This is a genomic window from Streptomyces sp. NPDC052036 (assembly GCF_040680495.1).
Taxonomy (GTDB): domain Bacteria; phylum Actinomycetota; class Actinomycetes; order Streptomycetales; family Streptomycetaceae; genus Streptomyces.
On sequence record NZ_JBFAWW010000039.1, the window covers coordinates 1 to 57,671 of the forward strand.

A 57,671-nucleotide genomic window follows, 5' to 3' on the forward strand; every position below is an offset into this window, starting at 1 on the left:
GCTGCCGCGCCCGCCCCCCCCGGGGCCCCCGGGGGGGTCGCACACCCACCGCGGTGGGCGGCAACGAGGAAGTCCCTCGTGGCCGCCGACGGCGTTCGTCGTATGCGGCTCGATCCACCGTGCGTCCACCGTGTCTGCGGCCCACTCCATCGTCACCATATGCCCGATTTAAACCGATAAATCACAAAACACCACTTCATTGCCGTCCGCACCATTGAGGCCCTTAATCCGAATTGCCAGCTAAGTGCGATCGCAAAGCCTCCATTCCCGATTTCCATTCGGCGTGATGCACTTCACTTACGAAGCACCCTAGTGCTTTACGTGGCCCTTAAACCTCCCGGATTCAGCATCCGAATCCGGTCCGATGCGCCCGTCCAACTACCCCCCTTAGTAAAAGGGGGAATTGTTTAGTTATTCCTTACGGCTAAGAATGGGCCCGCCGCAGGACGACGCAAGACGAAATGCGGTGCTGTTTGTCGAGGGGAACCGGCAACTGCGCTCAATGCAATCCGTTGGAATGAGGACCGCACCATGCCCCGTCACGCCGCTAAGCGCTCGTCCCGGACACGCCGGTTCTCCGCCGGTGGCGCCGTCACCGTCGGCACCTTCGCGCTGGCCTGCACAGCCCTGTTCGGAACGGCCGCGGCCGCCCAGGCCGCCCCGGCCAAGGCCACTCTGGCCGCCAAGGCCGCTCTGGCCACCAAGGCCGCCAAGACCGCCGCCTCGACCTACACCGTCCACCCCGGCGACCACCTCGCCTCGATAGCCCGCGCCTACAAGGTGCCCGGCGGCTGGCCCGCCATCGCGACGGCCAACCACCTCTTCAGCCCGTACACCATCCAGCCGGGCCAGGTCCTGACCCTGCCCACCGGGTCGACCACCGCCACCGCACCGGCCAAGACCGCGGCACCGGCCAAGACCGCCACCCCCGCCAAGACCACGGCGACGCCCGCCGGTGTCCAGACCTACGCCAACAACCTGGACGGCTGGATCAAGCACTCGCTGGCGGTCATGAAGCAGAACGGCATTCCGGGAAGCTACAACGGCATTTACCGCAATGTGATCCGTGAGTCCTCGGGCAACCCGATGGCGATCAACCTGTGGGACTCCAACGCCGCGGCCGGCATCCCCTCCAAGGGACTGCTCCAGGTGATCCAGCCGACGTTCAACGCGTACCACGTGCCCGGAACGTCGTGGAACATCTACGACCCGGTCGCCAACATCACCGCAGCGTGCAACTACGCGTACCACCGCTACGGTTCGATCGACAACGTCAACGGCCCCTACTGACAGGCCTGAACCCTGATACGGGGTGGTGGCGGCCCAGTGCCGCCACCACCCCGTTGCATTTGAAAAGGCGAGGCGCGCCAGGGCCGTACCGGACCGGACCGGTCACACCGCGGACCCCGGGCGCGCTCCCGTCGTTCGGTCTCTGACCAGACACAGCCACCCCGGCACATCCACCTCCGCCCGCACCGTCTTGCCCGGCGGCGGGTCCCGGTCCAGCACCTCCCATCGGGCGGCGAGCGCGTCGACGAGGAGGAACCCGCGGCCGGATTCCGCCAGCGGAGCCGGGGGCGCCGTGCCGCCGGGCCCCGGCGGGCGGGGCGGTCCGCTGCGGGTGTCGCTGACCTCGATGCGGACACTGCCCGTGACGAGGGAGAGCCGCAGCTCGAAGTCCCGCCCGGGCACCCGGCCGTGGGTCACCGCGTTGGCGGCGAGTTCGGCCACGATCACGGCGGTGGCGTCGGAGGTCTCGGTGCCGTGCGGGATACCCCAGGTGTGCAGTTGGTGCAGGGCAAGGTGCCGGGCAAGGCGAGCGCCGCGCGTGGTGGCGCTGAAGCGCTGGGAGAACACACTTACGGTAACCGGGCGTTGGGGGCTTGAAGGTGCGGTCATGCGCTCAATCTGACGGCCTAGAAGGGTGTTTCACCAGGTCGACGCCGCGTACGCCATGACGGCGCACGCGCTCACACCCTGGAATGTACCCGTGACAGCCCGTGACCATGTGCGGCGGGAGGCAACCGGACGGTGGCCGACGGCGCGTGGGGGGCGAGCAGGAAGCCGCAGCCTTCGGAGGGCGCACGCCCCCGCTCCCACTCACGAACATGTTCGTGTCGAACTTGTTCGCGACGAACACGTTCGTTACGGTGGCGGCATGACAGCACAGCCCCCGGCCCCCCGCAGCCGCCGCGACCGCCCCGCCAAACCGGCCCTCACCCGGGACGGCATCATCGACACCGCCGTCGCGCTGATGCGTGCCGAGGGCCTGGACCGGGTCACCATGCGGCGGCTGGCGCAGGAGCTGGACACGGGTCCGGCGTCGCTGTACGTCTACGTCCGCAACACGGCGGAGCTGCACGCGGCCGTGCTCGACCGGCTGCTCGGCGAGGTGGACCTCTCCCCCGTGGGCACCGAGGGCGACTGGCACGACCGGCTCGTCCGACTGCTGACCTCGTATGTCGACGTGCTCTTCGCACACCCCGCGCTGGCCCGCGCGGCCCTGGTGGCCCGCCCGCACGGCGAGCACTACCTCAACCTGGTGGAGGCGATCCTCGCCCTGCTCGCCGAGGGAGAGGTGCCGCCCGGGCGGGCGTCATGGGGCCTGGACCTGCTGTTGCAGTACGCGACGGCGAGCGCGGCCGAGCACTCCACCCAGGGCCGGACACCCGAGGCCAAGGAGGACTGGGACGCGTTGACCCGGGCCCTGCTGGGCGTCCGGCCCGAGCGGCACCCGCAGATCGCCGCGCTGGGCACGGTCCTGGTGTCCGGCCCCGGCGAGGCCCGTCTGGCCTGGGGATTCCAGGTGCTGATCAGCGGCATCACGGCGGCACCCGAGCCGCCCACCACTGCGCGTACTCCCTGAGGAGGCAACCATGTCCACCCATCACACCCTCGCCATAGTCGGCGCCGGTCTCGGCGGTCTCGTAGCGGCCCGAGTGCTGCATGTGCGCGGCATCGAGGCGGTCGTCTACGAACGCGACGCCTCCCCCACCGCCCGCCCCCAGGGCGGCATGCTCGACATCCACGAGGAATCGGGGCAGGCCGCGCTGCGCGCCGCCGGGCTCTTCGAGGAGTTCCGGGCGATCGTCCACCCCGGCGGCGAGGAGTTCCGTGCCCTCGACCCGGACGGCACGGTCCGCCACAAGGACGCCGGGGAGGCCGGCCGGCCCGAGGTCGACCGCAACGACCTGCGGCGCATCCTGCTGGACTCACTACCCGAGGGCACGGTCCGCTGGGACACCAAGGTGACCGGCGCCCGCGCCCTGGGCGACGGACGCCACGAGGTGACGCTCGCCGACGGCACCGTCTTCACCACGGACGTGCTGATCGGCGCGGACGGCGCCTGGTCCCGGATCCGCCCCCTGCTCTCCCCGGCCGTGCCCGCCTACGCCGGGGTGTCCTTCGTCGAGACGGACCTGTACGAGGCGGCCGTACGGCACCCCGCGACGGCCGAGCTCCTCGGCGGCGGCATGATGTTCGCGCTCGCCGACGGCAAGGGAATCCTCACGCACCTGGAGACCGACGGCTCGATCCACGCGTACGTCGCGTTCAAGGTCCCCGAGGACTGGCTGTCGGGGCTCGACTTCACGCACCCGGACTCGGTCAAGGAGACGCTGCTCGCCCACTTCGAGGGCTGGGACGACCGGCTGCGCGCCCTGATCGCCGACGCGGACGACGCCATGACTCCGCGACCGATCCACGCCCTCCCGGTCGGCCACCGCTGGGCACACATGCCAGGCGTGACGCTCCTCGGCGACGCGGCGCACCTGATGTCGCCGTTCGCGGGCGAGGGGGCGAACGCCGCGTTGCAGGACGGCGCGGAACTCGCCACGGCCCTGGCGGCCCACCCGGACGCCTTCGACACCGGTCTTCTCGCCTACGAACAGGCCCTGTTCCCGCGCGCGGAGCAGACCGCCGTCCAGTCGGCCCAGGGCCTGGATCTCCTCTTCGGCCCGGACGCCACGGAGAACCTGGTGGCCATGATGAGCGGGCAGGGGGAGCAGCAGTCGGACTAGGGCGTGTTTCGACCACCGAACCGGCCGAACCCTCCGCGCCGGCCGATGCCCCGGCCACCCCCGCTCCGCCCGCCCGACGGCCGACGAAGAACCGCTGAGGCCCCGGCCCACGGCCGGAGGGCACACCCGTCCGCCTACGGGTTCTCCCAGGCCGCCGGCTCCTCCGCCAGCTCACGCACCGGTGCCGGCAGGGTGCCCGACGCGATGTCCGCGAGCGTGACGCCCTCCAGGATGCGGCGGACGTTCGCCCGGACCGCCACCCACAGCGGCAGCAGCGGCTCGGCGGGGCCGGTGTAGGCGAGCCGGCTCGGGCGTTCGCCGCGTACGGAGACGATCGGGCCGTCCACCGCGCGGATGACGTCCGCGACCGTGATCGCGTCGGCGGGGCGGGCGAGCCGGTAACCGCCGCTGCCGCCGCGCCGGCTGTCGACCAGGCCGCCGCGGCGCAGATCGCCGAGGATGCCCTCCAGGAACTTGTGCGGAATGCCCTGCGCGGAGGCGACCGTCTCCGCCTTGACCGGACCGCTCCCCTGCCGGACGGTCAGCTCCAGCGCCGCCCTTACCGCGTAATCCGCCCGCGCCGAGATCCTCATGGACCCATTGTCGGCCCTGCCCCCATGCACAATGGCCGCATCCGCGCCCGTCGAGGAGACTGTCTTGGAGCTGAGCAGACGTACCTTCAGCGCGATCGCCGGCACCGCAGCGCTCGGGCTCTCGCTCGGCGGGAGCAGCGCCATGTGCGTGGCTGCCGCCGCCGCGCCGACCGGCCCGCCGCCCGGCACGCCGGGCGCGGACGGCCGGAAGCACCGGGTGGACTTCGACCGGTACTCGATGATCGTCGACGGCCGGCGGGTCGTGCTGTGGTCCGGCGAGATGCACCCGTTCCGGCTGCCGAGCCCGTCCCTGTGGCGGGACGTGCTGCACAAGCTCCGCGCGCACGGCTACAACACGGTCAGCGTCTACGTCGCCTGGAACTACCACTCCCCGGCCCCGGGCTCCTACGACTTCACGGGCGTACGCGATCTGGACCTGTTCCTGCGCATGGCCGCCGAGACCGGGCTGTATGTGACCCTGCGCCCGGGCCCGTACATCAACGCCGAGGTCGACGCGGGCGGCTTCCCCGGCTGGCTGACCGCCACCCGGGGCACGGCCCGCACGGCCGACCCGACGTATCTGCGTCACGTCGACGAGTGGCTGACCGCCGTGAACCGGATCGCGGTACGGCACCTGTACACCAGGGGCGTCGGCACGGTCGTCCTGTACCAGCTGGAGAACGAGTACGCGAACCACGTCACCGAGCCCACCGGCCGCGACTACATGGCCCATCTGTACCGGAAGGTGCGGGCCGACGGCATCGACGTGCCGCTGTTCCACAACGACAAGGGCAGAAACGGGTACTGGGCGCCCGGCACGTTCGACACGGGAGGTGAGCGCGGCCGCTGGCTGTACGGCTTCGACGGCTATCCGTCGCCGTTCCGGACACCGCCGGACTGGGGGTATTTCGGCCCGGGCGGCATCAAGGGCGGCTCCACGGCCAGTCCCGAAACCCCTGGTCTCATCGCCGAGTTCGGGGGCGGCTGGTTCGATCCCTGGGGCGGCGCGGAGTTCGGCGGGAAGGGATACGCCGCATCACGCCGCACCCGTGACGCGGCGTACGAGCGGCGCTTCTATCTGACCAACCTCGCCAACGGCATCAAGGTCCACAACGTCTATATGACCTTCGGCGGCACCTCCTGGGGCTGGTTGCCCGCGCCCGTCGTCTACACGTCGTACGACTACGGGGCCGCCCTCGACGAGGCCCGGCAGCCGACCGCCAAGCTCGTGCCGATGCACCAGGTCGGGCATCTGCTGCAGAGCTTCCCCGACCTGGCCGAGCTGGACCGGGCGGCGGACATCTCCGTCGGCACGCAGGACATCCGGGCCTACCACCTCGTCAACCCCGACACCGGGGCGCACGTGTACGTGCTGCGCAACGACTCCTCCACCGACGCCGTCGCCGCCCTGCCGCTCGCCGGGACGACCGTCTCGGTGCCGGTCCCCGGCCGGGACGCCCGGCTGCTGGCCGCCGGGATCTCCCTCGGTCGGTGGACACTGCGCCACTCCACCGCGCAGCCCATGCTGCGCATGACCGCCGGACGCCAGGACATCGCCGTGTTCACGGGCCGCACGGGCGAGGAGACGGAGACCGTCCTGGAGTGCGCGAGCGAGCCCGCCGTCACCGTGCTGGAGGGCACGGCCGACTGCGCGTACGAGGGCGGCGTCCTGCGTGTGCGTGCCCGGCTCGACGGCCTCACCAGGATCGCGGTGACGGGCAGGGGCGGGGCGACCCCCCTGCTTCTGCTGCTCGCCGACGACGCGGCCTCCGTACGGCTGTGGCCGCGCACCACCCCCTCGGGGCCGGTCCTGGTGCACGGGCCCGCCCTGCTGCGCACCGCCGTCCTGCGCGGCGCGACCGCCGAGCTGACCGGCGACACGGTCGAGGAGGCGGACCTGGAGCTGTGGGCGCCGCGCGGGGTGAGCGAGGTCGTCTGGAACGGGGCCGGGCTGCGCACACGGCCCACCCGCTCCGGCAGCCTGCGCGCCGAGCGACGACTGCCCGGCGCCGGGGCCGTGCTGCTGCCCGCGCTGACGGAGTGGCTCCGCAAGGACGAGAACCCCGAGTCCGCCGCCGGTTTCGACGACTCGGCGTGGCGGACCGCCGACCTGACCACGTCCTTCAGCACGACCCCGGCGCCCGCCGGGGGGCCGGTCCTCTTCGCCGACGACTACGGCTTCCACTACGGGGACGTCTGGTACCGGGGCCGCTTCGAGGGCGCGGCCGGGGCCCAGTCGGTGTCCCTCGCCTATGTCTCCGGCACCCAGGGCCTGTTGATGGCATGGCTGGACGGCCGCCCGCTGGGCATCCACCGGATGCCCGTACCGGACACGAGCACCGTCCGGCAGGCGACCTGGAAGGCCACGGCGACGTTCCCGCTCGCTCCGGGGAGCCCGCCTCTGCGAGAGAACGGCCCGCACGTCCTCTCCGTCCTCGTCCGCCGCATGCAGCACGACCAGGACGGCCGGGCGGACGACACCCACAAGGCCGGCCGGGGCCTGGCCTCGGTCGCCTTCAACGGCGCCTCCCCGTCCGTCCGTTGGCGGATCCAGGGGGCGACCGCCCCCGACCCCGTACGCGGCCCGCTCAACAACGGCGGTCTGTACGGCGAACGAAAGGGCTGGCACCTGCCCGGCTTCCACGACCACGACTGGCGGCCCGCGCACGTCCCGAACTCCGAGCGACGACAGGGCGTGGTCTGGTACCGGACCGGCTTCCGGCTGTCGGTCGACCCCGCCACGGACGCGTCGATCGGCCTGACCCTCACGGACGACCCGTCCCGCGCCTACCGGGTACAGATCTTCCTCAACGGCTGGAACATGGGCCAGTACATCAACGACGTGGGCCCCCAGCACACCTTCGTCCTGCCGAACGGAATCCTGAACACACGGGGAGCCAACACACTCGCCCTCGCCGTCCTGTCCGACGGCACCACACCCTCCGGCCCGGGAGCAGTGACACTGACCTTGCTCGGCCGGGCATCCGGAGGAGTCCCGGTATCCCTGGTGAACTCCCCCGGCCCGGGGCACTAGTTCAGGCGCGCGGCCGTTCCGCGGGAAGGGTGGCGTGGGCGATTCCCGTCAGGTTGCCCTGGACGACGAGGATCTCGTTGCGGGCCGAGCCGTCGAAGTCGGCCGCGTAGACGGTTCCGCCCAGGTCCGTCACGTAGAGGCGGGCGGACGCGCGGTCCAGGGCGAGGCCGATGCCTTCCATCAGGTGGGTCCACAGGATCTCGGGCTCCCGGCGGCCCGTGGGCGGCGGGTCCAGCGGGGCGCGGTTCACGCTGTTGCCCCGGGGCGGGTCCCCGCGGTCCGTCCAGTACAGCATGCGTGCCGTGAGGTCGAGTTCCAGGTCGATCGGCTCCGGCAGCCCCTCGAACAACACCTCGATGTCGCTCCGGCCGGCCGCGGTCTCACCGGCCGGTACGTCGGCTCCGGCGCGCAGGATCCTCCCGAGACCCCCGTCGCTCGGGCCCTTCTGGGTCCAGTAGAGGTGTCCGGCGCCGGGGTCCACGGCCACGCCCACGCACCATCTGGTCTCGTCGCGGCGGTCCTCGTCGCCCTCGCCCGCCTGCACGAGGGTCTCGACGTGCGAGCCGTCGAGGTCGCAGCGCATGACGCGCATCCCCTCCCGGTCACCCCAGTACAGCTTTTGGGTCGTGGGCTCCAGTTGGAGTTGCTTCGGGGTGTGGGTGATGCCGGTCGGGACGATCGTCGTACGGTTGCCGCCGTCCAGGTCCACGCGTTCGATCGAGCCGTCGTCCGCCGACGGGATCCCCATGTTGGTCCAGTAGACGTGCCCGGCCCCGGCATCGACGGCGATCCCGTCGGGGATCCTGCATCCGGTGACGAGGACCTGTTTGCCGGAGCCGTCGGGGTGCACGGAGAACAGCCGGCCGCCGCTGCTGGCCTCCAGCACGAACAGTCTGTCCTGCGGCCCGGTCATCGTCCCTCCCCCGTCGGCCCGTCGGCGCCCGCGCTCCCGGGTCGCAGGTCGCCCTGGCTCGCACGCGCCGCCAGCAGGCCGAACAGCATCGCGTCGCGCCGGGCGGCCAGTTCGTCGATCGAACGGCCCCCCGCCTCCTCCAGGACGCCGCCCACGATCTTCTCCCTGAGTTCGGGCGTGAACTCGGGCGTGCCCAGCTCCTGCCAGGACGCGACCATCCGCGGCATGAGAGTGTCCATGAAGTGCTGGATACCGCCCTCGCCGCCGCCGAGATGCCACAGCAGGCTCGGGCCCATCACGCCCCATCTGAGTCCCGGGCCCCAGGACACGGCGTCGTCGGCGTCGCCGACGTCGAGCACTCCCTGCTCGATGAGATACACGACCTCGCGGTACAGGGCGCTCTGGATGCGGTTGGCGACGTGCCCGGGCAGTTCCTTCTTGAGGTGGATCGGCTTCTTGCCGATCGCGGCGTAGAAGGCCATGGCCTCCCGGATCGTCTCCGGGGCCGTTCTCGTGCCGCCGACGACCTCCACCAGCGGGATGATGTGCGGGGGGTTGAAGGGGTGGCCGATGACTGTCCGCTCCGGATGCCGGCACTCGGCCTGGATGTCGCTCATCGTGATGCCCGACGTGCTGGACGCGATGATGGCGTCGGGCGGTGTGGCGTCGTCGATGTCGGCGAACAGTTTGACCTTGAGTTCCGGGCGTTCCGGCGCGTTCTCCTGGACGAAGTCGGCGTCCGCGAGGGCCTGTCGCAGGTCGGTGGTGAAGCCCAGGCGCTCGGGCGAGGCTCCGGGCGCGAGCCCGAGGGTGGCCGCCGCGTTCCAGGCCGCCTCCACGTACGACCGCAGGGCCGTCTCCGCGCCGGGGGCGGGGTCGGTCGCGATGACGTCGAAGCCGCGGGCGAGGTAGTGCGTGGCCCAGCTCGCGCCGATGGTGCCGGTGCCGACGATCGTCACACGGTGGACGGGTTTGTGCGGCACGGCGGGGTCCGTCCGGCTGTCCGTGCTCATGGCGTCGGCTCCGTCCCCGGCGCGCCCGGGATCGCTCCCTGGGTGCGCAGCTGGGCGATCTCGGCGGGGCCGAATCCCATCTCGGCAAGGATCTCGTCGGTGTGCTCGCCCAGTTCCGGTGCCCGCTTGGCCGGCACCTTCGGCACCCCTCGCAGATTGACCGGGCTGCTGATGGTCTCCGCCAGCCCGGGGACTCCTTCCAGCGGCACGACGATGTCGTTCGCGCGCAGCTGAGGGTCCTGCGCGGCCTCCTCCGGCGTCTGAATGAGGCTGTAGACGACGCGTTCCCGGTGCAGGACGTCCTTCCAGTGGGCGAAGGGCCGCGAGCGGAACTCGGTGTCGAGCAGCTCGGCCAGCGCGGCGGCGTTCCGGACCAAGGCCTCGATGTCCGCGAAACGGGGATCCTCGAGCAGCTCGGGGTGTCCGATGGCCCGCGTCAGTCCCGGCCAGTGCGCGGGTGAGGCGACCAGCATGAACCATTCGCCGTCCGCGGTCCGGTACGGGTTGATCAGCGGGTTCGCCGGCGCCTTCCGGTCGTGCAGCTCGAACGGCGTGCCGTCGGCGAGCGCGCCGGCCACGAGCGTGCCCGTGGCCCAGACGCCCGCGGCGAGCAACGACGTCCCGACGCTGGCCCCTTGTCCCGTCCGTTCGCGGCGGTACAGGGCGGTCACGATCGCCGCGTAGACGGCGATCGCCGACATGTAGTCGCCGCTGCCCCAGACCGGCACCGTCGGCGGGGCTCCCGCGTCCCGGGTGGAGGCCAGCAGCCCGCTGCGCGACCAGGCCGCGGTCAGGTCGAAGCCCGGCTGCCCGGCGTCGGGACCGGCGTCTCCGAAGCCGGTGATGTCGGCGTAGACGACCCGCGGGTTCCAGCCCGCGACCTCCTCGTACCCGAGGTGCAGCTTCTCGCGCGTGCCGTGGGGGAAGTTGGTGATCACCACGTCGGCCCACTCGACCAGGCGTTTGAGGATCTCGGTGGCCGCCGGGGACTTCAGGTCGATCACCATGCCGCGCTTGTTGCGGTTGGCGAGGTGCCAGCTGTAGTTGGCCTGTGCCTGGGGACTGGGCGGCACGGAACTCAGCCGCCGCTGGGGGTCGCCCTGCCCCGGTGGCTCGATCTTGATGACGTCCGCACCGAAGTCGGAGAGCACGGTGGCCGCGGCCGGTGCCGCGATGAAGGACGACGCGTCGAGGACCTTCAGGCCGGTGAACACGGATTCGGTGGTCATGGTCATCACCTCACGAAGGCGCTCAGGCCGCCGGTCACGGCGCGTCCGACGATGAGGGTCTGGATCTCCCGCGTGCCCTCGTACGAGTAGATGGCCTCGGCGTCGGCGACGAAGCGGCCGACGTTGTAGTCGAGGACGATGCCGTTGCCCGCCAGAAGTTCGCGCGCCCAGCCGACGTTCTCGCGCATCCGCGCGGTGCAGTAGGCCTTCGCCAGCGCGGACTGCTCGTCCCGGTAGATCCCCGCGTCCTGCAACTGGGCCAGGCGCGTCACCATCCCGCAGGAGGCCGTGGCGTTGCCGAGCATCTTCACCAGCAGGTCCTGGACGAGCTGGAAGCTTCCGATCGGGCGCCCGAACTGCTCCCGCTCCTTCGCGTACTGCAGGGCGATCTCGTAGGCGCCGAACATCACGCCCACCGCCTGCCACGCCACGCCGCTGCGGGTCTGGCGCAGGATGTCGGCCGTGTCCTTGAAGGAGTTCGCCTTCTGCAGCCGGTTGGCCTCCGGGACCCGGCAGCCGTCGAGGACGATGTCGGCGTTCTGCACGATCCGCAGCGCCATCTTGTGCTCGATCTTCGTCGCGGTGAACCCGGGGGTGTCCTTCTCCACGACGAAGCCCAGCACATGACGGGTCTCGACGTCGCGGGCCCAGACGACGACGAGGTCGGCGAACGTCGCGTTGCCGATCCATCGCTTGGCTCCGTCGAGGATCCATGCGTCGCCGTCGCGGCGCGCGGTCGTCCGAAGGCCGCCGGCCACGTCGGAGCCGCCGTGCGGCTCGGTCAGCCCGAAGGCGCCGATCTTCTCGAAGCGGCTCATCGCCGGCAGCCATCGCCGCTGCTGTTCCTCGGAACCGCAGGCGAGGATGGTGCCCATCGCCAGACCCGTGTGCACACCGAAGAACGTCGCCACCGACGCGTCGGCATGCGCGAGCTCCAGGGACATGAGGCCCGCGAAGAGGTTGCTCGGCCTGGATTCCGGCGAGTCCGGGTCGGCCCAGTCCATCAGACCGAGTCTCCCGAAGCCCTCGATCAGCTGGAAGGGGAACTCTGCCCGGGACCAGTAGTCGTCGACGATCGGGGCGACCTGCGTGCGGAGGAACTCGCGGACGGACTCGATCTTCTCCCGCTCGCTGTCCGACAGCAGTTCCTCGTAGGCATAGAAGTCGGCGGGCAGCAGGCCCGCCTCCAGATAGGGACCGGACGGTGCCGGCATCATCGCCGCGACGCTCATCGCACTCTCCCTCGGGGACGGATCGGCAGCGGATCAAAGGTCCGGGGCGGCGGGCGCGCTGCTGCCCGGTGTTCCGGTACCCCGGCGCGATTGAACGCGGATCCGGGGCCGGTTCCGTGGACCCACGCCGTACACGGGCGCGGTCGGCGCCCTGCACCACCCCAGTGGTCCGGTCGCGGTCCGGTGCGAGCGCCCGGCCGGGCGCGGCTCGGGTTCCGGGACAGCGGCTCCGGGCCGACGGCTCCGGCCGTGTGCTCCGGGAGGGGGTGACGCGGCGGCGGCCGTACGCAGAGAACGGCCCCCGCCCGACGACCGGGCAGGGGCCGGGGGACGGCCGGCGGGCGGGTGTCAGCCCATGAACACGGGCTGCGGCAGGCCCTTCCCCGCGCCGGGGACGACGAGGAGCGAGCCGGAGAGCGGATGCGGTGCCTCCAGTCCCGTACGGGCCGTGGTGATGTAGAGGTCCGACAGATCGGCGCCGCCGAACGCGCACGCGGTGGGGCGGCGCACCGGCAGCCGGAGGACGCGGTCCAGCTCGCCGGAGGGGGTGTAGCGGTGGACCGCGCCGCCGTCCCACAGGGCGACCCAGACGCAGCCGTCGGCGTCGACGGTGAGCCCGTCGGGGAATCCCTGCTCGACATGGGCGAGCGGGCGCCGGCCGGCCGGAAGGCCGTCCTCGCCGATGTCGAAGACGTCGATCCGGCGGGTCGGCGAGTCGATGTAGTACATCAGCCGGCCGTCGGGGCTCCACCCCGTGCCGTTGCTGACGGCGACGTCGTCCAGCACGGGCAGAACGGTTCCGTCCGGGACGAGGCGGGTCAGGGCGCCGCCGCCCGGCGCCTCGTCGTAGCGCATGGTGCCCGCCCACAGCGAGCCGTCGGCGGCGACGGCCGCGTCGTTGCCGCGGCGGCCGGGGACCGGTTCGCGGTGCAGCCAGCGGAAGTCGCCCCCGTCCGGCCCGTACAGGCCGACGCCGTCCCTGAGGTTGACCACCAGACCGCCGCCCGCGCGCGGCTTGGCGGCGCCCACATGCTGCTCGGTCGCCATCACGGTGCGGCGCCCGGAGGCGGGGTCGTAGGTGTGAACGCGGGACCCCAGGATGTCGACCCAGATCAGCCGCCCGGCGGCGGCGTCCCACGTCGGGCCCTCGCCGAGAGCCGCGTACTCCCGTACGGCGATCTCGTACGGCGTCATGCGGCGCCCCGGTGGCCGAGTCGCTCGGACAGTTCCGCGGCGCCCTTCGCCACGAGCTGCTCCAGCTCGGCGCGGCGGTCCTCGCTCCAGCGGATCATGGGCACGGAGATGGAGAGCGCGGCGACGACCTGTCCGGTGCGGTCGCGCACGGGGGCCGCGACACAGCTGACGTCGGGGTTGGACTCGCGGGTCTCCACGGCGATGCCGCGGGTGCGGATCCCGCTCAGCGCCTCGTGCAGCACCGCCGGGTCGGTGATGCTGTTGGGGGTCATGGCGACCAGCTCGGCGTCGTCCGGGATGCGCGCGGCCAGCTCCGGCTCGGGGAGGGACGCGAGGAGCATCTTGCCGACGGAGGTGCAGTGGGCGGGCAGCCGGCGGCCGGCGGCCGACACCATGCGCACGGCATGCGTGGAGTCGACCTTGGCGATGTAGATGACGTCGGTGCCTTCGAGGATGGCCACGTGCACGGTCTCGTCGCAGGTCTCGGCGACCGAGCGGGCGATCTGCTGGCCCTCGGCGGCGAGGTCCAGCTGCTCGGCGTAGCGGCTGCCGAGCTGGTACGGGCGCACACCGAGCCGGTAGCGGCCCGGCTGCCCCGGCACCGGGACGATGTAGGACCGGGCGGCGAGCGTGGTGACCAGCTCGTGCACGGTCGTGCGCGGCAGCTGGAGCCTGCGCACGATGTCGGGGGCGGAGAGCGTCCCGTCCCCGTCGAGGAAGAGCTCGAGTATGTCGAGAGCCCGTGTCACGGCAGGTACAAGGCGTCCCACGATCGGCCCCCTCTCTGTGTTCGAAATTTCAACTGGCGATCGGCATGGCGAACACAGGCTAGTCATACTGGGCTTGGGCGGGCAATGGGCGTGCGGGGCGTGCACCTTGGGGGCCATGGTCCTGCTGTGACCACGGAGGCCGGGCGAAACGGCGACGGTGCTGGGCACAAGGGGTACGAGGATGGGGCCCGTGCCCGGTGTCGTCAGCGGTGGAGGCCGGGGTCGCCCAGTTCTCCTCTGAGGCGCTGTGCGCGCAGGACCAGTTCCAGTTCGAAGCGGCGGTCCGGGTCATCGATCTCGTCCCCCCACAGTTCGCGGATCTGCCGCAGGCGGTAGCGGACGGTCTGCGGATGGACGCCCAGCCGGGCGGCCACCTCCGGCGCCCCGCCCCGGGTCTCCAGCCAGGCCAGCAGCGTCTGGGCGAGCCGGCGCGCATGGGTCGGCCCGCACTGGGCCAGCGGTGCGAGGCAGCGCAGCGTCAGGTCGTCGATCAGTTCCTCCGGTTGGAGCAGCACCAGCGCCTCCGTGTGCTCGGTGCACTGCAGCACCTCCCCGCCGGGCAGCAGCCCCCGCTCCATCAGCCGCACCGCCGCCTCGGCCCAGCGCAGCGACTTCGCCGCGTCGGCGAGCGCTACCGGCGGCCCGATCGCCCCGGCCCATCCGCTCAGGGCCCGTTGCAGCAGTTCGGGACGGCCCGCCGCGTCCGGCTCGGGCACGACCATGCGGGGCCGCTCGTACTCCAGGTCGAGGAGCACGCCCTGGCCGACCGCCGGCGCCACCGCCTCCCGTGCCGGGCGGATCAGCACGCCGACGGCGACCTTCTCCGGCAGCGGCCAGCCCACCCGCGCCGCCCGGTCGGCGAGCGCGTCCGCGGTGTCACTCCGATGGTGCTCGGACAGCAGCAGTTCCATCAGCCGCCGCTGGAGCCTCAGGCGCTCGCCCGCCTGCCGGGCCGCCGCCTCGGCATAGCCGCGCACGGACTGGTCGACCAGGCCGTCCAGGTACTCGTATCCGGCGTCGACCAGCTCGTACATCGCCGGGGGCGGGATGTCGACCCGCTGGCCGATCTCGGCGAAGCGCCGCCAGGCGAGCCGCACGCCGAGCCGGTAGATCGCCTGGAGCGCGTCGAGGCTGCGGCCCTCCAGACCTTCGCCGCGCCCGAACTCCTGGAAGACCTCGGGATGCACGCGCGCACGGCCCTCCGCGGACTCCAGATGCTGGACGAAGACCTCGATGGCGCGGCGGATCCCGACCAGGGCCATGGGTTCGCCGGAGTCGTCGAGCACCACCGGAAGATGCGGATACTCCCGGCGGATCTCTTTGAGGATCTCCTCGGCGAGCGCCGGCGCCTCGGCCATCGCCAGCGCCGTGAACCGCCGCGCCTGGGGGCGGGGCACCGCGTACCAGGCGGAGCGGGTCGTGACGGTTCCCGGGCGGGCCGTCACGGATCAGCGCTCCTGGCCGGTGTTCTCGTAGGTGATCAGCGGAGTGTTCGGCTGCGCGGGCGTCGCGTCGAGGAGGGCGACGACGCCGAGCGCGGCGCCCACGGCGAGCGCGGCGGCGGCCGCCATGGTGAGGAGGGCGGCTGGAAGTCTGGACATCGCAGGGTAAGCCTCTCTGTCGAGGTCGTCCCCCACCCCGGTGCGCCGCGCGACCGCGAGCGGTCACTCCGCGGCACCTGCCCTGCCGGCCCCGTACCGGCAAGTACCCAGTTTCGACAAGTGATTGACACTCCGTCAAGAGGCGCCTACGGTTCCCGGCCCAGACCGCACGCGCACTTTCCCTCTGGTGTCGGCCCACCCGTATCCCGCGTGAGTCGAGCCGTCTGACGCCCCTGGAGTGCCCGGATGCGCCGTAGAGTCCGACCTGTCTCCCTGGCCCTGCTGGGCCTCGGCACCTTCCTGCTGGTGCTGGCCCCGCTGCTCACGTGGTACGTGGCGCCGCGGGTCGCCGTCAACCCGATCGACATCGACACGACCGCCGTCTACGTCGGCACGGGCAGCGTCTTCGACGCCGACCAGGTGCGGACCGTCCCAGGTCAGCGGATCACCGTGACCCAGCGGGTGCGCGGCGACGTTGCCGACAGCGAGCGCGGCGGGGCCGCGGTCTGGGACGTGACCACCACGGTCGACACCGGCAGCACGCGGCCGGCCGCCGACCCGCACGGCGCGCTGGAGTTCATGCCCGGCCGCTGGGTCACGAACCGCAGGACCAACGAGCCGGTGCACTGCTGCCACGAGAGCCCCACCTTCGAGGGGGACGCGTATCTCAAGTTCCCCTTCGACGTGGGCCGGCACTCCTACCAGTGGTGGGACGACTCCCTCGGCTCGACCGTGACGCTGCACTACGCCGGCACCCGGAAGATCCAGGGCTACACGGGCTACCGCTTCACCGGCACGGTCGCCCCGGCCGAGGTCGGCACCCGGCTGGTGCCCGGGGTGCTGGTCGGCCGGCCCGCCGCCGGTCAGGTGCTCGCCGAGGAGTGGTACGCCAACCACGGCATCGAGCTGGTCGTCGACCAGCGCACCGGCCGGGTGATCTACGCCCGGGTCGCCCCCCGGCGTACGCTGCGCGCCCCCGGGGCGGCGAAGGACGCGGTGGTCCTGCTGGACAGCCGGAAGATCGCCTTCGACACGGCCACCCAGCGGGACCAGGTCCGGCAGGCCAGGCGGGAGAGCGGTCAACTACGGCTGCTGGACGGCCCCTTGCCGATCGGCGCCGCCGCGGCGGGGTTCGTCCTCGCCGTGGCGGGCGGTGTGCTGCTGGTACGCGGGCGACGGGATCCCGGAACATCCGGATTGTCCGGACCCACGGCCACGATGTGATGAGGCGTCAGCTCCAAATGGCATCGAAATTGTCACCCCCGTGAGTAGCCCGCGACGGACCGCTGGGCCAAAACTGTCCACCCCCACCCGAGCACGGCCTGCCCGAGCCGCCCACCCAAGGAGAGGCACGCCCCACCCCCGCCCCGCACCGCCGCGCCACCCGTACCACCGGCGTCACCGCCCCACCCCCCACCACCAACGCCACCCCGCACTCCCGCACCGGCCGACCGCGCACCCCGGCCTCGGCGCCCCCCGCACCGGGCGCCGGCCCGCGGCCGCACCGGCCGGCGGGCGGCGATCACCACGCTCCCTGCCCCACGCCGAGTTCCGCACCCCGAGACGAGTTGGAGCACCCATGCCCCAGCACGTACCGTCCCCGCTGCGCGCCGCCGTCCCGCGCGTCGCGCAGCACCCGCCGGCGCTCCCCCCACACCCGCGCCGCATCGTCTTCCTCGCCCGACGCGATCTCGGCAATCCGGCCGCGGGCGGCTCCGAACTACTGGTCGACCGCCTCGCCGACGGACTCACCCGCCTCGGCCACCAGGTCACCCTGCTGTGCGGCGGGCCCGCCTCCCCCGCCGCCGACCACGCCCGCGCCGGCGGCAGTCCCCTGCGTGACTACCGGGTCGTCTCCGCGGGCGGCGACCTGGGTCACTATCTGCGCGCCCGGCCCGCCCTGCACCGCCGGATCGGCGACTGCGATCTGCTGGTCGAGGTGTGCAACGGCATGCCCTACCTCGCCCCGTTGTGGCACCACGGCCCCACCCTCTGCCTGGTCAACCATGTCCACACGGACCTGTGGCGGATGCGGTTCCAGGGCCCGCTGGCGCCCGCCGCACGGATCGGCCGACGGCTGGAGCACTGGGCCCTGGCTGGCGGGCAGCGCGGCGGTCTGCTGGTCGCGGTGTCCCCGTCGACGGCGCACGCGCTGCGGGCGATCGGGGTCGAGCACGAGCGGATCCGGGTCGTGCACAACGGCGTCGAGGATCCGGAGCCGCTCGTGGCGAAGGCCCCCGAGCCGCTGTTCGTGGCGATGGGACGGCTCGTCGAGTACAAGCGGATCGATCTGCTGCTACGGCTGTGGGAGCGGGTCCGCCCGGTCACCGGCGGGCGTCTGGTGATCGTGGGCGACGGACCCGAGCGGGAGCGGTTGGAGCAGCTCGCCGGTCCCGGCGTCGAGTTCACGGGCCATGTCACCGAGGCCGAGAAGCACCGGCTGCTGTGCGCCGCCTGGATCCTGCTGCATCCCTCCGCCGTCGAGGGCTGGGGCCTGGTGGTGACGGAGGCGGCGGTGCGCAAGACCCCGGCGATCGCTTTCGACGTGCCCGGACTCAGAGACTCCGTCACGGACGGGGAGACGGGGGTGCTGGCGCGTGGGGAGTCGTCCTTCGCCGCCGCCTGGTGCGCCCTCGCGCTCAGCAACGACCGCCGCCGGCTCATGGGGAGGGCGGCCCGCGAACGCGCGGCCCGGTACCGCTGGCACCGCACGGTCCAGCGGTTCCGGGCGGTGGCGGCGGAGGCGGTGAGGAGCTGGGCGCCGTGACCGCGGCGACCGGCCCGGTCCCGGACAGGGACCCCGGCACCCCGGACGTCCGCCCGGACAGGGGCCCCTGCGCCCCGGACGTCCACCCGGTCACCGGCGCGCCCCCCGGCTCCGGCCTCAAGGACCCCTCCCTGCGCCGCTCCCTCGCCCTCTTCCGTGCCTTCCGTCGGGAGCAGCGGGACCCGGACGCCTGCTACTCGCTCCTCGCCCGGGACGCCGCCGACCAGGTGGAGGCGTACGGCGGCCCGGTGCGCGAGCGCACGGTGGTGGACGTCGGCGGCGGGGGAGGCTGGTTCACCGAGGAGTTCCGGCGGCGTGGCGCGCACGCGTATCTCTTCGAGCCGGACGTACGGGAGCTGGGCCCTCGGCCGCCCGCCGGGGCGGTGATCGCCGACGGGTATCTGCTGCCCCTCGCCGACGGGGCGGCCGATGTCGTCTTCTCCTCCAACGTCCTGGAGCACGTGGCCGATCCGGGGACCTTCCTCAGCGAGCTGGTGCGGGTGACCCGGCCCGGCGGGCTGGTCTATGTGTCGTTCACCAACTGGCTCTCCCCGTGGGGCGGCCACGAATGGGCGCCCTGGCACTACCTGGGCGCCGAGCGGGCCCGGGCCCGCTACCGGCGCCGTACCGGCAAGCCCGCCAAGCACACCCTCGGCGAGAACCTCTTCGCCGTGCACATCGGCCCCACCCTGCGGCAGGTGCGTGCCCGTGACGACGTCACGGTCGTCGCGGCGCGCTCCCGCTACTGGCCGTTCCTCGCGTCCGCGGTCGTGAAGGCGCCGGGGCTGCGCGAGTTCGCCACCTGGAACCTCCTCCTCATCCTCCGGCGGTGTCCCCCATGACGACCACGGTCCAGGCCCCTCCCCCGGCAGCCGTCCCCACCACCGCGGGGAGCGCGGACCCGCCGGAGGGCCCTCGCTCACGGCGCTGGCTGCTGGGGTTCTGGGCCGTGGTGTTCGTGCTGTTCCTGGCCGTGCAGCCGGGGCGGCAGACCTTCGACACCAAGCTCGGGGTCACCGTCGACCCCTGGCAGTTCCTGTCCGACCTCGGTCAGTTGTGGCACGACCGGGGCGGCTTCGGGGGCCTCCAGGACCAGTACGCCGGCTATCTGTGGCCGATGCTGCCGTACTACGCGCTGGCCAGGCTGGTCCATCTGCCGGTGTGGCTCGCGGAGCGGCTGTGGATGTCGCTGATCGTGTCGGTGGCCTTCTGGGGCGCAGTGCGGCTGGCCGAGCGGCTGGGCGTGGGCACCCGCGCCTCCCGGCTGCTGGGCGCGACGGCGTACGCGCTGTGGCCGGTGTTCACCGTGGTGATCGGCTCGACGTCGGCCGCCGCGCTGCCCGGCGCCTTCCTGCCCTGGGTGCTGCTGCCGCTGACGGACCAGCGCTACGCCGCCCGGGTCGCCGCCTTCCGCTCGGCGCTGGTCGTGCCGTTCATGGGCGGGGTCAACGCCGCCTCCACCCTGGCGTCCCTGCTGCCCGCCGGCCTCTATCTGCTCTCCCGGCCGCGCGGGCCCCGGCAGCGCAAGCTGATCGGCTGGTGGGTGCTCGGCGTGGTCCTGGCGACGGCGTGGTGGGTGGTGCCGCTGCTGGTGCTCGGCGTCTACGGCGAGAACTTCCTCCCGTACGTGGAGAGCGCGCAGACCACGACGGACACCATGTCGGCGGTGGAGTCCCTGCGCGGCGCCGGGAACTGGGTGGCCTATCTGCACTTCGGCGAGGCGTGGCTGCCGGCCGGCTGGACCGTGGCGTCCTCGGTCCTGGTGATCGTCTGCTCGGCGCTCGCGGCGGGGCTGGGCCTCGCGGGCCTGGCCAGACGGGACATGCCGGAGCGGCGCTGGCTGGTGCTGACCGTGCTGGTGGTCGTGGTGGTCACGCTGGCCGGGTACGGCGGCTCGTTCGGCGCGCCCTTCCACGGGGTCGTACGGGACTGGCTGGACGGCTGGCTGTCGCCGTTCCGCAACATCTACAAGTTCCAGACGGGCACGGCGCTCACGACGGCGCTCGGTCTCGTCCATCTCGTGGGGGTCGCCACCGATGCCCGCGGGGCCCGCCCGGTCCGGGGCCGCCGGCTGGCCCCGCTCGTCGCGGCCGTGCTCGTCCTGCCCGGACTGGCCTGGCCGTATCTGAACGGCTCGATCCTCCAGTCCGGTTCCTTCCAGCAGCTTCCGGCGTACTGGCATGCCACGGCCGACTGGCTGAAGAAGTACTCCCCCGACTCCCGCGCCCTGGTCGTCCCGGCGACCGCGCACGGCCTGTACACCTGGGGCTCCCCCGTCGACGAGCCGCTCGACGTGCTCGCGGACTCCCGCTGGGCCGAGCGGGACTTCGTGCCCTTCGGCGCCGCGGGCAACCGGCGCGCGATGGACGCGGTCGAGCAGGCCCTGATGACGGGCGGTGACATCCCGGGGCTCGCCGACTATCTGAGCCGGGCCGGCCTCTACTACGTGGTCGTACGCAACGACCTCGATCCGGACCAGATCGGCGCCGTCCCCACCACCACCGTGAAGCGCGCCCTCGAACAGTCCGGCTACCGCCGGGTGACCGGCTTCGGGCCGGAGACGACCGGGGGACGGATCGCGCACCACACCCCGCTCCAGATCGAGGGCCTCTATCCCCGTGCGCGGGCCGTGGAGATCTACGAGCCGGCGAACGCGGAGGTGACGCGGCCCGGACCGGCGCGGCTGCTGCCGGTCGCCGACACCGCCGTCGTCTCCGGCGGCCCGGAGGCGCTGCTGCCGCTGGCCGCCGACCCGGCGATACGGGGCCGGGCCGCCGTGCTCACCGGCGACAACACCCCTGGCCTCGGCACCTCGCCGGTGCAGGTGGTGGGTGACGGGCTGCGCCGCGCCGACACCCGCTTCGGCCTGGTCGACGCCAACACGTCGTACACCTACACCCGCGACGAGAAGAACGCCCCCGACGCCGTGCAGGACCCCGGGCGGCCCCCGCACCAGATCCTGCCGGTCACGGGTCTCGGCCATCAGACGGTCGCCGAGTTGCGCGGCGCCCGCTCGGTGACCGCGTCCTCCAGCGGCAACTGGCTGTTCCAGCTGCCGCAGTACGACCCGGTGAACGCCTTCGACGGCAACCCGGACACGGCCTGGGCGGAGGGCGCTCCGGGCTCGGCCGACGGGCAGTGGCTGCGGATCGCGTTCACCGGACCGGTGGACATGCCGTCCTCGGTGAAGGTGACCCCGCTGCCGCAGGACGGGGTCCGCTCCGCGGCGACCCGGATCCGGGTGGAGACCGCGAAGGGCTCGGTGAGCAGCTACCTCCGCCCCGACGGTACGACGCAGACCGTCAAGTCCCCGCCGGGCGCGACAAGTTGGCTGCGGATCACGATCCTGGACTCGGTACGCCACCGGACCGGGCTGACGGGCGCGGGCTTCTCCGAGATCAAGGTCCCCGGGGTCCAGGTGACCCGGCTGCTCAGGCTGCCGACGGACGCGAACGCATCCGACGCGAGCGCCGAGATCGTCTCCCTGCACCGCGCCGCCGACCCCACCGGGCTGTCCTCCACAGGCACCGAGACCGGACTGCACCGGCGCTTCTCGACCTCGGCGGCGGGGACGTTCGAGGTGGCGGCGAGCGCGGTGCCGCTCCCGGGCGACGCCCTGGACAGGCTGCTGTACCAGGTCGCGCCCGAGCAGCAGAGCCGTATCACCGCGACCGCCGACTCCACGGCACAGCTGGGCGCCGGGCTGTCGGCCCGCAACCTCACGGACGGCGATCTGACCACGGCATGGATCGCCGGGAACCGGCCCACGATCCATCTCTCCTGGCCCGGGAAACAACCGGTGGGCTCGATCGTGCTGGCCGCCGCGGGCGGCCTGTCGAGCCGTCCGACGAAGGTGGAGATCAGCTCCCCGGACGGCGCGACGATCGCCGGCGTCGACGAGAACGGCTGGGTCCGCTTCGACCCGATCACCACCGACCACCTGGACATCACGGTTGTCGAGACGGCCCCGGTGACCCTCCACAACCCGGTCGCGGGCGACGACCTGCGTCTGCCGGTGGGCCTCACGGAGGTGTACATCCCCGCGCTGGAGCAGTACCGCACCCCCCAGCCGCCGGCCTCGCGGACGTTCTCGCTGCCGTGCGGGCAGGGTCCGGTGCTGGCGATCGACGATGAGCTGTACGAGACGAGCGCGAAGGGGACCGTACGGGACCTGGTGGAACGGCGGCCGGTGACGCTGACGCCCTGCCGGCAGCACCGCGCCGGCACCTCCGTCGACCTCACCGCCGGTGCGCACCGGGTGGAGGCGGGCGATGCCGGGCCGCTGGCGGTGACGGATCTGACGCTGACCCGGGGGACGGTCACCGAGCCCGAGGCCGCGACCCGTGAACTGCGGATCGCCGACTGGCAGGGCGACCGCCGCGAGGTACGGGTCGGCTCGGGCGCGGCCTCGTATCTGACGACGTACGAGAACTACAACAAGGGCTGGGAAGCCACGCTGAACGGCCGGAAGCTCACACCGCTACGGCTCGACGGCTGGCAGCAGGGCTGGCGGATCCCGGCCGGAGCGGGCGGCACGGTGAAGCTGTCGTACGCGCCCTCGACGACGTACCAGGCCGGGCTGATCGGCGGCGGGGCCGGGGTGGCGGCGCTGGCGTTCTTCACGCTGTGGCGACGCCGCTCGCCCAACCCGGACGGGCCGTCGGCGCCGGTACCAGGTGCCGGGGTGTGGCTCGGCACGGTGGTCCTGACCCTGGCCGGCATCGTGGTCGCGGGGCCGTTCGCCCTGCTGGTCCCGCTGCTGGCGCTGGTGGCCCGGCGGCGGCACACGCTGCTGGTCCCGATCGCGTTCCTGGCGCTCGCGGGCGCGGGGATCGCGGCGGCGACGGGAGCGGGGGCGCCTCCGGCGGCCGGACGGGGCGCGTTCGGCCCGGTGGCCCAACTCCTCGCGCTGATCGGGCTGTTCGCGGCCCTGGTGAGCGTACGGGAGCCGGACGCGCCGGGGACGACGGCGGTACTGCCACCGGTGGGCACGGCCCCCACGGCCCCGGAAGCAACTCCGACGGCCCCGACCGCAGCGCAGACCGCACCGACGCGGCCCCTGCCGCGATGGAAGCCGCCATCGGCCGCACGCCTCCCGTGGCGCAGGCCGAAACCGCAGGCGACACCCCCCGGGGAACCCGACGACAGCAAGGGGGACGGCGCATGACCGCGCTGGAGCACCGCGCCGAGGATGCCGTACGGCGGCCCGTCCTCATCCCGTTCCCCGTGGTGGACGAGGTGGCCCGGCACTGCCTCCAGGCGGCGGAACCGGAGACGGTCCACATCGAGGTCCATCTCCCGGGCGCCCTGGAGCCCTCCCGGCTGCGCGAGGCGTTCACCCGGGCCCTGCATCTCCACCCCCGCATCCTGATGCGCGAGGCCCCCGTCCCCTGGTACGGCCGCCGCTACACCTGGGAGCTGACCCGCGACCCGGAGGTCGAGGCGGTCACCTTCGCCGCGCCCGGCCCGGACGCGCTGCGGGAGGCGAGGACCCGGGCGCTGGCGCAGGCCCCGCCGCTGACCCTGTCCCCGCCGATCCGCCTGGAAGCGGTGCCCGGCGCCACCGAGGGCGACGGCACGGTCCTCGTCCTCACCGTCAACCACACCGCCCTGGACGGCCCCGCCTGTCTGCGCATCCTCGCGACGGCCGCCGAACTCTACGGAGGCCGCGACCACTCCCCCACGGCGCCGCCCGTACGCCCGCCCGAGACCCTCCCCCGGCCCCCGGGCACCCCCTCGGTCTGGGCCCCGCCCGCACGGGTGGCGCCCGGCAGCCCCGGAACCTCCCCCGGCAACGGCCTCCTCGTCACCGAACTCCCCCTGCCCCGCCGACCGAAGGGCGCCCCCTACACCGTCAACGACCAGCTGATGGCGGCCACCGCCCTGACCGTCGCCCGCTGGAACCGGGAACACGGTGCCCGGCCCCGCCCCCTGCGCATCACGATGCCCGTCGACGACCGCCCCCGGGACGCCGGCATGCCCATCGGCAACGGCACCCGTCTCGTCGACGTCCCCTTCTCACCCGACGAGCTGACCGACACCGACCTGCCCGCCCTCCTGCGCCGCATCGCACAGCGGACCCGCGCGCTCAAGTCCCTCCCCCGCCCCCAACTCGGCCACGGCGCCGCCCTGCTCACGGCCCCCGTCGTGCCCGTCGCCTGGCGCGGGGCCGTCACCCGCGCGCTGCGCCGGGCCGCGACCCCCTGGACCTCGACCACCCTGCTCAGCAACATCGGCCGTATCCCGTACCCGATGGACTTCGGTGAGGGAGCGGGCCGCGCGCACGCCGTGTGGTTCTCGGCCCCGGCCCGGATGCCCCGCGGTCTGACGTTCACCACCGCCTCCACCGCCGGCCGGCTGCATCTGGCCCTGCGCTGGTCCCGTGCCCTGCTCGGCGAGGACGACGGCGTCCGGCTGCGCGACCTCTTCGAGCACTGTCTGCACGCCACCGAGGAGGCCCCATGACCACGACCGCCCCCCTCCGCCGTGGACTGCGCGACTTCTACGAGGACCCCGCCGTGCCCGTCGCCTCCGGCGCCGCCCGCAGTCTGCGTCAGGCCCGGATGCTGGCCGCCGCCCTCGGTCCGGCCGCCAACGGCGCGAGAACGGTCCTGGACATCGGGTGCGGCGACGGCACCGCGGCCGCCACCGCCGCGCCCCTCCTCGCGGGCCACCGGATCGTCGGCGTCGACTGGTCCCAGGACGCGCTCGGCCGGGCGCGCGCCCGGCTGCCGTACACGGTGCGCGGCGAACTCACCGACGGCGGGCTGCCGTTCCGTACCGGCGCGGCCGACGCGGTGCTGTTCAGCGAGGTCGTCGAGCACCTCGTCGACCCGGACTCGGCGCTCGACGAGATCCGCCGGGTACTGCGCCCCGGCGGTCATCTCATGCTCTCCACCCCGAACCTCGCCGCCTGGTACAACCGCGCCCTGCTGCTCGCGGGCGTCCAGCCCGTCTTCTCGGAGGTCAGCCTGCGCGCGATCCACGGCCGCCCCGGCCGGGAGGTCGTGGGGCATCTGCGGCTCGCCACCGCCCGCGCCCTGCGGGAGTTCGTCGCCGCGGCCGGGTTCGAGATCATGGCCCTGAAGGGCGCGCCCTTCCACGGCGTACCGCGTCCGCTGCGCCCGCTGGACCGCCTGGCCTGCGCGGTGCCGTCGGCGGCCTCCATCCTGCTGCTGCACGCGCGAAGGACGTGAGGCCATGTGGTGGGGGGTGGCCGCGGCCCTGCTGGCGAACGTGCTCTACAGCTCCGGGTTCGTCCTGGAGAAGAAGGCCCTCGCCGCGCTGCCCGCGGTGGACTTCCGCCGCCCGGCCCGGCTGCTGCGCCTGGTCCTGGGCAGCCCCTTGTGGATCGGGGGGTCGCTGGCTCTGGCCGCCGGTTTCGCCGCGCAGCTCGCCGTCTACCGCACCCTGCCGATCGCCGCCGCCCAGGGCATCTTCGTCTCCGGTCTGGTGCTGCTGGTGCTGCTGTCTGCGCGGCTGCTCGGCGAGGAGACCAGCGGACGGGAGCGGTACGCGCTCGGCGCCATCCTGCTCGCGCTGCTGATGGTGGTGCTGTCGCTGCGGGAGGGCTCCGACAGGGTGAGCCGCAGCGCCCCGTATCCGCTGGTGCTCACGGTCTGCGTGCCGACGCTGGCGCTGGGGGTGTGGCTGTACGGGGCCGCCGAGCGGCGCGCCCGCCACCGGCACCGGAGGACGACGACGGGTGTCGAGTACGGCGTGGCGGTGGGCCTGCTGTACGGGGTCAGCTCGCTCGCCATCAAGGGGGTGGCCGGATATCTGACCACGAGCGGGCTCGGGGACGCCGTGCTCGGCCTGCTGCGCTCCCCCTACCCGTATCTGCTCCTGTGCACCGGCGGTTTCGGTCTGGTGATGTCGCAGGCGGCGCTGCAACGCTGCCGGGCCTCGCTGATCGTTCCGGTGTGCACCACGGTGACCTCCCTGTTCACGGCGGTGCTCGGCACTCTGTCGTTCGGCGAGGCGCTGCCCCATGAGCCGCTGCGGCTCGCGCTGCGGCTCGCGGGCACGGCCCTCGCGGTCGCGGTCCTGCTGGCGATGCCGAGGCACGACACCGCACCGCCGCCCCCACGCCCCCTGCCCGCGAAGGAGCTGACTCCCCCGTGAACCCCGACGACCCGCTGCTGAGGATTCTGGCCTGCCCGCTGGACAAGGGCCCGCTGCATCTGCTCCCGGACGACGACGCCCCCGAGGCGCTCTACAACCCGCGGCTGCGCCGCCGTTACCCGATCGTCGACGGGATTCCGCAGCTGCTGCCCACCTCCGGCGAGCAGGTGAGCGAGGACGAGCACGAGCGGCTGCTGAAGCGGTTGACCCGATGACGACGGCCGCCGCCCGCGTCGCCCGGTATCTGCCCACCCGGCTGGTCGCGGCGACCGCCCGGCTGCTGTACCCGCGGTTCGAGCCGGAGCTGGCCCGCCTCGCCGACCTGTGCCCGCCCGGCTGCGGCACGGCGGTGGACGTCGGCGGCTGGTACGGCCCGTGGACGCACCGCATGGCGCGACGGGCCCGCCGGGTGGTGACCGTCGAACCGGTCCCGCATCTGGCCCGGCTGCTGTCCGCCACGGCGCCGGCGAACGTACGGGTCGTCCCGGCGGCGGCCTCCGACCGCCGGGGCACCGCCCGGCTGTGGCTGCCCCCTGGCGACGCGGGCGACCGGGGCGTTTCCTCCCTGGTCCGCCGGGACATCCACGCCCGGGCCGTCCAGGTGCCCTGTGTGACCCTGGACGGGCTGGGGCTGCGCGACGTCGGCTTCATCAAGGTCGACGTCGACGGCAACGAGCCGGCGGTGCTGCGCGGGGCCCGGGAGATCCTGACCCGTGACCGGCCCGCCCTCTTCATCGAACTGGAGTCCCGTATCCAGCCGATCGCGCCGGTCGTCGCCTTCCTCGCGGATCTCGGCTACGCGGGCTGGGTCCTGCCTTCCCGCTCCTGGCTGCCGCTCGACCCGCGGATCCTCCAGGCGCACCAGGCGAGGACGTCGTACGTCGTCTCCCATGGCCTGCTGCGCCGCGTCCTGCCCCTGCACGGCCCGCGCTACGTCAACTCGGTCCTGTTCCTGCCGGACGGGCGCCGGCCGGGGGTCACGGGGTTCCGGGGACGGGGCCGAAGTGGGAGGGGTCCCGGAACCCGCCGCGGTCCTCGTGCCGTTGAAGGGGGCCGCCGACGATGAATCCGCGCATGCGGTCCTCCCCGATGACATGGAGGTGCACGGGTTCGGACGTGACGGGAATGCCGTAGACGGATTCCACTTCCCGCACCTCCTCGGGGGTGCCCTCGCGGATGACGATGCCGCGGTAGAGCGGCTCCAGCAGGACCCCGCGGACGCCCTCGACGTAGAGGTCGATGCGTTGCTGGTCCGCTTGGTCCCGCGTGGCCCGCAGCAGAAGCCGGTCGCGATGAGCTGCTGTGTAGTGCCACACCTGAAAGGTGCGTTCCGACCGGAAAAGTTGGGTCATCTCTCTCCGTTCCTTCGGTGTCGTTGCGTCCACGGCGTCCCGGCCCGGCGCGATGCCGGGCCGGGACGCACAGCGGATCTCCTCAAGCGGTCTCGGGCATGAAAAGGAAGCCGGACGGCGCTTCGTCGTCCGCGTACATCTCATGGCATTCGAGCGGCCCGCCGACGACGAAACCGGTCATGCGGTCCTCCCCGATGACATGGAGGCGCCCTCCGTGCCGGAAGACCTCCGGGCCCAGGACCGAGGTGACCTGGCGCACCTCTTCCGCCGTCCCCTCACGGATCACGATCCCGTCATAAGAGGGACGCAGAAACATCCCGCTCACACCGCCCACATGGAGATCGACACGCGTGTCGGACTCCGTGCGGCGGGAACTGCGCAGCAGGACCCGCTGATGGTGGGCGACGGTGTACTGCCACACCGTGAAGGTCCGCTCAGACCGGAAGGTTTCGCTCATACCTCTGTCCGCCGCTCGTTCTACTTCTTCTTCGGGGGTTTCGGCGGGTCGATGTCAACCTTGACGCCGTTGTCGTCGTAGAACTCCACGTTCTTCCAATCGAGGTCGCCCGTCCGGTAGTACCGCTCGATCTGAGCCATCTCCCACTCGGTGGCCGACCAGTTGTCGCCCTGCCCTGCCTCGACGGCCGTGTCGAACTTCTGCTGCCACGTTCCCTCGGGCGGGTCGAAGCCCTTCAGGCTCACGTACACCTTCTTGTTGCTCCCCAGCGCGTCCTGCACGGCGGCCATCCACTTGGTGTACGGCTTGCCGTTCACCCTGCCGATTTCTTCCTTCAGATCCTTGCTCATGAAGTTGTAGCCCTTGTGGCGCTCGGTCTCTTCGTCGAGGAACTTCGACAGACCCAGCACCAGCGGCTTGCACTCGGAGTTGTGGACCAGCAGGGAGGTCTTCCCGGCCAGCACGTAGAACGTGTGCAGACCCTCGACCGTGAGGCTGTAGGTGACGGCCTGCCGGTCGAAGGCGCGATTGGCGACGACGGTCGCCGTCGCCCCGCCGTCCGTGCGCAGACTGTCGCCCGGCAGCAGATCCGCGGCGGGCACCCAGGCGCGGAGGTTGACGCTCCAGAAGGGGTGGTCGAAGGTGGCCGTGATGTGGCCGCGGCCGCCGGTCGGGCCCCGGATGGTCACCGCGGCGAAGTGCTTGTCGTCCTTGGTGACGATCTGCCGGGTGACGTGCCGTGCCCCGGTCTCGCCGGTGAGCGGGTCGGTGGCCCGGACCAGATCGCCGGCCTGGAGCTGCTCGATCGGCTTCTGGCTGCCGTCCGCCATGAGGACACGAGTGCCGGCCAGGAAGCATTCACCGCAGCCGCGCTGGAGCCTCAGCAGCGTCTTGTAGGCGATGCCGATCATGCGGAACTTGGACGAGACCGCCATGTCCCGGCCCAGTTGCCAGCACGCTTCCAGGTCGCCCTTCTGGGCGCAGTTCTCCAGCTGGGTCAGACCCGTGATGTCGTTGATGAACCCGTTGGCGGCCTTGGCCAACGCCTCCAGCTCGGGGGCCCTGGACAGCACGTCGCAGTAGGCCTCGTGGTGCTGGCACCAGCGTCCGGGGTTCTCGGCGGCCTCGCAGCCGACGATGCCGCACCGGTACAGCGCCTCAGCCCGCTGGCCCGGGTCCTTCTCCGCGGCCTCCTTCTTGGCGACGGCCTCCCGTCGGCGCTGCTCCTCCTCCTCGCGGTACTTCTTGACCGCTGTGGTGAACGCCTCGGCCGCCGCCTGCATGGCATCGGCCGCGCTCTTGCCCGCGCGGTCCGCGGAAGCCTTGGCCTCTGCGGCCGCCGCCCATGCGGAACTCGCGGAGTTCTGGGCCATCTCCGCCGACATGGTGGCGTCGCTGGCCGAGACCGCCGCGTCGTGCGCCGACCGGTTCGCGCGGTCCGCCGCGGCACGTGCGGTCCTCGCCGACTCCGCCGCCTGCCGTGCCGAGGCCTCGGCGTCCTTGGCGTGCTGGTCGGCTTCCTTGGCGTAGTCGCCGGCCTGCACCTCGGACTGCTTCGCCTTCGCCGCCCACTTGTCCGCATCGGCGGCCGCCTTGCGCGCCTTCGCCGCGGTGACCTGGGCCTTCGCCGCGTTCTGCTGGGCCTTGGCCGCGACCTCGGCCGCCTGCGACACCAGCTGCTGCACCTGCTGCTGGTGCGTGAGGGACAGCATGTCCTTGCGCTGGGCGGTGTACTGGCCGGACTCGACGAACTCGCGCAGCAGATAGGAGGGGCCCTCCAGCGCGATACGCGCCGCGGACTTCACCTCCGGGGTGCCGCTGTCGACGAGCTGCGCGGCCTTCACCCGGTCGTCCTCGACCTGGGCCTTGGCGAGGGTGTCGGTGAGGAACGTCCGGTAGGAGTCGGTGGTCCCGGCGTCCAGCGCCTTGCGGGCCCGCTCCTTGACGATGGGGCCCCCGGCGTCGGCGGCCTGGGCGATCGCCACCCGGAACGCCTCGGTGCCCACCTGGTACTGGCCCTCGTGCAGGAACGCGCTCACGGTGGCGGCATCGCCCTTGAGGGCCTGTTCGGCGCCGTCGCGCACCTCCTTGACGGCGCTCTCCTCGGCCAGCCGCTCGACGTCCGTCCGGTCGTCCTGCTGCTGGGCGTCGACGCGGCCGGTACGCACATAGGCGACGACGCCCGCGGTGTCCGCGCCGAGTGCCGTCTGGGCGGCGGCGCGCATCCAGGGCTTGCCGTCCTTCGCGTCGGCCAGGGCGAGTTGGCGGCCCAGGCGGGCGATCTCCTCGTCGCCGGTACCGCTCTGCGCCTTCTGCGCGAGGTCGTCCGCGGTGCGGCGGCGCTGGTCGGCGTCGTCGGCCTCCTGCTTGCGCTGCGCCTCCTGGGCGTCCTCCTGGGCCTTCAGATCGCGGGCGTTCTCGATGCCCGCGTTGGTACGGGCGAGCAGTTCCGCGCTCTCCACCTGGCGGGCGAGCGTGTACACGGTCTGTGCCTGCTGGGCGGCCTTGGAGGCGGCGTTCGCCGCCTCGGTGGCCGCGTTGGCGTGCTCGGTGGAGCGCTGGGCCGCGGCGTTCGCCTCACCGGCGTGCTTGGCGGCGTCGTTCGCCGCGTCCGCCGCCTTCTTGGCGTGCGCGGCGGCCGACCGGGCGGCGTCGCGGGCGTCCGCGGCTGCCGTGGCCGACTTGCGGGCGAGCGACTCGGCCTCGCCGGCGGCCCGGGTGGCCTCCGCAGCCTGCCTGCGCGCCTGGGCGGCGGCGGCCCGGGCGTTCGCCGCGGCGGCGCTGCCCTCCCCGGCGTACTGCCCGGCGAGTACGGCGGCGTCGGCGGCCGCGGCGGCGTTGGACCCCGCGCTGGCCGCGGAGGCGGCGGCGTCACCGGCGGCCGTGGCGGCCTTCACGGCCTGGTCCGCGGCGTCGGCCGCCTTGGTGGCGCCGTCGGCCGCCGCGTTCGCCTGCTGGGCGGCCTTCTTGGCCGCGTCCGCCTGCTTCGCGTCGGTCGCGGCCGCCGCGGCGGCATTGCGCGCGTTCGAGGCCGCGTTGGCGGCACCGACCGCGGCGGCCGCCGCCTGGGCCGCGGCCGAAGATGCCACGCGGGCCGACCTGTTGGCGGCGTCGGCCGCGGCGATGGCCCGCTGCGCGGCCTTCGCGGCTCCGGCGGCGGCGCTCGCCGCCCGGTTCGCGGCCCGTGCAGCGTCCTCCGAGTCCTGCTTGGTGGCCGCCGCCTCCTGCGCGGCCTTCTGAGCGGCCTCCTTGGCCTGCTTGGAGGCTTCGATCGCCTCCTTGGAGGCGGCTTCGGCGGCCTTGGTCTCCTTGGCGGCGACCTTGCCCGCCCGCTCCGCCTGGTCCGCCAGTTCCGCGACGCTCGCGTACTCCTCGTCCCGGCTGCGGGCCACGAACTGGCCCACGTCCAGGAACTCGCGGATGTCGTCGACCGAGCCGTCCAGCGCGAGACGTCCGGCGGCCTTCACCTGTGTTCCGCCGGCGGACACGATCTGGGCCGCCAGGACCCGGTCGTCCTGCTCCTGGGCCTCGCGCCGGCCCGAGGTCAGGAACTTGTCCATGTCCTCGGGGGTGCCGTTGAGGGCCGCCCGGCCGCGCGCCTGCACCTCGGGGCCGCCCCCGTCGATCGCCCGGGCGACGAGAACCCGCTCGTCCTGCTCGAAGGCGTTCTGCCACCCCTGCTTCAGGAACTGGGCGAGACCGGACTCCGGGCCGTCGAGGGCCTGGCGTACCGCGTCGAGAGTGTTCTCGCCGCCCAGGTCGCCGATCTGCGCCGCCTCGACCCGGTAGTCCTGCGTCTGCAGGTCGCCGTAGGTCGTGAGGAAGGCGGCGATGTCGTCGTCGCTGCCGGTGAGGGCCTTCTCGGCCGCGGCCTTGACCTCGGTGCCGCCGGCGGCCCAGATGTCCACCACCTGCTGCCGGGCGGTCAGGTGGTACGGCTCCACCGTGCCGTCCGCCGTGCCGCCCGGCGTGCCGTCGGCGACGGCCGGGTACGCGCTCAGCAGACCGGCCAGGACCGCTGTCGCCGCCGCCCACGAGACGCCTCTGAGGATGCCTCTTCGTCTTCGCGCGGGCGGGCGCTGACTCCGTTTCATGGAACTCCTTGCTCATCGGAGAGGGGTGTGTGCTTTCCGGACCTCGAAGGGGCCGGAGGACAGGGGGGTCTGCCGGACGGCCCGAGGGCGGGGGAGCCCGGGGCAGGTGGCAGTTCCCCTCGTCGTCGCGGGGGCCGGCGAGCGAGCTCGCCGGCACGAGGTCCGCGTCGAACGGGCGGGGGATCGGAAGACCGGAAGACCGGGAGATCAGGCAGAGAGAGTGAGGTGAGCCCGAGACGGGTGTGACAGGCGGGAAGGAGCCGAAGGCGGAACGATCTCGCCGGACCGGCGAACGAGAACGCGTCCGTCCGGCCGTCCGGCCGCCCTCAGCCCGTCACGCGCGGTGGGTCACCGCAGGGAAAGGGGTGTCACCCGCACTGCCTGGACGGGCACTTGCACAACCGCGCCGCCCGGGCCCGTCGGCCACTTCGGCGAACGGGGTGTCACCGTGCCGTGCGAGCAGCCCAGCGGCCGTGGTCACGGCGGCAGCAAGCCTCTTCATCTGTGTCCCTTTCCCCCTCGGCGCATCTGTCGCAGGGGGTACTCCGGGGCCGCGACGAGAGCCGACACCACTCGGGCTGCACTGGTCAGTGAGCAGCCCGAAAGCATGCCGTGAGCGGCCGGCCGTGCGCGACGCACGCGCGCTGCACCCCCTACCACTCCCCCTGCCGTCGGCAGAAACGACCGCAGGAGACGTGCGCAGCGAAATGTGCTCGCCGCACACGGTAGATGGTTGACCTTCGCTTTACTAGATCATGACAACGTGGCCCATCTCATGGACCTCAGGAGCAACCTGCGAGCCACAGCCCCCGTCCCGCAGTCCACCGCCCCGCGTCTCCTGCCCGCCGTGACCGCCGGCGAGCAGTACGGTGGGGCGCGTAGACCCTCCACCGAGACCCAAGGCTGTCGGCAGCGCTCGTGAACCGGACCCCCCAACCTCCCTTCGGCCCGCAGGACTTCCAGCTCGTCCTGCTGCGCCGTATGGCGGACCACAACCCGGACCTGGTCGAGGACGCCCGCCGGGCGCTGGGCGTGTCCATCGCCGACATGCGCGAGGCCAACCGGCGCTGGCAGGCGATGCTCCGGTCGCCGCGCGCCCGGTCGACCGGCGCCCTCATCCGCTCGGTCCTCGGCGAACCCGAGTCCAAGGCCCCCCGCCGGATCGGTGACCTGGACTGCGAGGCCTGGCTGTGGACCGTCCCGCTCTGGCCCGACCTGCGCTTCGAGGTCCTGGCCGGCCCGGGAGGGCAGGTCTGGAACGAGTGGCTGGTCCGGGCCCCCGGCGCACCGGCCCCGAAACTGGAGACGATCGACGACCTGACCCCCTGGTCCTGCACGGTCGACGAGGCCGCCCGCGCCTTCGCCCCGGCCCGCCCCCTGGAGGGCACGGCCCCCACCCGCTGGGGCCTCGCCTTCACCGCCCCGGACGCGAACGGCGTACGGCGGGAGGTGGTCGCCGAGTTCACCTGGGGGCTGTTGCAGCGGGTGGCCGTTGACGACAGGGCCTAGCGAACGCCCCGGTCCGCGGCGGCCAGGACGGCGTCCACCACCTTCGGCACGGACCCCGGGTGCAGGGACAGGAACAGATTCGGCTCGACCAGTTCCAGCTCCATCACACACGGCTGCCCGTCCGCGCCGTCCACCAGGTCGACACGGGCGTAGAGCAGCTCGGGAGCGCCCGGTACGGCGGCCAGCGCGCGCTCGGCCACGGCACGTTCGGCCGCGGTCGGGGTCCAGGGCTCCAGGCCGGGGTGCGCGACCTTCCGCTCGTCGTACGGCGTGCCGGGCGTGAGCACGGCCCCCTTCCGGCTGGCGTGCAGCAGCCGCCCGCCGAAGAACTGCAGCGCCCGTTCCCCGCCCACGTCTATGCCCCGCACATAGGGCTGCACCATCGCCGTGAATCCCTCCGCGTGCATCCGCGCGAGCTGCCGTACGGCGGTGTCGTGCTCCTCGGGCGTGTACCGGGCGGCGAACCGGGCGCCCGCGCCCGAGCTGGGCTTGACGACGTACTCGTCGTCGGGCAGGTCGACGGGGTCGCCAGGGGCCAGATACCGGGTGGGGACGACCGGGACGCCCGCGGCGGCCAGCTCCCCGAGATAGCGCTTGTCGGTGTTCCAGCGCACGACGGGCGCCGGATTGGCCAGCCGCGTGAGCCTCCCGCAGCGCTCGGCCCAGGCGGTGAACTCCGCGGCCCGCCAGCTGTAGTCCCAGGTGGAACGGATCACGGCCAGGTCGTACGCCGCCCAGTCGATGTCCGGGTCGTCCCAGTGGACGGCGTCGGCGCCCGCTCCGGACGCCGTCAACTCCCGTACGAGGACCGGAAGATCACCGTCGGCCGTCACCTCGGGACCGGGGCGGCAGGTGACGAGCGCGACGCGAGCGGTGGCGGTACGGAACACGTCTGGACTCCTGTTCGCGGGACGACATGTGCGCGCAGGCTAACAACGGCCCGGGAATCCGCGGCACCCGTGTTGACCTTCGCGTTTTCAGGACACGGCATACGCGGGCGCCCGCGTCCTCGCCGTGGCCGCCGGGTTCTGGCCGGGGGTGGAGGGGCACCCCGGACGGAGTGAGGTCTCCGTCACGGCGCAGGCGGGTTTCGCTCGCTCTGGTGTAGGAACGGATTCGATGTCCGCACCACGCCCTGTCCGCTTCGACGCGAGGAGTCCCGCGTGCCCTCCCTCTTTCCGGCCCTGACCGATCCCGGGGCGGCGCGGCGGCCCGCGCTGCGGTTCGGGGAGCGGGCCCTGACCCATGCCGAGCTGGCCGCGGCGGCGGGTGCGCTCGCCGGGCGACTGGTCGGGGCGGTACCTCCTGGGGCGGTGCCGACCGGAACGGAGCCGACCGGAACAGAGTCGACCACTGCGGGGAAGGCGGCCCGGAGGGTGGCCCTGTGGGCCACGCCCTCGCTGGAGACCGCCGTCGCGGTGGTGGCCGCGCTCACCGCCGGAGTGCCCGTCGTCCCGCTCAATCCGAAGTCCGGGGAACGCGAGCTCGGCCACATCCTGGCGGACAGCGCGCCGTCGCTCGTCCTGGCCGCCCCCGGCGACGAACTTCCTGAATCCGTACGGGCGTTGGAGCGTGTGGAGGTCGACGTACGCGGCACGGGAACATACGCGCCCGCCGACGTCGACGACGAGAGCCCCGCCCTCGTCGTCTACACCTCCGGGACCACCGGCCCGCCCAAGGGCGCCCTCATCCCCCGCAGGGCCCTCGCCTCGACCCTTGACGCGCTCGCGGACGCCTGGCAGTGGACCGAGGACGACGTGCTCGTGCACGGACTCCCGCTGTTCCATGTGCACGGGCTGGTGCTCGGCATCCTGGGACCCCTGCGGCGCGGCGGCTCCGTACGGCATCTGGGGCGCTTCGACACGGACGGTGTGGCCCGCGAACTGGGCGCCGGGGCGACCATGCTGTTCGGGGTGCCGACGATGTACCACCGGATCGCGGAGGCGCTGCCCGGCGACCCGGAGCTGGCCAAGGCGCTCGCCGGGGCCCGGCTGCTGGTCTCCGGGTCCGCGGCGCTGCCGGTGCACGACCACGAGCGGATCGCCGCCGCGACCGGGCGCCGGGTCATCGAGCGGTACGGCATGACGGAGACGCTGATGAACACCAGCGTCCGCGCGGACGGGGAGCCGCGCGCGGGAACGGTGGGCGTGCCACTGCCCGGGGTGGACCTGCGGCTCGTCGAGGAGGACGGCACGCCGATCGTGTCGTACGACGGGGAGACGGTCGGCGAGATCCAGGTGCGCGGCCCGAACTTGTTCACCGGGTACCTCAACCGGCCCGACGCGAGCGCCGCCGCCTTCACCGCCGACGGCTGGTTCCGCACCGGGGACATGGCGGTGCGCGAGCCCGACGGCTATGTGCGCATCGTGGGCCGCAAGGCCACCGACCTGATCAAGAGCGGGGGATACAAGATCGGGGCGGGCGAGATCGAGAACGCGCTGCTGGAGCACCCGGGGGTGCGAGAGGCCGCCGTCACCGGCGAACCCGACGACGATCTGGGTGAGCGGATCGTCGCCTGGGTGGTGCCGGCCGACCCCGCCGCCCTGCCCGGCGCCGACGAACTGGCCGACCATGTGGCCCGCCGGCTCGCCCCGCACAAGCGGCCTCGCACGGTCCGGTACCTCGACGCCCTGCCCCGCAACGACATGGGGAAGATCATGAAGCGGGCACTGGGCGATGCCTGAACGCCTGTCCGCGCGGGAGGCACTCGCCCTCGTCACCGACGACTTCACTCGGCTGCCGGGCCCGGCGGCCGATGCATCCCGCCCGGACGGCCCGCTCGCCTGGGCGGGCTACGACGCCTCGCGCGCCCGCGCCACCGCGCGCACCGGCGAGGAGGAGTCCGTGGTCGTCGGGCGCGGGACCGTCGGCTCCACCCCGGCCGTGCTGATCGCGTTCGAGTTCGGCTTCCTGGGCGGCTCGCTCGGCGAGCGCACCGGCGACCGGCTTCAGGCGGCGCACACCTACGCCCGTACGCACCGGCTGCCGGTGGTCTCGCTGGTCGCGACGGGCGGCAGCCGGATGCAAGAGGGCATGCTCGCACTGACCCAGCTCCAGCGCGTGGCCCGGCAGTCGGCGCTCACCCGTGCGGCCGGGCTCGCGCAGCTCGCGGTCCTGCGGGACCCGACGACCGGCGGCGGCTGGGCCACGCTGGGCGCGGGCGCCGACGTGGTGCTGGCCCAGCCCGGCGCCCAGGTGGGCTTCGCGGGCTCCCGGGTGCGCCCGCCGGACGCGGACCCGGCGGCCTACACGGCGGAGGCGCAGTGGGCGGCGGGCACGGTCGACGCGGTCGTACCGCCCGGGGAACTGCGGGCGGCGGTGGGCCTGTGGCTGGGGCTGCTGACGGCGCCCTCGGCCGAACCCGCCCCGGTGCCCCGGGCGCTGGGCGCGGTGGACCTCCCGGCGACCGGCTGGGACGCCGTACGACGCGCCCGGGATCCGGGACGGCCCCGCGCCCGGGCGTACCTGGACGCGTACTTCACCCGCCGCGCCGAACTCGGCGGCGACCGCGGCGGCGGCCGGGACCCGGACGGCATGCTGTGCGGTTTCGGCAGCCACGACGGCCGTACGATCGCGTACGCCGCCCAGACCGGCACCGCTACCCGCCCCGCCGGATACCGCACGGCCGCCCGGCTGATCCGGCTGGCCGACGCCCTGTCCGTGCCCGTGCTGACACTGGTGGACACGCCGGGCGCCGCCAACGACGCCGAGGCCGAGCGGCAGGGGGTGGGCGCCGCCGTCGCGGACCTGTTCACCGTCGTGGCGACGGCCCGTACGCCGCTGACCACCCTGGTGATCGGGGAGGGCGGCTCGGGCGGGGCGCTGGCCCTGGCGGCGCCGGACAACACCTGGGCCGCCCCGGACAGCTACTTCTCGGTCATCGCGCCGGAGCCGGCCGCCGCGATACTCAAGCGCCCGGCGGACCAGGTGCGGGCGACGGCGGACCAGCTGGGCGTGCGCCCCCAGGATCTGGTAGCCCTCGGGGTGGTACGGGGTGTCGCGGGCGAGAGGACGCTCTCGCCCCCGCCGCCCGGGTGACCCGGCGGGGCACCGGCGCGCGCGGTCACGGCGCTTCGACGGAGGACGCACACGGGTTTCCCGGGACCTGACGCACCGAGCACACCCGATCGGGTGAACCCGCCTGGCCCTCTTCAAGGGGCGGGGTCTCCCGGAGCGGGCGACGATGCTGAGGAGAGGCCCGCCACCCGGCGGCCACCCGCGGTCCGTTCTCGGGAGGTACCGCATGACCGTCAGCCTGGACCAGCTGCGCCGTTGCCATTTCGCTGTCGACCTCGGCGCGGCCAGGACCCGTGTGTACGTCAAGGGCTCTGGGCTGGTCGTCGACCAGCCGAGCGCCGCGGCGGTGAACACCCGGACCGGTGCGCTGATAGCGGTCGGCGAGCTGGCCGAGAAGATGACGGGCCGGACTCCCTCGTACATCCGTGTGATGCGGCCGGTGTCCGGCGGCACCGTCGTCGACATCGAGATGGCCCAGCGCATGCTGCGCCACCTCCTCGGTGAGAAACTCCGCCGCACTCTGCGCCGCAAGCCCCGGCTCCGGGCCGCCGCCTGTACCCCGCACGACGCGGACCCGCTGGCCCAGCGGGCGGCGGTGGAGACGCTCGTCGGGCTGGGGGCGCGCCGGGTGGAACTGGTCGACACACTGGTCGCCGCCGCCGTCGGCTGCGGCCTGCCCGTCGAGCAGCCCGAGGCCTCCATGATCATGGTGTGCGGTGCCGCCGCCACCCAGATCGCCGTGCTGTCGCTGGGGAACATCGTGACCGCGGAACGGATCCCGGTGGGCGGCGAGGCCGTCGACCACGCGATCGTCCAGCATCTGCGCCACGAGCACGCGTTGATGCTGCCGAGCCAGTCCGTACGCCCCCTGCGGCTGGCCCTCTCCGGCAACGGGTCCGCCCCCGGCACACCGACCGCCACCGAGATCCTCGGCCGGGACGTGGCGACAGGGCTGGCGCGCTCGGTGAAGGTCGACACGGCGGCGGTGCGGGAGGCGATCGAGACCCCGCTGACGGCCGTGCTCGACGGCATCGGCAAGGTGCTGCGGGACTGCCCGCCCGACCTGGTGGCCGACCTCGCCGACCGCGGCATCATGATGGTCGGCGGCAGCGCCCTGCTCCCGGGCCTCGACCAGATGCTGCGCCAGTGGACCGGCATGCCGGTACGCATCGCCGAACGCCCCGACATCTGCGCCGTACAGGGCCTGGGCGCCATGCTGGAAGGCAAGATCAAACCCCTGACCCTGAACCCACTGGCGGCGTGACCCTGGCCCACCGGCTGGCGCCCGCAGTTCCTCCGCGGACTGCGGGCGCCGGCCGGTGGATCCCTTACACGCTCACGGCACTGCGCAGTTCGCCGTCCAGGCCGTGCTTGATCAGCCGCTCACCGCGGCACGAACGGTAGGTGAGCCGGGCCGGCAGATCACCGGGGACGAGTTGCCCGAAGCCGAGGGGCTTTCCGGGCGGTCCGACGACGACCTCACTGACGCAGCCGCCCTTCAGCGGCTTCCAGTGGAGCGGTGACGTAGTCCTCCATGGCCAGGTGCTCGCCGGCCGTGTCGAAGTCGAGCACGTGCCCGCCCCCATGGCCCCGGACACCCACCTCCGCCTGCGGAAGACGCGTACGGGATGGATGGATGACGTCGCCCGGCACGACTCCGGCCTGCGAAAGACGCGTCAGCCATGCAGCGGAAGGCACAGCGGACCCCTGACAACGGCCGCGGCCGCGCCGCGCGACGGCGACGTTCGCCGTGTTCCCCGGTCCGCGCGTTGCCGCCATCATGCGCGTGGCGGCGTGTCCGGCGGACGAACGGGCGCGGAACGCGCCCGCCTTGCCTCCTACGGCGCCCAAGTGGCACTCCAGGGCGGCCGATCCGCCGGCCCGGTAGGAGATGCCGGTCATCGTGCGCAGCAACGCCCACCGGGTGCACGACCAGATCCGCTCCCCTCAGGCCCGTCGCTCTCCCACGCCGGCCCCGGACACCCACTCGGGGCGTGCGTGCCCTGCACGGGGAACTCGGCGAGACGGGCGCGGAGTTCTCGCACGCCCTCAAGCGTCTGGCGAAGCGGGGGCTGGGGGTGGTATAGGACTCGACGGCCAGGCGTCACATCTTTCACCCCCACGGTCGGCGGCCGCGCGAGTCATGCCCGCCGCGCCGTCGGCCGTCCAGGGCTTCCGTGATCCTCCGCCGACCGAGTGCACCTGGGGCGAAACGGACGACTGCGGCCCCCGGAGCCTGTCCGAGGGCCGCAGACTTGATCGGCGTGCTCTGCGTCACTGCTGATCACATCGTTTCTGCGCGCGTAGCGTGCAGTGGGGCGGGTGGGACTCGAACCCACGGCCGACGGATTATGAGTCCGCTGCTCTAACCGGCTGAGCTACCGCCCCATCACGGCGCGTCGCGTACATGTGTGCGCGCCGTCTGCCGCAGCATAGCCGCTCATACGATCTCCTGCTTCGGATGGTCGGCTACACGTGACCTTGAGGACTCCGCCGTGGGCGTGACGGTTCCTGCGGACATGAAAAAGGACCCCTGAGGGGTCCTTTTCAGACGCTCCCCCGACTGGACTCGAACCAGTAACCTGCCGGTTAACAGCCGGCTGCTCTGCCAATTGAGCTACGGAGGACCGAGCTCCCCCGACTGGACTCGAACCAGTAACCTGCCGGTTAACAGCCGGCTGCTCTGCCAATTGAGCTACGGAGGAATGCCTCGTTGCATCGAACGTACCCTCCTGGGTATCCGCCAGGGGGCGCTCGCTCGCTGCGACACATACATTAGCGCAAGCAGAGGGGTGCTCCGCCAATCGGTACCCGCCGCGCCGGATGCCCACCCAAGGGACGACGCAGACGCAAGGGAAGGATGGCCGCCATGCGCTATCGGCTCACGTTCGTCGCCGGGCTTGTCCTGGGCTATGTGCTCGGCACACGTGCCGGACGCGAACGTTACGAGCAGTTGAAGAAGTCCGCCCGCCAGGTCGCGCAGAACCCCGCCGTGCGCAACACCGCCGAGACGGCCGCCCAGCAGGGGCGCGAGATCGCCGGCAAGGCGTACCACGCGGTGAGCGACAAGGTCGGCGACCGTATGCCCGACTCGGTCGCCGGCCGGGTGCGCTCGCTGCGGGACCGGAACACGAACGGCAGCGGCGCGGACGACTGGGGCACCAGCAACACCTGACCCCGGCCTCACCGGTGTACGGCATCGCACCAGCAGCACCACCTGCCGCTCCCACCACGGCCGCATCCGACCGCATCCGCCACGGCTGCCCCTCCCGCCTCAGCGGCGGCACCCTGACCGCCTCCGCCGCGGTAGCCCTCCGATGACAGTCCGCCGCCCTCCCGTGAGGACGCGGCCACCCCCCTCCGTACGGCAGAATTTCCGCCATGGGGATAGTCGCCGGGTTGGACAGTTCGCCCGATTTCACTCGTATCGTCGTCTGCGACACGGACACGGGGTCCGTGCTCAGGCAGGGATATGCACCGCATCCCGTCGAGAGCGCCGAGGGTGGCGGCCGTCCCTCCGATGTCGATCCGCAGGCCTGGCTGCTGTCCCTGGGGGAGGCGGCCGGCGGCGGACTCCTCGAGGGCGTCCAGGCCATCGGTGTCTCGGCGCAGCAGAACGCGCTGGTCCCCCTCGACTCCCAGGGCGCCACGGTGCGGCCCGCGCTGGTCGGCGGTGACAAGCGGGCGCAGGTCGCGGCGGCCGACCTGATCGACGCCCTCGGCGGTCGACAGGCCTGGGCCGAGGCCGTCGGGTGCGTTCCGCAGGCCGCGCAGCCCGTGACCAAGCTGCGCTGGCTCGCCCGGAGCGAACCCGACAACGCGCGCCGCACCGCGCTGCTGCTGCAGGCCCATGACTGGCTCGTGTGGCAGTTGCTCGGGCGGCCCCTGAGAAGGACCACCGACCGCGGCGGGGCCTCCGGTACCGGGTACTGGTCGGCGGCGACCGGCGCCTACCGCACCGACCTCGTCGAGCTGGCGCTCGGCCACCAGGCCGCGCTCCCCGAGGTGCTCGGCCCCTCGGAGGCGGCGGGTACGACACCGGAGGGGCTGCTGATCTCCGCGGGCACCGGCGAGACCATGGCCGCCGCCCTGGGTCTCGGCATCGGGCTCGGTGACGCGGTCGTCTCGCTCGGCGCCTCCGGGTCCGTGATGGCCGTACACCCCGAGGCGCTCGTCGACTCCACCGGGATGATCACCTCCCTGGCGGACGCGACGGGCATGCATCTGCCGGTGGTGACCACGCTCAACGCCGTGCGCACCCTGCGCGGCACCGCCGAACTCCTCGGCGTGCCCGACCTGGAGTCGCTGTCGGAGCTGGCCATGAAATCGACGCCCGGCTCCCACGGACTGGTGCTCCTGCCTTATCTGGAGGGCGAGCGGACCCCGAGTCTGCCGCACACCGCGGGCACGCTGGCCGGACTGCGACGCGAGTCGATGAGGCCCGAGCACCTGGCGCGCGCCGCGTTCGAGGGGATGCTGTGCGGGCTCGCGGACGCGCTGGACGTGCTGCGCGGACGCGGGGTCGAGGTGCGGCGGATCTTCCTGCTCGGTGCCGCCGCGGAGCTGCCCGCCGTACAGGCGGCGGCGCCCGCCCTGTTCGGCGTCCAGGTCGTGGTGCCGCAGCCCGCCGACTACGCGGCGATGGGCGCGGCCCGGCAGGCGGCCTGGTCCCTCGGCGTGTCGCAGGGCACCCTCGACCCGCGCACCCCGCCGGCCTGGCAGGGCGCGGTGGCGCAGGTCCTGGATCCCGGCGACGAGCTGGCCGTGGGTCAGGCGGTACGCCAGCAGTACGTGTCGGTACGCGAGCAGACGCATCCGGGGGCGTTCCGGTCACAGTCGTAGCTCATGGGCGTGGGCCGCAGGCCGGTCCCGCGCCTGCCCGCGCCGCCCCGATGTCGTACACGTCACACGGCCAGGTGTCCCCACGCCACCCCGCCCGTCACCTCCTCCTCCGCCGTCCCGGGGCTGAGTCCGAGTCAGCCCGGCGGCCCCGCTGTCGGCTTAATCGGTTGAGGTAACGCGGGTGGAGTGTCCGACGATAGGGGGTGGTGCACCACCGCCCGCCCCGCCGTCCGCCTGCAACTCCGAGAGATCTCGCGTGCTCATACGACTTCTGAGGGCCCACCTGGCCCCGTACCGGAAACCCATCATCCTGCTGGTGCTGCTGCAGTTGCTGCAGACCTGCGCCACGCTCTATCTGCCCACCCTCAACGCGCACATCATCGACCACGGTGTCGTGAAGGGGGACACGAACTACATCGTGACCTTCGGCGGTCTGATGATCGCGGTCTCGCTGGGTCAGGTCATCTGCAACATCGGCGCTGTGTACTTCGGCGCCCGTACCGCGTCCTCCGTCGGCCGGGACATGCGGGCCGCCGTCTTCGACCGGGTGCAGTCGTTCTCCGCGCGCGAGGTCGGCCACTTCGGTGCGCCCTCGCTGATCACCCGCACCACGAACGACGTGCAGCAGGTGCAGATGCTCACCCTGATGACGTTCACCCTGATGGTGTCGGCGCCGATCATGTGCGTGGGCGGCATCGTCATGGCGCTGGGTCTGGACGTGCCGCTGTCCGGCGTCCTGGTGGCCGTGGTGCCCGTGCTCGGCATCTCCGTGACGCTGATCGTGCGCCGGCTGCGCCCGCTGTTCCGCACCATGCAGGTCCGCCTCGACACCGTGAACCGGGTGCTGCGCGAGCAGATCTCGGGCAACCGGGTGATCCGCGCCTTCGTCCGCGACGACTACGAGAAGGGCCGCTTCCGGGGTGCCAACACCGAGCTGACCGAGGTGTCCCTCGGCACCGGCCGCACGCTGGCGCTGATGTTCCCCCTGGTGATGACCGTCGTGAACCTCTCGTCGATCGCCGTGGTCTGGTTCGGCGCGCACCGCATCGACAGCGGCGGCATGCAGATCGGCGACCTGACCGCGTTCCTCGCCTACCTCATGCAGATCGTGATGTCCGTCATGATGGCCACCTTCATGTTCATGATGGTGCCGCGCGCCGAGGTGTGCGCCGAGCGCATCGAGGAGGTGCTCGGCACCGAGTCGAGCGTCGTGCCGCCCGCCGCGCCGGTGGTCGAGCTGCGCCGCCACGGCTATCTGGAGATCCGCAGCGCCGGGTTCCGCTACCCGGGTGCCGAGGAGCCGGTCCTCAAGGCCATCGACGTGGAGGCGCGGCCGGGTGAGGTGACGGCCGTCATCGGCTCCACCGGCAGCGGCAAGTCGACCCTGCTCGGGCTGATCCCCCGCCTGTTCGACGCCACCGAGGGCGAGGTGCTCGTGGACGGCGTGAACGTCCAGGAGGTCGACCCGGTGCTGCTCGCGAAGACGGTCGGACTCGTCCCGCAGAAGCCGTATCTGTTCGCCGGAACGGTCGCCACCAACCTGCGCTACGGCAACCCGGACGCCACCGACGAGGAGTTGTGGCACGCGCTGGAGGTGGCGCAGGCCAAGGACTTCGTGTCCAAGCTGGAGAACGGCCTCGACTCCCCCATCGCACAGGGCGGGACCAACGTCTCCGGTGGCCAGCGGCAGCGCCTCGCCATCGCCCGCACTCTCGTGCAGCGCCCCGAGATCTACCTGTTCGACGACTCCTTCTCCGCGCTCGACTACGCGACCGACGCGGCCCTGCGGGCGGCGCTCTCACAGGAGACCGCCGAGGCGACCGTCGTCATCGTCGCCCAGCGGGTGGCGACCATCCGGGACGCCGACCGGATCGTGGTCCTCGACGAGGGCCGGGTCGTCGGCACCGGTCGCCATCACGAGCTGATGGCAAGCAACGAGACCTACCGGGAGATCGTGCTCTCCCAGCTGACGGAAGCGGAGGCCGCCTGATGGCCGGGCCCATGGGACGCATGATGGGCGCGGGCGGCCCCGACCAGCGCTCGATGGAGTTCAAGGAGTCCGGAAAACGGCTCCTCGCCCAGTTCAAACCCGAACGCACCATCATGATCGCGATGCTGCTCTGCGGTGTGCTGAGCGTGGGGCTCTCCGTGATCGGGCCGAAGATCCTCGGCAAGGCCACCGACCTGGTCTTCGCCGGGATCATCGGCCGGCAGATGCCCGCCGGGCTCACCAAGGAGCAGGTGCTCGCCTCCATGCGCCAGCGGGGCGAGGGCGGCATCGCGGACATGCTCTCCGGCACGGACTTCACCCCGGGCAAGGGCATCGACTTCGGTGCTGTCGGGAACGTCCTGCTGCTCGCGCTCGGCACGTTCCTGGTGTCCGGCCTGCTGATGGCGGTCACCACCCGGCTGTCCAACCGGGCCATCAACAAGACCGTCTACCGGCTGCGCGAGGACGTACAGGCGAAGCTGTCGCGGCTCCCGCTGTCGTACTTCGACAAGCGGCAGCGCGGCGAGGTGCTCAGCCGCGCCACCAACGACATCGACAACATCGGGCAGACGCTCCAGCAGTCGATGGGGCAGATGATCAACTCGCTGCTGACGATCGTGGGCGTGCTCGCGGTGATGTTCTGGGTGTCGTGGCTGCTGGCGCTGGTCGCGCTGGTGACCGTGCCGCTGTCCTTCGTCGTGGCCACCCGGATCGGCAAGCGGTCGCAGCCGCACTTCGTGCAGCAGTGGCGCACCACCGGCCAGCTGAACGCGCACATCGAGGAGATGTACACCGGGCACACCCTGGTGAAGGTCTTCGGACGCCAGGAGGAGTCGGCGCGGCGGTTCGCGGAGCAGAACGATCAGCTCTACGAGGCCGGGTTCAAGGCACAGTTCAACAGCGGCATCATGCAGCCCCTGATGATGTTCGTGTCGAACCTGAACTATGTGCTGGTGGCCGTCGTGGGCGGTCTGCGGGTGGCGTCGGGTGCGCTGTCCATCGGTGATGTGCAGGCCTTCATCCAGTACTCGCGGCAGTTCTCGATGCCGCTGACGCAGGTCGCGTCGATGGCGAACCTCGTGCAGTCGGGTGTCGCCTCGGCGGAGCGGATCTTCGAGCTGCTGGACGCCGAGGAGCAGCCGGCGGACCCGGTGCCGGGCGTGCGTCCCGAGGAGCTGCGCGGGCGGGTCGCGCTGGAGGACGTGTCGTTCCGCTACGACCCGGACAAGCCGCTCATCGAGCACCTGTCGCTGGCGGTGGAGCCGGGGCACACGGTCGCGATCGTCGGTCCGACCGGAGCGGGCAAGACGACGCTCGTGAACCTGCTGATGCGGTTCTACGACGTCACGGGCGGCCGGATCACGCTCGACGGGGTCGACATCGCGAAGATGTCCCGGGACGAACTGCGGTCCGGGATCGGGATGGTGCTCCAGGACACCTGGCTGTTCGGCGGGACCATCGCGGAGAACATCGCCTACGGTGCCGCGCGCGAGGTCACGCGCGGGGAGATCGAGGAGGCCGCGCGGGCGGCCCACGCGGACCGGTTCGTCCGTACACTGCCGGACGGCTACGACACGGTGATCGACGACGAGGGCACGGGCGTCAGCGCGGGCGAGAAGCAGCTCATCACCATCGCGCGGGCGTTCCTGTCGGACCCGGTGATCCTGGTCCTCGACGAGGCGACGAGCTCGGTCGACACCCGGACCGAGGTGCTGATCCAGAAGGCGATGGCGAAGCTGGCGCACGGACGGACGTCGTTCGTCATCGCGCACCGGCTGTCGACGATCCGGGACGCGGACACGATCCTCGTGATGGAGAACGGCTCCATCGTGGAACAGGGCTCGCACGCGGAACTGCTCGCGGCCGACGGGGCCTACGCGCGGCTGTACAAGGCGCAGTTCGCGCAGGCGGTCGCGGAGGTCGACTGAGTTCCGGGGGCCGCTCCTCGCGAGCGGCCCCTCTCAGTCGAGATAGCCCCTCAGCTGGTCCGCGAACGCGTGGTCCCTGAGCTTGTTCAGGGTCTTGGACTCGATCTGGCGGATGCGTTCGCGGGTCACGCCGAAGATACGGCCGATCTCCTCCAGGGTGCGGGGACGGCCGTCGGCGAGGCCGTAGCGGAGTTGTACGACCTTGCGTTCGCGTTCGCCGAGGGTGGAGAGGACCGCCTCCAGGTGCTCCCGCAGCAGCAGGAACGCGGCGGACTCGACCGGGCTCGCGGCGTCCCCGTCCTCGATGAGGTCGCCGAGGGCCACGTCGTCCTCCTCGCCGACGGGCGCGTGCAGCGAGACGGGCTCCTGGGCGAGCCGCAGCACCTCGATGACCCGCTCGCCGGGCAGCTCCAGGTACGCGGCGACCTCCTCCGGAGTCGGTTCGTAGCCCCGTTCCTGGAGCATGCGGCGCTGGACGCGGACGACACGGTTGATGAGCTCGACGACATGCACCGGGACGCGGATGGTGCGGGCCTGGTCGGCCAGGGCGCGGGACATGGCCTGGCGGATCCACCAGGTCGCGTACGTCGAGAACTTGTAGCCGCGGGCGTAGTCGAACTTCTCGACGGCCCTGATCAGGCCGAGGTTCCCCTCCTGGACGAGGTCCAGCATGGTCAGCCCGCGGCCGACGTAGCGCTTGGCGACGGAGACGACGAGCCGGAGGTTGGCCTCGATCAGCCGCCGCTTGGCCATCCGCCCCATGACCACCAGCCGGTCCAGGTCCAGGGCCAGTTCGGTGTCGAGGTCGGGGGTGCGGGCGAGCTTCTCCTCGGCGAACAGTCCGGCCTCGACGCGCCGGGCGAGTTCGACCTCCTCGGCGGCCGTGAGCAGGGGAATGCGGCCGATCTCGCGCAGATACTGACGGAACAGGTCCGAGGAGGGGCCGCCGGTGTCGACGTGCCCGCGGAGCCGCTCGACGGGCTCGGGCGCGGCCTCGACGGGCTCCGTGGCGTCGGGGGAGTCGGAGTCGGGGAGTTCGGACGGCTCCTCCGTCCCGGACGGGCCCCGCGGTTCGGCGTCCGTCTCGGGGTGGTGCGCGAGCCGGCTCTGCGGAGGCACCGCCGCGAGGACGTCGCTGTCGGCGTCCGGGTCGTCGTGGCCGGTCTCGGTCTCTATCAGGGTCTGGGTCTGCACGGGGGCGACCTCCAGGAATGTCGCTGCTGAGGGGTGCGACAGCGGTACGTCGGGGATGGGACCGGTGGTCCGCCCGCCGGCCATCCCGTAGTTGTCGAGCGGAACCGCGGGGGTGTCGGGCCCGCGGACGGGCCGGCCGCGCTCCGGGGACTCAGGCACCGCACCCCAGTGTGGGGTACGACACATCGCTGCCACGAGGGGCGTGCGACCACTTTTTGAGTCCCGTGCGTGACCGGGCGGTTACTCAGCTCGCTCGACCACCGCACCGGCGGAAGCCGATCGGGCAGGACGGGGACCATGAGCGAGGGGGAGGAGCTGCTGCGGCGGCTGGAGGCGCACACCGGAACGCCGGCCGAGGCGTGGTCCCCGGCGGCGCTCAGAGCGCCGCCGCGCCCCGTTCCCGCAGTGCCTGGTCGTACTGTTGCAGGACCCACAGCTCGTTCTGCACGGCAGCGAGTTGGGCCGGGTCTCCGTAGGTGCCGAGGCGGGTCAGGGTGCTCTGGACGTCACGGACGCGGCGTTCGACCGCCCGGCGGCGGACCGTGACCAGCTGGGCGCCCACGTAGGCCTCGTCCACCTCCTTGCGGAGCATGATCGCCTCGACCGCCAGCTCCGTGACCATGGCGCGGACCGTGTCGTCGGGTGCCGCGTCGCGAACGCGGACCAGATACTCCTGAGGGTCATGGGCGCCGTACTCGGTGCCTCCCGCGTCCATGATCGCCTGGCGGACGGCGGCGTACGGCGCCGCCGTGAACTCGTCGACCCCGTACGCGTCGAACGCCGGGGAGACCATCTCGGGCCGCTGGAGCGCGAGTTTGAGCAGTTCCCGCTCGGTCGCGTAGACGGGGTTGCGGAGGTTGAGCGCCGGGCCCGAGACCGCCGGGCGGGGCGCCGCCTGGTACGACTGCGGGGCACGCTGTCCGTCCGGCGCCGGTCCCCTCCCGCCCCGGTCGCGCGCCCAACGGGCCAGCTGTGCCACCCGCTTGACCACGAACTGGGTGTCGAGGATGCCGAGCATGCCGGCGAGCTGGACCGCGACCTCGTGCTGGGCACCGCTGTTCTTGATCCGGGCGACGACCGGCGCCGCCTCGTCCAGCGCGGCGGCGCGGCCCGCCGGGGTGTCCAGGTCGTAGCGGCCGACGATCTGGCGGAGCGCGAACTCGAAGAGGGGGGTACGGGGTTCGGTCAGGTCGGCGACCGCCTCGTCACCCTTGGCGAGACGCAGCTCGCAGGGGTCCATGCCGTCCGGCGCGATCGCGATGTAGGTCTCGGCGGCGAACTTCTGGTCGTCCTCGAAGGCCCTCAGAGCCGCCTTCTGCCCGGCCGAGTCACCGTCGAAGGTGAAGATCACCCGCGCCGAGCCGTTGTCCATCAGCAGCCGGCGCAGGATCTTGATGTGCTCGCCGCCGAAGGCCGTACCGCAGGTCGCGATGGCCGTGGTGACACCGGCGAGATGGCAGGCCATGACGTCGGTGTAGCCCTCGACCACCACCGCCCGGCTCACCTTGGCGATCTCCTTCTTCGCCAGGTCGATGCCGTAGAGCACCTGGGACTTCTTGTAGATCGCGGTCTCGGGCGTGTTCAGGTACTTGGGGCCGTTGTCCGCCTCGTACAGCTTTCTCGCGCCGAAGCCGACGACGTCCCCGCCGATGTCGCGGATCGGCCACATCAGCCGGCCGCGGAAGCGGTCGATGGGGCCCCGGCGGCCCTCCTGGGAGAGGCCGGAGAGGATCAGTTCCTTGTCGCTGAAGCCCTTGCCCCGCAGAAAGCGGGTGAGGTGGTCCCAGCCCTGGGGGCTGTAGCCGACGCCGAAGTGGACCGCGGCGGCCTGGTCGAAGCCCCGCTCGGCCAGGAACGCGCGTCCGGTGTCGGCCTCGGGGCTGGTGTCGAGCTGCTCGGCGTACCACTCGGCGGCGAGCCGGTGGGCCTCGATCAGGCGGATGCGCTCTCCGCGCTGGTGGGTGGGGTTGTACCCGCCCTCCTCGTAGCGCAGCGTGATGCCGGCGCGGGCGGCCAGGCGCTCGACGGCCTCGGAGAAGGAGAGGTGGTCGACCTTCATCACGAACGTGAGGGTGTCGCCGCCTTCCTGGCAGCCGAAGCAGTGGAACAGGCCCTTGCTGGGGCTGACCTGGAAGGACGGGGACTTCTCGTCGTGGAACGGGCACAGGCCCTTCAGGTTGCCGCCGCCCGCGTTGCGTAGCTGGAGGTACTCGGACACGACGGCGTCGATCGGGACCGCGTCCCTGACCGCCTTCACGTCCTCGTCGTTGATCCGTCCTGCCACGCGTGAAGTCTACGGGGCCCGACCGACACTCCTGGGGCACGCCGACCGGCCCCGGCCGGGGCTCCGGGCCGCCGCGCAGCGGCTGTGGCATGCAGCGTCCTCCGGGAAGCACAGCTCGGGGGTGCGGTGACGGCGGGCGGCGGCCGTCGGGTCAGGGGACCAGGTTCTCCAGCGGCACCCCGGGGTCCGCCAGTGCCTCCTGGTCCACCGCCGTCCTGGCCCGGATCAGGTTCTGGATCCGCTCTGTGACGTCCCACACATTCACGTTCATCCCGGCCAGCACCCTGCCCTCCTTCAGCCAGAACGCGATGAAGTGCCGCTTGCCCACGTCACCGCGCAGCACCACCTCGTCGTACGACCCGGGCGGCGCCCACCCCGAGTACTCCATCCCCACGTCGTACTGGTCGGAGAAGAAGTACGGCACCCGGTCGTACCGCACCTCGCGCCCGAGCATCGCGCGGGCGGCCGCCGGACCGCCGTTCAGCGCGTTCGCCCAGTGCTCCACGCGAAGCCGGGCGCCGAAGAGGGGCAGGTGGAAGGAGGCGATGTCGCCGGCCGCGTAGATGTCGGGGTCGGAGGTGCACAGCCGCTCGTCCACCACGACGCCTCCGCCATGCGCGCGGTCGGCGATCTCCAGGCCCGCGGACTCGGCGAGCGCGGTGCGCGGCGCGGCGCCGATCGCGGCGAGCACGTCGTGCGCGGGGTGCTCCTCGCCGTCGTCGGTGCGGGCGGCCAGCACCACCCCGTCCTGGCCGACGATCTCGGTGAGCCGTACCCCGAAGCGGAAGCGGACGCCATGCTCGCTGTGCAGCTCGGCGAAGAGGTTGCCGAGCTCGGGGCCGAGGACCGCGTGCAGCGGGGTCGGCTCGGGCTCGATGACGGTGACTTCCGCGCCGTACTCGCGGGCCGCGGCGGCGACCTCCAGGCCGATCCAGCCGGCGCCCGCGATCACGAGATGGCCGTTGTCCCGGCCGAGCGAGGTGAGGACGCCCTTGAGGCGCTCGGCGTGGGCGAGGCGGCGCAGATGGTGGACGCCCGCGAGGCCCGTGCCGGGGACGTCGAGGCGGCGCGGCTCGGCGCCGGTGGCCAGCAGCAGCTTGTCGTAGTGGACGAGGGTGCCGTCGTCGCCGAAGCGGACCGTCTTCGCCGCCCGGTCGATGGCGTCGACGGTCTGGCCGAGATGCAGCTCGATGTCGTTGCGCGCGTACCAGGAGGGTTCGTGGACGAAGACGCTGTCGCGCTCCTCCTTGCCGAGCAGATAGCCCTTGGACAGGGGCGGTCGCTCATAGGGGTGGTCGCGTTCGTCGCAGATCAGTATCACGCGGCCGGTGAAGCCCTCCGCGCGGAGCGTCTCGGCCGCCTTCGCGCCGGCGAGACCTCCTCCGACGATGACGAATGTCTGATCCGCGTCGACCACTTGATGCCTCCTCGTAAGGATGTCGCCACATGGGAGCGTCCCGCACGTGGTGTGCTGCGGGAAGAGGGGGTGGCCCGATCAGGCCACACAGGGTCACCTCCGGGACCTTTGCGTCCCGGCTGTCTCAGTGTGTGCGGGTCACCCGCGTCCCGTCAGCCGGGCGTGCAGGGATCCCGCCGAGGCGTCGGTGAGCGAGGCGATCTGGTCGACGATCACCCGCTTGCGGGCGCGGTCGTCGGCCGCCTCCTGGAACAGCGCCCGGAACTGCGGATCGAGCCCTTCGGGCGCGCGGGCGGTGAGCGCCTCGGCCAGTTCGGCGACGACGATGCGCTGGTCGGCGCGGATCCGCTCCTGCTCGGCGCGCTGCATCACATAGCGGTCGGCGACCGCCTTGAGGACCGCGCACTCCATACGGGTGCCTCTGGGGACGACGAGTTCGGCGGCGTACCGGGTGAGGCGGCCGCTGCCCCAGGCGGCCCGGGTCGCGCCCTCCGCGGCCAGGCAGAAGCGGCCGATGAGCTGGCTGGTGGCGTCTTTCAGCCGGGCCTGGGCGACCGCGGAGCCGTCGTAGCCGTGCGGCCACCACTCCTGGGACAGCAGCCGGTCGAGGGCCTCGGCCAGTTCCCCGGGGTCGGTGTCCGCGGCCACGTACCGTCCGAGGGCGACGGCGAAGACCGCCTGCCGCTCGGGTTCGGCGTGCAGACAGCCCGGGTCGATGTGACCGGCGTGCAGACCGTCCTCGAAGTCGTGCACCGAGTAGGCCACGTCGTCGGACCAGTCCATGACCTGGGCCTCGAAGCAGGTGCGGTCGTCGGGGGCGCCCTTGCGGAACCAGTCGAAGACGGGCCGGTCGTCCTCGTAGACCCCGAACTTCGGGGATGTGGGGTCGGTGGGGTGGGAGCCGCGCGGCCAGGGGTATTTGGTGGCGGCGTCGAGGGCGGCACGGGTGAGGTTCAGCCCCACGCTGACGAGTTCGCCGGTGACCGGGCTGTGCACGAACCGCTTGGGCTCGATCCGGGCGAGCAGACGCAGGGACTGGGCGTTGCCCTCGAAGCCGCCGCAGTCCCGGGCGAACTCGTTCAGCGCCTGTTCGCCGTTGTGCCCGAAGGGCGGATGGCCGAGGTCGTGGGAGAGGCAGGCGGCCTCGACGAGGTCCGGGTCGCAGCCGAGGGCCGCGCCCAGCTCCCGGCCGACCTGGGCGCACTCCAGGGAGTGGGTGAGCCGGGTGCGGGGGCTCGCGTCCCAGACGTCAGCGGGGGTCCCCCCGGGGCGAGCGGAGCCGAGAACCTGGGGGACGCTGCCCGGGGTGACGACCTGGGTCTTGCCCGCCAGGCGGCGCAGTGCGGCCGAGTGCAGCACGCGGGCGCGGTCGCGCTGGAAGGCGGTGCGGCCCGGGCGTTTGTCGGGCTCGGCGGCCCAGCGCTCGGTGTCCGTGTCGTCGTAGGCCCGGGCGGTCGCCGGACCCTCCCCGTACCGCGCGGAGGTCGTGTGGCCCTTCGGTGCAGTCCCGTCCATGACCCGACAGTAGACGCAGCCGGTGACAATCGGGATGTCGGCGTCCGCTGGGGCTCGGCCGTTTCCCGCGCGGCCCTGTCGCGCTCAGGCCGACGCCAGGGCGTGGACAGCGGCCGGCTCGGGGGCCGCGAGGGCCTGGTCGTAGCGGTGCAGGACCAGGCGGGCCACGGCCGGGTGCGCGCCGAGCGGGGCCGCCGCGATCCACGGGGCCGCCGCGGCGCACTCGGCGGCGAACCGGCCCGGCGCCGCGAAGTACGAGGCGACGGCGATCCGGTGGTGGCCGCGGGCGTCGAGCGAGCGCACCGCCGCGGACACGGTGGGCGTGGCGGCGGAGGCGTAGGCGGGGACGACGGGCACGCCGAGGCGTTCGGCGAGGAGACGGGCGGTGCGGCGGGTGTCGGCGGCGGAGTCGGGGTCGCGGGAGCCGGCGGCGGCGAGCACCACCGCGCTCGCCCGGTGCCGGGCGTCGCTCGTCCCGGCCGGGAGGCCGGCCTCGACGAGCCGGGCGTAGAGCGTCTCCACGAGCAGGGGGTGCGGGCCGAGCGGGGCGGCCACGCGGATGCCCGCCCGCGCCGTGCGGGCCATCTCGGGGATGTCCCGCTTGACGTGGTGGCCGCGGCTGAGGAGCAGCGGTACGAGCACGGCCCGGCCCTCGCCGAGGGAGGCGAGCGTGTCGGGGAGCAGCGGCGCGTTCAGCTCGATGTGGCCGAGGCGCACCGGCACCCGGGGGCGCAGCTCGCGCACCCGTTCCGCGAGGGCGCGCACGGTGGACAGGGCCCGCGGGTCGCGGCTGCCGTGCGCGACGAGGACGAGCGTGGGCGGGGCCGGGCGCCGGGTGCCGTCGCGGGAGACGAGGCTGAGCCCGCTGCCGAGCTCGCCGACGATCCGGTTCATGAGCTGCGCCGCGCTGTCGAGGCCGGCGCCCTGGGGCGACCGGCCGCCGGGGCGGGACTCGTCGTGGGAGGGGTTCGACGCCGTCATGGGCCGATCCTGGCGGTACCACGTTGCCACGCCGTTGCAGGGCCGTGACGGGTGTTTTCCGGGGTTTCACGGTGAAGAGGCGGATGGTGTGAAGGGGCGCGGGGAGCAGTGGCGCGCCCTCGCGTCGCCGTGAGCGAACCGGATCACCGTACGCCGCGTCTCCACAGACGACGACCGGCGACGACCGGTGACACCACCGACTCCGGGGGACGCGTTTCGATGGGCCTGCCGCGCCTGAGGATCCGCAGACCGAGGCTGCCGCGCACCCGCGCCGGGCGGCGACGCTCCGTACAGGGCCTGATGCTGCTGTGCGTCCTCGCGCTGCTGCCGTCGACCTGGCTGTATCTCGCCACGGCCGACCGGCTGCGCACGGTCGCGGACGTGCCGCGCACGGAGGTCGCCGTCGTGTTCGGAGCGGGCCTGTGGGACGGCGAGCCGTCGCCGTACCTCGCGCACCGTCTGGACGCGGCGGCGCGGCTGTACCGGGCGGGCCGCATCGGGGTCGTGCTCGTCACCGGCGACAACAGCCGTAGGGACTACGACGAGCCGGACGCGATGCGCACCTATCTGACGCGGCACGGCGTGCCGGACGAACGGATCGTCAGCGACTACGCGGGCTTCGACACCTGGGACTCCTGCGTCCGTGCCCGGAAGATCTTCGGCGTGGACCGGGCGGTCCTGATCAGCCAGGGCTTCCACATCCGCCGCGCGGTCGCCCTGTGCCGGGCGGCGGGCATCACGTCGTACGGCGTCGGTGTCGACGACAAGCACGACGCGACCTGGTACTACGGCGGTACCCGAGAGGTCTTCGCGGCGGGCAAGGCGGCCCTGGACGTGGTGTTCCACCCGGACCCGAGGTTCCTCGGCCCGCGGGAGCCCGGGGTCGCGAAGGCCCTGGCCGCGGCAGGGAAGTGAGGAGGCCGGGGCTCCGGGCACGAGGCCGCGCCGGGAGCCCCGGGCCTACCGGCTCGGGGGGTTCGCCGGGCGGGAGGCGCTCGCGGCGCTGTCCGGTGCCGGGGTCCTGGCCGTGCGCGGGGCGCTCGTCGCGGACGGCGAGGGCTCCCGCGCCGGGTCGATGCCGATGGTCAGCACCCCGACGAGCTCCCTGTCCACGCTGCCCGTGACGCTCATCAGCCCGTCCTTCCCGCCGCCCCCGCGGTACACCGGGTCCTCGGCGAGCGGTGTGCGCGTTCCGGTGCGCCGGGTGTACGGGGACTTCGCGTACACCGCGTCGGTGTGGCGGTCGGGGAAGAAGAGCTGCCCGGTCCAGTTGACCCTGCCGCCCTGATAGCCCCGGTCGGTCCGGCTGCCGCCGGTACGGACCCTGACGTCGATGTGCGGGGCCCGGCCCGCGATCCAGCCGGGGAAGACCGTGGTGAACTCGGCGAGGCCCTGGTCGTCGGTCGTCTGGGAGCCGCGCAGGAACGTGCTGGAGCCGCCGGGCCCGCCCGGGGCGGGTGCCCGGTCGCCCGGACGCGCGTCGGGGTAGCCGGAGTAGGAGCCCCAGGCGTCGCAGTGCCAGATCTCGACGTCGGCGCCCGCGAGGACGGCGCAGGCGTGCGGATGGTCGCGCACGGTCAGCCGCAGCCGCAGCGGAACACCCTGCTTGCCCTCGGTGATGTCCTTGCGCAGGGGCGCGCCGTCCAGGTGGTAAGGGCCTGACACCACACTGCGGTTGAGCACGCACAGTTCGGCGTCCGGTGCGGTCTCCGGCACCCCGTCGCGACCGGGTCCGGCGCCCTCGCGCCCCCGCGCACCGGTGTCGTCGTCCGAGGAGAAGACGGAGAAGAGCCCGAATCCGAGGACGGCACCCGCGGCGGCGCCGCCCAGCGCGAGCGCCCGCCGCCGGGTGATGTCGCTGTCGGTCATGGGCGGGACCCTAGGGCGGGCGGGGCGGCGGCGGGAGGGGACGCACGGTGTCGTCGCCCGCACGAGCGACGCGGGCGGGGGACCCGCCGCTGTCGGTTGACCACGCGCCCTCGGCACCGACCGGGTCAAGGCCTCGGGCACCCCGCAACAGGGCGCCGGCCGCCGATCGCCACGGCAGCCGGGGCGGCAGTCGGCCGGCGGCGGCGGGGTGGGCGCAGGATCAGTGTCGCCGGGCGCGCCAGTCGCCGCCCTCGACCGGTCTGCCGTGCGTCCGCAGCCGTGCCGCGACGGCGGGCCCGGCGACGTACACCCAGGCCCGTACGGTCCTGCCGTCGCCCGCTGTCACCTCCCGCGCCACCCGCTCGTAGAGACTGCGGGGATCCCCCGGCACACAGTCCTCCAGGCGGTCGAGGGAGACGAGGAGCGCGTCGTACGAGCCGGGCAGCGCGGTGACGAGGTCGCCGCTGACTGTGCCGCCGTCCCTCTCCACGGCGTACGGGTATCCGGGTCCGTGGTACAGCACGGCGCCGGACAGCAGCCCCGGTTCCTCGGACCGGGTGCGGCCGCGCAGGAAGAGGTCGTGGTTGCGCTCGCCGGGGCGCAGGGTCCCGTACACGAAGAACGGCAGTCTCACGGGCCCGCCTCCCGGCCGCTTCCCCGGGCGGATCCGTCGGCCCCGACCATGGCCGTCTCCTTCCGTGCTCCACCGAAGCCTTGCAGGAACGATTCTGACCCCTCACATACCTCCGCGAACGCGCTATGGACATGACATGTCATGAACCTTTAAATCTGAGCGACGTCAGGGGATCACCACCCCTGGCTCCCCACACGCGCCCCCGGGCGCCTTCCCGAGGAGACCGATGAGTCGGATACGGCACATCCGAGGTTCCCGTCTCGCCGCGGCAGGCACCGCCGCGACCACCGCGGCCCTGCTCGCCGCCGCTCTCGCCCCCGCCCCCGCCGCCGGCGCGGCCGGCAGACCCGATCGCGCCACCGCGATCGACCACGCCACGGCGGCGCTGGTGCACCAGGCCTCGCGTCTGGGCCTCACGGCGGCGGAGGGCACCAGCGTCCGCGACGTCGTCGTCGACGCGAACGGCACCCAGCATGTGCGCTACGACCGAACGTACCGCCACCTCCCCGTGCTCGGCGGCGACTTCGTCGTCCACCTCGCGCCGAACGGCTCCTATCGCGGCGCGGACCTGGCCACCCGGCGCACCGTCTCCCTGCCGACCGTCACCCCCTCGGTGAAGGCCCCCAAGGCCGCCGACCTCGCCTCCGCCGCGCTGCGCGCCGCCAACGCCGGGGAGCTGCTGAAGAACGTGACCGCCAAGCCGCGGCTCGTCGTCGATGCGCTGCACGGCGCGCTCCGGCTGGCCTGGCGCACCGACGCGGTCGGCCAGGACTCGCTCGGCAACCCGGTCGCGCGCACGGTCCTCACCGACGCCCGCACCGGCCGGCAGATCGACGCGTGGGACAGCATCGAGACCGCGACCGGCGACGGACGGTCCCTCTACAGCGGCACGGTCCCGCTGGAGACCACGCAGTCGGGGTCGACGTACCAGCTCAAGGACGCCACGCGCGGCAACACGTACACCGGCGACGCCGCGAACAAGACGGACCTGTGCTTCCTCGGGGTCTGCCTCAGCCGCGCCCCCTCCACCCTGTTCACCGACGCCGACAACCACTGGGGCACGGGCGCGACGTCCGACCGCTCGTCGGCGGCGGTGGAC

The 57,671-nt window shown here is 72.7% G+C and carries 45 protein-coding genes and 3 tRNA genes (1 of these 48 running past the window's edge); 23 read left to right on the top strand and 25 right to left on the bottom strand.

Annotated elements, in window-relative coordinates; genetic code table 11:
- Window positions 1-531: 531 nt before the first annotated feature.
- Window positions 532-1,290 (top strand): LysM peptidoglycan-binding domain-containing protein, encoded by a 759-nt coding sequence (locus AB0L95_RS34535; protein WP_365168795.1) that lies wholly within the window; start codon window positions 532-534, stop codon window positions 1,288-1,290.
- Window positions 1,291-1,392: 102 nt separating this feature from the next.
- Here the strand turns inward: AB0L95_RS34535 and AB0L95_RS34540 are convergent, their stop codons facing one another.
- Window positions 1,393-1,899: an ATP-binding protein gene (locus AB0L95_RS34540; RefSeq protein ID WP_365168798.1), complete on the bottom strand. Its 507-nt coding sequence runs from the start codon at window positions 1,897-1,899 to the stop codon at window positions 1,393-1,395.
- Between the two features lie 259 nt (window positions 1,900-2,158).
- Between AB0L95_RS34540 and AB0L95_RS34545 the strand changes: the two genes are divergently transcribed.
- A complete protein-coding gene (locus AB0L95_RS34545; protein WP_365168800.1) occupies window positions 2,159-2,866 on the top strand; it encodes a TetR/AcrR family transcriptional regulator in 708 nt (235 codons plus the stop codon).
- Window positions 2,867-2,876: 10 nt separating this feature from the next.
- The gene (locus tag AB0L95_RS34550) at window positions 2,877-4,019 is read left to right on the top strand and encodes an NAD(P)/FAD-dependent oxidoreductase (RefSeq protein ID WP_365168803.1); all 1,143 of its coding nucleotides are present in this window, start codon (window positions 2,877-2,879) and stop codon (window positions 4,017-4,019) included.
- A 134-nt stretch (window positions 4,020-4,153) separates the two neighbouring features.
- On the opposite strand, the gene AB0L95_RS34555 is transcribed toward AB0L95_RS34550, so the two are convergent.
- Complete coding sequence (locus AB0L95_RS34555) at window positions 4,154-4,612, bottom strand: Rrf2 family transcriptional regulator (protein ID WP_365168806.1); 459 nt, start codon at window positions 4,610-4,612, stop codon at window positions 4,154-4,156.
- 64 nt (window positions 4,613-4,676) lie between these two features.
- On the opposite strand from AB0L95_RS34555, the gene AB0L95_RS34560 reads away from it, so the two are divergent.
- Window positions 4,677-7,646, top strand: a complete 2,970-nt coding sequence (locus AB0L95_RS34560; protein ID WP_365168809.1) for a beta-galactosidase — start codon at window positions 4,677-4,679, stop codon at window positions 7,644-7,646.
- A 1-nt stretch (window position 7,647) separates the two neighbouring features.
- Here AB0L95_RS34560 and AB0L95_RS34565 read toward each other — a convergent pair whose 3' ends face one another.
- The 8 genes from AB0L95_RS34565 to AB0L95_RS34600 all read right to left on the bottom strand — a co-directional run bounded on the left by AB0L95_RS34565 (window position 7,648) and on the right by AB0L95_RS34600 (window position 15,598).
- Window positions 7,648-8,559: a 3-hydroxyacyl-CoA dehydrogenase gene (locus AB0L95_RS34565; protein ID WP_365168811.1), complete on the bottom strand. Its 912-nt coding sequence runs from the start codon at window positions 8,557-8,559 to the stop codon at window positions 7,648-7,650.
- A complete protein-coding gene (locus AB0L95_RS34570; RefSeq protein ID WP_365168814.1) occupies window positions 8,556-9,572 on the bottom strand; it encodes a 3-hydroxyacyl-CoA dehydrogenase NAD-binding domain-containing protein in 1,017 nt (338 codons plus the stop codon). The genes AB0L95_RS34565 and AB0L95_RS34570 overlap by 4 nt, the downstream gene beginning before the upstream one ends.
- Window positions 9,569-10,801, bottom strand: coding sequence for a CoA transferase (locus tag AB0L95_RS34575; RefSeq protein ID WP_365168816.1), 1,233 nt, complete (start codon window positions 10,799-10,801; stop codon window positions 9,569-9,571). The genes AB0L95_RS34570 and AB0L95_RS34575 overlap by 4 nt, the downstream gene beginning before the upstream one ends.
- A 5-nt stretch (window positions 10,802-10,806) precedes the next feature.
- The gene (locus AB0L95_RS34580) at window positions 10,807-12,033 is read right to left on the bottom strand and encodes an acyl-CoA dehydrogenase family protein (protein WP_365168819.1); all 1,227 of its coding nucleotides are present in this window, start codon (window positions 12,031-12,033) and stop codon (window positions 10,807-10,809) included.
- Between the two features lie 348 nt (window positions 12,034-12,381).
- Entirely contained in the window at window positions 12,382-13,227 is an 846-nt protein-coding gene (locus AB0L95_RS34585) for an SMP-30/gluconolactonase/LRE family protein (protein ID WP_365168821.1), read from the bottom strand.
- Window positions 13,224-13,997 carry an IclR family transcriptional regulator gene (locus tag AB0L95_RS34590; protein WP_365168824.1) on the bottom strand — a complete coding sequence of 258 codons (774 nt, stop codon included), beginning with the start codon at window positions 13,995-13,997 and terminating at the stop codon, window positions 13,224-13,226. Before AB0L95_RS34590 ends, AB0L95_RS34585 begins: the two co-directional genes overlap by 4 nt.
- A 203-nt stretch (window positions 13,998-14,200) precedes the next feature.
- Complete coding sequence (locus AB0L95_RS34595; protein WP_365168827.1) at window positions 14,201-15,442, bottom strand: helix-turn-helix domain-containing protein; 1,242 nt, start codon at window positions 15,440-15,442, stop codon at window positions 14,201-14,203.
- Between the two features lie 3 nt (window positions 15,443-15,445).
- Window positions 15,446-15,598 carry a hypothetical protein gene (locus AB0L95_RS34600; RefSeq protein ID WP_365168829.1) on the bottom strand — a complete coding sequence of 51 codons (153 nt, stop codon included), beginning with the start codon at window positions 15,596-15,598 and terminating at the stop codon, window positions 15,446-15,448.
- 246 nt (window positions 15,599-15,844) lie between these two features.
- On the opposite strand from AB0L95_RS34600, the gene AB0L95_RS34605 reads away from it, so the two are divergent.
- The 9 genes from AB0L95_RS34605 (at window position 15,845) to AB0L95_RS34645 (ending at window position 27,555) form a co-directional block, all read left to right on the top strand.
- Complete coding sequence (locus tag AB0L95_RS34605) at window positions 15,845-16,822, top strand: DUF3068 domain-containing protein (RefSeq protein WP_365168832.1); 978 nt, start codon at window positions 15,845-15,847, stop codon at window positions 16,820-16,822.
- Window positions 16,823-17,177: 355 nt separating this feature from the next.
- On the top strand, window positions 17,178-18,365 hold the full coding sequence (locus AB0L95_RS34610; protein ID WP_365168835.1) for a glycosyltransferase family 4 protein: 1,188 nt from the start codon (window positions 17,178-17,180) through the stop codon (window positions 18,363-18,365).
- 131 nt (window positions 18,366-18,496) lie between these two features.
- A complete protein-coding gene (locus tag AB0L95_RS34615) occupies window positions 18,497-19,207 on the top strand; it encodes a class I SAM-dependent methyltransferase (protein WP_365168915.1) in 711 nt (236 codons plus the stop codon).
- Window positions 19,204-23,532: an alpha-(1->3)-arabinofuranosyltransferase family protein gene (locus tag AB0L95_RS34620; protein ID WP_365168838.1), complete on the top strand. Its 4,329-nt coding sequence runs from the start codon at window positions 19,204-19,206 to the stop codon at window positions 23,530-23,532. The genes AB0L95_RS34615 and AB0L95_RS34620 overlap by 4 nt, the downstream gene beginning before the upstream one ends.
- Window positions 23,529-24,830 carry a condensation protein gene (locus AB0L95_RS34625; protein ID WP_365168840.1) on the top strand — a complete coding sequence of 434 codons (1,302 nt, stop codon included), beginning with the start codon at window positions 23,529-23,531 and terminating at the stop codon, window positions 24,828-24,830. Before AB0L95_RS34620 ends, AB0L95_RS34625 begins: the two co-directional genes overlap by 4 nt.
- The gene (locus AB0L95_RS34630; RefSeq protein WP_365168843.1) at window positions 24,827-25,561 is read left to right on the top strand and encodes a class I SAM-dependent methyltransferase; all 735 of its coding nucleotides are present in this window, start codon (window positions 24,827-24,829) and stop codon (window positions 25,559-25,561) included. Before AB0L95_RS34625 ends, AB0L95_RS34630 begins: the two co-directional genes overlap by 4 nt.
- A gap of 16 nt (window positions 25,562-25,577) precedes the next feature.
- The gene (locus AB0L95_RS34635) at window positions 25,578-26,489 is read left to right on the top strand and encodes a hypothetical protein (protein WP_365168917.1); all 912 of its coding nucleotides are present in this window, start codon (window positions 25,578-25,580) and stop codon (window positions 26,487-26,489) included.
- Complete coding sequence (locus tag AB0L95_RS34640) at window positions 26,486-26,704, top strand: Trm112 family protein (RefSeq protein WP_365168845.1); 219 nt, start codon at window positions 26,486-26,488, stop codon at window positions 26,702-26,704. Before AB0L95_RS34635 ends, AB0L95_RS34640 begins: the two co-directional genes overlap by 4 nt.
- Entirely contained in the window at window positions 26,701-27,555 is an 855-nt protein-coding gene (locus tag AB0L95_RS34645; protein WP_365168847.1) for an FkbM family methyltransferase, read from the top strand. Before AB0L95_RS34640 ends, AB0L95_RS34645 begins: the two co-directional genes overlap by 4 nt.
- Here AB0L95_RS34645 and AB0L95_RS34650 read toward each other — a convergent pair.
- From AB0L95_RS34650 to AB0L95_RS34660, 3 genes are all read right to left on the bottom strand, one after another.
- Entirely contained in the window at window positions 27,467-27,841 is a 375-nt protein-coding gene (locus AB0L95_RS34650; RefSeq protein ID WP_365168849.1) for a hypothetical protein, read from the bottom strand. The genes AB0L95_RS34645 and AB0L95_RS34650 overlap by 89 nt on opposite strands.
- 82 nt (window positions 27,842-27,923) lie before the next feature.
- Entirely contained in the window at window positions 27,924-28,298 is a 375-nt protein-coding gene (locus tag AB0L95_RS34655) for a hypothetical protein (RefSeq protein WP_365168852.1), read from the bottom strand.
- 20 nt (window positions 28,299-28,318) lie between these two features.
- Window positions 28,319-32,392 carry a polymorphic toxin-type HINT domain-containing protein gene (locus AB0L95_RS34660; protein WP_365168854.1) on the bottom strand — a complete coding sequence of 1,358 codons (4,074 nt, stop codon included), beginning with the start codon at window positions 32,390-32,392 and terminating at the stop codon, window positions 28,319-28,321.
- A gap of 918 nt (window positions 32,393-33,310) precedes the next feature.
- On the opposite strand from AB0L95_RS34660, the gene AB0L95_RS34665 reads away from it, so the two are divergent.
- Complete coding sequence (locus AB0L95_RS34665; protein ID WP_365168856.1) at window positions 33,311-33,901, top strand: hypothetical protein; 591 nt, start codon at window positions 33,311-33,313, stop codon at window positions 33,899-33,901.
- Here AB0L95_RS34665 and AB0L95_RS34670 read toward each other — a convergent pair.
- Window positions 33,898-34,791 (bottom strand): hypothetical protein, encoded by an 894-nt coding sequence (locus tag AB0L95_RS34670; RefSeq protein ID WP_365168858.1) that lies wholly within the window; start codon window positions 34,789-34,791, stop codon window positions 33,898-33,900. The two genes, AB0L95_RS34665 and AB0L95_RS34670, sit on opposite strands and share 4 nt — an antisense overlap.
- 273 nt (window positions 34,792-35,064) lie before the next feature.
- On the opposite strand from AB0L95_RS34670, the gene AB0L95_RS34675 reads away from it, so the two are divergent.
- From AB0L95_RS34675 to AB0L95_RS34685, 3 genes are all read left to right on the top strand, one after another.
- Entirely contained in the window at window positions 35,065-36,585 is a 1,521-nt protein-coding gene (locus AB0L95_RS34675) for an acyl-CoA synthetase (RefSeq protein ID WP_365168861.1), read from the top strand.
- A complete protein-coding gene (locus AB0L95_RS34680) occupies window positions 36,578-37,939 on the top strand; it encodes a carboxyl transferase domain-containing protein (RefSeq protein ID WP_365168863.1) in 1,362 nt (453 codons plus the stop codon). Before AB0L95_RS34675 ends, AB0L95_RS34680 begins: the two co-directional genes overlap by 8 nt.
- A gap of 205 nt (window positions 37,940-38,144) precedes the next feature.
- On the top strand, window positions 38,145-39,182 hold the full coding sequence (locus AB0L95_RS34685; RefSeq protein WP_365168865.1) for a rod shape-determining protein: 1,038 nt from the start codon (window positions 38,145-38,147) through the stop codon (window positions 39,180-39,182).
- A gap of 215 nt (window positions 39,183-39,397) precedes the next feature.
- On the opposite strand, the gene AB0L95_RS34690 is transcribed toward AB0L95_RS34685, so the two are convergent.
- From AB0L95_RS34690 to AB0L95_RS34705, 4 genes are all read right to left on the bottom strand, one after another.
- Window positions 39,398-39,616, bottom strand: a complete 219-nt coding sequence (locus AB0L95_RS34690) for a hypothetical protein (RefSeq protein ID WP_365168868.1) — start codon at window positions 39,614-39,616, stop codon at window positions 39,398-39,400.
- A gap of 616 nt (window positions 39,617-40,232) precedes the next feature.
- A tRNA-Ile gene (locus tag AB0L95_RS34695) sits at window positions 40,233-40,306 on the bottom strand.
- Between the two features lie 166 nt (window positions 40,307-40,472).
- Window positions 40,473-40,545 (bottom strand) — tRNA-Asn (locus AB0L95_RS34700).
- A gap of 5 nt (window positions 40,546-40,550) precedes the next feature.
- A tRNA-Asn gene (locus AB0L95_RS34705) sits at window positions 40,551-40,623 on the bottom strand.
- A 164-nt stretch (window positions 40,624-40,787) separates the two neighbouring features.
- On the opposite strand from AB0L95_RS34705, the gene AB0L95_RS34710 reads away from it, so the two are divergent.
- The 4 genes from AB0L95_RS34710 to AB0L95_RS34725 all read left to right on the top strand — a co-directional run bounded on the left by AB0L95_RS34710 (window position 40,788) and on the right by AB0L95_RS34725 (window position 46,678).
- The gene (locus tag AB0L95_RS34710; RefSeq protein WP_365168870.1) at window positions 40,788-41,093 is read left to right on the top strand and encodes a YtxH domain-containing protein; all 306 of its coding nucleotides are present in this window, start codon (window positions 40,788-40,790) and stop codon (window positions 41,091-41,093) included.
- 206 nt (window positions 41,094-41,299) lie between these two features.
- Window positions 41,300-42,760, top strand: coding sequence for an FGGY family carbohydrate kinase (locus AB0L95_RS34715; protein ID WP_365168872.1), 1,461 nt, complete (start codon window positions 41,300-41,302; stop codon window positions 42,758-42,760).
- A 256-nt stretch (window positions 42,761-43,016) separates the two neighbouring features.
- Window positions 43,017-44,750, top strand: coding sequence for an ABC transporter ATP-binding protein (locus tag AB0L95_RS34720; RefSeq protein WP_365168874.1), 1,734 nt, complete (start codon window positions 43,017-43,019; stop codon window positions 44,748-44,750).
- Complete coding sequence (locus tag AB0L95_RS34725; RefSeq protein WP_365168876.1) at window positions 44,750-46,678, top strand: ABC transporter ATP-binding protein; 1,929 nt, start codon at window positions 44,750-44,752, stop codon at window positions 46,676-46,678. Before AB0L95_RS34720 ends, AB0L95_RS34725 begins: the two co-directional genes overlap by 1 nt.
- Window positions 46,679-46,711: 33 nt before the next feature.
- Here the strand turns inward: AB0L95_RS34725 and AB0L95_RS34730 are convergent, their stop codons facing one another.
- The 5 genes from AB0L95_RS34730 to AB0L95_RS34750 all read right to left on the bottom strand — a co-directional run bounded on the left by AB0L95_RS34730 (window position 46,712) and on the right by AB0L95_RS34750 (window position 54,069).
- Window positions 46,712-48,031 (bottom strand): RNA polymerase sigma factor, encoded by a 1,320-nt coding sequence (locus AB0L95_RS34730; RefSeq protein WP_365168879.1) that lies wholly within the window; start codon window positions 48,029-48,031, stop codon window positions 46,712-46,714.
- A gap of 217 nt (window positions 48,032-48,248) precedes the next feature.
- Complete coding sequence (gene dnaG, locus AB0L95_RS34735; protein ID WP_365168881.1) at window positions 48,249-50,156, bottom strand: DNA primase; 1,908 nt, start codon at window positions 50,154-50,156, stop codon at window positions 48,249-48,251.
- 151 nt (window positions 50,157-50,307) lie between these two features.
- Window positions 50,308-51,573, bottom strand: a complete 1,266-nt coding sequence (locus AB0L95_RS34740) for an FAD-dependent oxidoreductase (protein ID WP_365168883.1) — start codon at window positions 51,571-51,573, stop codon at window positions 50,308-50,310.
- A 138-nt stretch (window positions 51,574-51,711) separates the two neighbouring features.
- Window positions 51,712-53,088 (bottom strand): deoxyguanosinetriphosphate triphosphohydrolase, encoded by a 1,377-nt coding sequence (locus AB0L95_RS34745; RefSeq protein ID WP_365168885.1) that lies wholly within the window; start codon window positions 53,086-53,088, stop codon window positions 51,712-51,714.
- Between the two features lie 84 nt (window positions 53,089-53,172).
- Complete coding sequence (locus AB0L95_RS34750) at window positions 53,173-54,069, bottom strand: sirohydrochlorin chelatase (RefSeq protein WP_365168887.1); 897 nt, start codon at window positions 54,067-54,069, stop codon at window positions 53,173-53,175.
- Window positions 54,070-54,288: 219 nt separating this feature from the next.
- Between AB0L95_RS34750 and AB0L95_RS34755 the strand changes: the two genes are divergently transcribed.
- The gene (locus tag AB0L95_RS34755) at window positions 54,289-54,984 is read left to right on the top strand and encodes an ElyC/SanA/YdcF family protein (RefSeq protein ID WP_365168889.1); all 696 of its coding nucleotides are present in this window, start codon (window positions 54,289-54,291) and stop codon (window positions 54,982-54,984) included.
- Window positions 54,985-55,029: 45 nt separating this feature from the next.
- Here AB0L95_RS34755 and AB0L95_RS34760 read toward each other — a convergent pair whose 3' ends face one another.
- The gene (locus AB0L95_RS34760; RefSeq protein WP_365168892.1) at window positions 55,030-55,938 is read right to left on the bottom strand and encodes an intradiol ring-cleavage dioxygenase; all 909 of its coding nucleotides are present in this window, start codon (window positions 55,936-55,938) and stop codon (window positions 55,030-55,032) included.
- Window positions 55,939-56,158: 220 nt separating this feature from the next.
- Window positions 56,159-56,572 (bottom strand): gamma-glutamylcyclotransferase family protein, encoded by a 414-nt coding sequence (locus AB0L95_RS34765; protein ID WP_365168894.1) that lies wholly within the window; start codon window positions 56,570-56,572, stop codon window positions 56,159-56,161.
- Between the two features lie 226 nt (window positions 56,573-56,798).
- Here AB0L95_RS34765 and AB0L95_RS34770 point away from each other — a divergent pair, with 226 nt between their 5' ends.
- A protein-coding gene (locus tag AB0L95_RS34770; RefSeq protein ID WP_365168896.1) for a M4 family metallopeptidase crosses the window boundary here: on the top strand, window positions 56,799-57,671 show its 5' portion. Its footprint extends 777 nt past the window's final position; only the first 873 of its 1,650 coding nucleotides appear in the window; it begins with the start codon at window positions 56,799-56,801; its stop codon lies beyond the right edge, outside the window.

What these genes read in the sequence shown, in the direction of transcription:
- AB0L95_RS34535 (WP_365168795.1), top strand. Translation starts at nt 532, where the DNA reads ATGCCCCGTCACGCCGCTAAGCGCTCGTCCCGGACACGCCGGTTCTCC.
- AB0L95_RS34540 (WP_365168798.1), bottom strand. Translation starts at nt 1,899, where the DNA reads ATGACCGCACCTTCAAGCCCCCAACGCCCGGTTACCGTAAGTGTGTTC.
- AB0L95_RS34545 (WP_365168800.1), top strand. Translation starts at nt 2,159, where the DNA reads ATGACAGCACAGCCCCCGGCCCCCCGCAGCCGCCGCGACCGCCCCGCC.
- AB0L95_RS34550 (WP_365168803.1), top strand. Translation starts at nt 2,877, where the DNA reads ATGTCCACCCATCACACCCTCGCCATAGTCGGCGCCGGTCTCGGCGGT.
- AB0L95_RS34555 (WP_365168806.1), bottom strand. Translation starts at nt 4,612, where the DNA reads ATGAGGATCTCGGCGCGGGCGGATTACGCGGTAAGGGCGGCGCTGGAG.
- AB0L95_RS34565 (WP_365168811.1), bottom strand. Translation starts at nt 8,559, where the DNA reads ATGACCGGGCCGCAGGACAGACTGTTCGTGCTGGAGGCCAGCAGCGGC.
- AB0L95_RS34570 (WP_365168814.1), bottom strand. Translation starts at nt 9,572, where the DNA reads ATGAGCACGGACAGCCGGACGGACCCCGCCGTGCCGCACAAACCCGTC.
- AB0L95_RS34575 (WP_365168816.1), bottom strand. Translation starts at nt 10,801, where the DNA reads ATGACCACCGAATCCGTGTTCACCGGCCTGAAGGTCCTCGACGCGTCG.
- AB0L95_RS34580 (WP_365168819.1), bottom strand. Translation starts at nt 12,033, where the DNA reads ATGAGCGTCGCGGCGATGATGCCGGCACCGTCCGGTCCCTATCTGGAG.
- AB0L95_RS34585 (WP_365168821.1), bottom strand. Translation starts at nt 13,227, where the DNA reads ATGACGCCGTACGAGATCGCCGTACGGGAGTACGCGGCTCTCGGCGAG.
- AB0L95_RS34600 (WP_365168829.1), bottom strand. Translation starts at nt 15,598, where the DNA reads ATGTCCAGACTTCCAGCCGCCCTCCTCACCATGGCGGCCGCCGCCGCG.
- AB0L95_RS34605 (WP_365168832.1), top strand. Translation starts at nt 15,845, where the DNA reads ATGCGCCGTAGAGTCCGACCTGTCTCCCTGGCCCTGCTGGGCCTCGGC.
- AB0L95_RS34610 (WP_365168835.1), top strand. Translation starts at nt 17,178, where the DNA reads ATGCCCCAGCACGTACCGTCCCCGCTGCGCGCCGCCGTCCCGCGCGTC.
- AB0L95_RS34620 (WP_365168838.1), top strand. Translation starts at nt 19,204, where the DNA reads ATGACGACCACGGTCCAGGCCCCTCCCCCGGCAGCCGTCCCCACCACC.
- AB0L95_RS34625 (WP_365168840.1), top strand. Translation starts at nt 23,529, where the DNA reads ATGACCGCGCTGGAGCACCGCGCCGAGGATGCCGTACGGCGGCCCGTC.
- AB0L95_RS34630 (WP_365168843.1), top strand. Translation starts at nt 24,827, where the DNA reads ATGACCACGACCGCCCCCCTCCGCCGTGGACTGCGCGACTTCTACGAG.
- AB0L95_RS34645 (WP_365168847.1), top strand. Translation starts at nt 26,701, where the DNA reads ATGACGACGGCCGCCGCCCGCGTCGCCCGGTATCTGCCCACCCGGCTG.
- AB0L95_RS34650 (WP_365168849.1), bottom strand. Translation starts at nt 27,841, where the DNA reads ATGACCCAACTTTTCCGGTCGGAACGCACCTTTCAGGTGTGGCACTAC.
- AB0L95_RS34655 (WP_365168852.1), bottom strand. Translation starts at nt 28,298, where the DNA reads ATGAGCGAAACCTTCCGGTCTGAGCGGACCTTCACGGTGTGGCAGTAC.
- AB0L95_RS34660 (WP_365168854.1), bottom strand. Translation starts at nt 32,392, where the DNA reads ATGAAACGGAGTCAGCGCCCGCCCGCGCGAAGACGAAGAGGCATCCTC.
- AB0L95_RS34680 (WP_365168863.1), top strand. Translation starts at nt 36,578, where the DNA reads ATGCCTGAACGCCTGTCCGCGCGGGAGGCACTCGCCCTCGTCACCGAC.
- AB0L95_RS34685 (WP_365168865.1), top strand. Translation starts at nt 38,145, where the DNA reads ATGACCGTCAGCCTGGACCAGCTGCGCCGTTGCCATTTCGCTGTCGAC.
- AB0L95_RS34710 (WP_365168870.1), top strand. Translation starts at nt 40,788, where the DNA reads ATGCGCTATCGGCTCACGTTCGTCGCCGGGCTTGTCCTGGGCTATGTG.
- AB0L95_RS34715 (WP_365168872.1), top strand. Translation starts at nt 41,300, where the DNA reads ATGGGGATAGTCGCCGGGTTGGACAGTTCGCCCGATTTCACTCGTATC.
- AB0L95_RS34725 (WP_365168876.1), top strand. Translation starts at nt 44,750, where the DNA reads ATGGCCGGGCCCATGGGACGCATGATGGGCGCGGGCGGCCCCGACCAG.
- AB0L95_RS34745 (WP_365168885.1), bottom strand. Translation starts at nt 53,088, where the DNA reads ATGGACGGGACTGCACCGAAGGGCCACACGACCTCCGCGCGGTACGGG.
- AB0L95_RS34750 (WP_365168887.1), bottom strand. Translation starts at nt 54,069, where the DNA reads ATGACGGCGTCGAACCCCTCCCACGACGAGTCCCGCCCCGGCGGCCGG.
- AB0L95_RS34755 (WP_365168889.1), top strand. Translation starts at nt 54,289, where the DNA reads ATGGGCCTGCCGCGCCTGAGGATCCGCAGACCGAGGCTGCCGCGCACC.
- AB0L95_RS34760 (WP_365168892.1), bottom strand. Translation starts at nt 55,938, where the DNA reads ATGACCGACAGCGACATCACCCGGCGGCGGGCGCTCGCGCTGGGCGGC.